This is a genomic window from Nocardioides turkmenicus (assembly GCF_011045035.1).
GTDB lineage: Bacteria > Actinomycetota > Actinomycetes > Propionibacteriales > Nocardioidaceae > Nocardioides > Nocardioides turkmenicus.
Genome location: NZ_JAALAA010000011.1, coordinates 1 through 54,453, shown reverse-complemented (window position 1 = coordinate 54,453; position 54,453 = coordinate 1). Strand labels below are relative to the sequence as shown.

Sequence of the window (54,453 nt, the reverse complement as noted above, 5' to 3'; positions counted from 1 at the left end):
GATGGTGGGTGCCGCCGACCTATCCTGGACTCAGGGAATAGGAGATCCAGCCAGAATCGAGGCGATTCACATGTCAGCGATCTCAGGTGTCCCCGGCGAGGAACGAACCGACGAGCCTCCCGAGAGCCGCATGCACAGCGAAGCACCCGCCGAAGGCGATCTCGACTTCGACGAGACCGAGATCCGGGCACATTCCATGGACCCGGCGGAAGGGGCCAACGAAACCTGATGCGGGTGGAAATCTACCCCGGAACGGGGATCCACATCATGGGCGGCCGGGTGGATACTTCGAAGTAGCTGTCCGGTCGATCTCGGCCCCCAGAGTCTTCGGCCGAAGCTCGCCAGCAACCAACGGCGCCTGGCCCGACACCACGTACGGCTAACCCGGCGACATCACCGACTGAGTCGTTCTCGGAGTCAGTTGCTCGTGAAGAGCCTTCGCTCTGCGTATCGACTCGTCGACCTCGGCCCGGTCGCAGCCACATAGGCGAAGGCAGCCGGCGGCGATCTCGGTCGCGCGGTCGCTGTCGACGGCCTTGCCATCGGTGCGCAGAGTGATGACGCCCTCGACCTGCTGGATCAGCATCGAGCCGAGCGCTGGGGGAGAGGTCGACACTCCGTATCGCTCGGCAACCCGGGATCCGAGGTTTGCGTATGCCTCGGTGAGCTCGCTGTGGGCCTGGCGGAAGCTCGCGTAGTCGAGGTTGGTCGCGGAGACGACGTCAGGCAGCTGATACAGGACGCCGACGTTGTGCGGCACCCGTGCGAGCGTGTCGATATCGACCAGCGCGAGCAGGCACAAGGCGGTCTCGACCCGTTCCGGCGGGACCAACGCCACGATCTCCTCGACCACCACCTGGGTCGGCCTCACCGTCGTGGCCAGCAGCGCCGCGAGGATCTCGTCCTTGCCCGCGAAGTGGTAGTAGAGCGATGCCTGACGGATCCCGACCGCCTCGGCGATCTCGCGAGTCGAGGTCGCGGCGAACCCCTTGCTCGTGAACAAGCGTGCGGCCGCTTCCAAGACCTGCTCGCGCGGCGTACCCACGCCGATGTCCGGGACGAGTCGTGGTCTGCCTGGGCGGACCCTGCTGAACGATGACATCCGAGTCTCTCCGTCGCTTTCTGCTTGCTGGAGTCCGGGCGGACAGTGGCTTCAACGCCATCCGCCCGCCCGGATGAGTTGAGTCTTGACTCGGACCGGGCCCAAAGACCCTGCTCCCTGTGGAACCTTCCGCAGAAACTTCCAGACCGTGGAAGATCTGCTCGTGGCGTCTTCCGGCGCCGCCCGAAAGGGCCGATCCCGCGTAGTCTCCATCCAGGTGCAAGGGACGAGGTGGTGGCGGCCAGCGCTCGGGAGGTGGACATGGCTGCGCGAAGCGCGAAGGCGTCACGAGATGAGGTACGCGACGAGTTGCTCGCCGCCGGACTCTCGGTGTCAGCGGTGGCTGCTGGAATGGCGGACCGCTTCGGGCTGCGTCCGCGCCTGGCGTGGCGCTACGCGCTCGACTGGCCGCAATGGCGTCTGGCCCAGGAGTTCCGCGTCGCCAACCCGGGTCTCGCGGTCACCGAGAGCCGCATATCCGAATGGGAGAACTGGCCCTATGGCGGCACCAAACCCACGCCCGAGGCGCTCGCCGGTCTTGCAGTCGCCTTCGGCCACGGCTGTGCACCTGCGGACCTGGTCGATGCCCTGGACCTCGCCCACCTATCCAGGGCCGAGCAGGCTCTCTTCGTTCGACCTGTGGTGTCGGCGACATCGCCCGCCTTGGTCGGGAACGCTAAGAACGGTCTCGACTTCCACCCCGACTGGGCCTTGAGCTTGGGAGAGGCGATGACGATGTGGCAGCAAGACATGAACCGCCGTGACTTCCTCCTGGGAGCAGGCTTCAGCGCCTCGGCGTACACGGTCCCAGCGTTCAGATGGCTCACCGCCCCGCCGGCTGCAGACCCCGTCGGCACAGGCTCCCGACTCGTCGGCACACCGGACATCGAGCTCATACACCAGATGCTGCGAGCGTTCCGCGAGGTCGACAACAGGTTCGGTGGCGGCCAGGTCCGTGATGCCGTCGTACGTTTCCTCAGCACCGACGTCGCTGCCCTGCTCCAGGGACGCTACGACCGTGCGGTGGGCAGTTGCCTCCTCTCGGCCGCTGCCCAGGTGACGCAGTTGGCGGCATGGACCTCCTATGACGTCGGCCGGCATGCGACGGCGCAGCGATATCTCACCCAGGCACTGCGAATGGCGGCCGCCGCAGACGACCGTCCGCTCGGCGCGGAGATCCTTGCCGCCATGAGTCATCAGGCGGCCTACCTCCGACACGGAATGGAAGCGGTCGACCTTGCCCGAGCTGCCGAACGCGCTGCCACCGACTCGGGCATCGGTGCCCTCGCCGCGGAGGCGGCGGTCTTGGAGGCGCAGGGACATGCCGTGCTCGGGGACCAGGCAGCGAGCGCCGTCGCTCTCGACCGTGCCGAGCGTGCCTTCGACAAGGCCGCGAACACTGCCACACCCCAGTGGCTGGGTTACTTCGACCAGTCGTACCTGGCGGCGAAGTTCGGCCAGTGCTTCACAGCGCTCGGCCGCGGAGACCTCGCGCTGCCGTTCGCCCAACGTTCCTTGGACATGGACAGCGCCTATGCGAGGGGCCGCCAGTTCAACCTGGCGCTCTTGGCCCGGGCTCACCACCAGACGGGAGAGGTCGAGCAAGCTGCCGAGGTTGCCGTCGACGCCGCGAAGGCAGCGGTCGAGCTGAAGTCGGAGCGGTCGCGCGACTACCTACGCGACCTGGCCAGCAGGCTCGCGCCTCACGTCGGGCTGACGAAGGTGCAGGAGTTCATGTCTCTCCTGTCGCCTGCTCAGGCCCCCTGAGGTCGAAGCTTGCCCTCAGCGCGAGCCAGCAGCAGCTTGTACAACGGCGCGACCGAGCCGGCCCCGATGATCTTGCCCTCGGCGATCAAGCCCTCGATCTCGTCCAGCGGGATCCAGCGCACCGTGTCGGTCTCGTTGACATCAGGAACCGCGCCAGTGTCTGTGGCTCCTCGCGCGAGATAGATGATGTTCGGCTGGTCCACAGTCCCGACCAACGGCTGGAACTCGAGGAACTTCTCGATCGTGCGTGGCCGCCAGCCCGTCTCTTCCTCGGCCTCGCGCATAGCCGCGACCTGCAACTCCTCGCCGTCGTCGAGGTAACCACCAGGCAGTTCCCACACCCACCGGTCCTGGATGAACCGATGCCGCCACATCATCAGCACGCGCTCGGAGTCATCGACCATGAGCACCAGGACCGCCGCGGGAATCCGCATCACCCACTGATCGAACAGCGTCCCGTCAGGAAGTTCCACGCTCGCCCTGCTGAGCACCATCTTCAGCTTGTCGTCGACGATCTTCTCGTCATGGATGATCCACTGGGTCGCGCTGCGCTCGGCCATGGTGATCAACTTAGCGGCCGTCCGGCCCACTCTCGTTGAGGGCGGCGATCCACTTGGGAAGCTCGGTGAGTGAGGAGATCCGGAGCGTCGCGATCTCGTCTGCGGCCGGGTCATGTTCCTGGATCACGCCCCACGGTCCCCGGCGGATCAGTGCTGTCGCCATCCCCGACTCCGCTGCTGGCCGGATGTCGTTGTCGAGCCGGTCCCCGACGTAGAGGATCTCCTCGGCCGCGTACGGAGCCGCGTCGATGACATGCTCGAAGAACCCCAGATCCGGCTTGCTCACACCCCAGTCGTCGGACGTCGCGACCATGTCCACCGGAAAGTCCAGCTCCCGCAGGATCCGCCCCGCACTCACCGTCTGGTTCCCGGCCAGCCCCAACCACAATCCGTCCTCGCGCAGCGCTTTCAAGGCAGGGCGTACGTCGGGATAGACGTCATCCTCCCCGAACCGCTCCGCCTGCCCGGCCTCTTCCCGCTTCCGTCGTTCCTCGGTCAGATCGAACCCCGGCTGGAACACCTGGAAGGCCTCGCGATAGTCCATCCCGCGAGCGATCACCGCCCCGAAAACCGCTGAGAACGTATGCTGCGGCACTCCCAGCCAGTCTGCCCATGTCCCGTACTCGCGGGACTCGTCCACCAGGCACTCGCCGACATCGAACACCACCGCCCGAATCATGGACTCGGATCCTTCCACACCACCTGTGTCATAGGCGGCGGAATGATGCAAAGGGTCGTGGGACCAAGGGTCTGTCGCCAGTAGGTCCCGGCGCGCGCTGCCCGAGCGACTAGACCATCTGCTGGACGCCGACCGCTCGGCGCATACCTTTGACGATCATCTTTCCTGCGGAGATGGTCACCTCAGGTCGATAAGCGTATTGGTACTCGTAGTAGTACTCGACCTGACGCCAAACCGTCCGGTCAGTCAGTTTGACAATCGTGTCGCCATCCCAGCCTGCCCATTCGCCGTCCACGTATCGCTTCACCCCGTCCTCCTCGGTCAGGTCGCCGATCCTTCGACAGTAACTCAAGTGGCCGCCGCATCGTGACGCATCTTCAGAGAATGAGGCCGTCCCGTGGCGCCGGGCGGAGCAAACAACCATCCTGTTTCGCTGCGCGTCTGGGCGGCCCGGATATATCCTTGCGCGTGGAAGTGGTATCCGAATCTACGTCGACGTCGGTATGATTACTCTCGGGCAGCGTGGCGTGTGGGTCGATAGTGGAATCTGAGAGTCAATGAGCGCACCGTACGTCTCGATCAAACGTCTTGCCGATAATTCGATGGCGGCTATGTTGTCCGCAGTTGAGGTTTACAACAAGCCCCAGATGACCTACCGGGACGAGGTCACTGTGACGCTCGTTGTGAATGCCTGGGAACTTGCAGCCAAGGCGACCTTGCGACAGGACAACCGCTCGATCTTCTATCCAAAGCAGCGAGGCGAGCGCTATCGATCGATCAGTATCGATGATGCGCTTGGCAGGATGAATGCGCACGGATTGTGGCCGGAGACGGTGGACGGTCCCGCAGTGACCGCGAACATCGAGGCGCTCACGGAGTATCGCGACCGTGTGATCCACTTGTATAACGCGCAGGGGTTGGGGGCAGTCATCTATCCGTTCCTGCAGCAGAACGTCCTTAACTTTCGAGACTTCATGCTTGCGCGGTTCAAGAAGGATCTGGCGGAGTCAATGACGTGGCAGTTGTTGCCTCTGGGCGCCACGGCACCAGCTGATGCGGTTCAGTTCATGAGAGTCGACCGTAACGCCACGATGGTTACCGAGGTCGAGGAGTTCATCAATGCGTTGCGGGACTTGATGGATGCCGCGCAAAACGCAGGAGGAGACATGTCCAGGGTCGCAACGATCTACGACATCAACATGCAGTCGGTGAAGAAGATGTCGAGCGCAGACCTGGTCGTTGCAGTATCGCCTACTGCTGACGGGCAGGTGGTGGTGCGGAAAACTGACCCAAATCAGACGCATCCATTCAGTGCCAAGGAACTGCTCAAGAAGGTGAATGAGAAGCGCTCTGGGCGCGCCCTGACGTCGTACGACATGCAGGCCATCTGCTGGAGAGACTCGCTGCGGGAGAATCCGAGGTACGCCTGGAAACACAGTAACGGAGTTGTTCACGTCTGGTCGGGTGACGCAGTCTCATACTTGGCGTCCCATACGGACGAGCAGTTCGCAGGTGCACGTGCCGATTATCGCGAACACTTGAGGTCGAAAACCAGCAGGTAAGGCGACAGGATTGGCAGATATCGCGCCGATTTGTAGATCTCCTTTCCCCGGGCAGCCAGTTCGATGAGGGGTGGGCGGAAACACGTATGTGAATATTAGCGAGTTCCGTTCGACACCTACATTGGCAAAGGGACAGGCCGCTCTTGAGGACGTTGGGGTTCGAGCCCTGGTGTTGGCTGGGCCGAGTCGGCAGGCGCGTCAGTCTGGGCGGAATGACGTCCCGTTGAGCTGTGCCGGACGTCATGCCGTCACACCAGATGCTTCTGCGGAGTCTTCGACCGGGCGACGCCGCGAGCGGCTGGAACTGCTCCGACGCCATATAAGTCGTGTCAGCAGGGTGCTCATTTGGCTGAACCATGGGTTCGGCCGGGTTAGAAGGCGGTCCATCTCCAGGGACGAGGGACCTCGCCGCGCAGGCAAGCGAGGCGTTGGGCCGCCTCGGCCGCTGCGTCGGCGTTGTGCGCCGCCTTCACTGCAACGAACGCGGTCCAACGCAGTTCTTGTAGGTCAGCGAGCGCTCGGAACCACGCCGTTTCGCGTACGTCGTAGCCGCCGTAGGCGGTGACGAAGGCGCCGTAGTCGGTGCTGCCGATCCGTGCGAAGTCTTCGTGGTCGACGGCGAGTGGGATCAGGTCCCAGTCCGGGTGCCCGATCGAGACGTGGTCGAAGTCGAGAAGGATCGGCGCGCCATTGGCGGGCACGACTAGGTTGCCTTGCCAAGCGTCGCCGTGGACGACCCGTTGGGATTGGAAAACCTCGGTGGTCGCCAACTCCGCGCTCAGCCAGACGAGTCGGTCTTGAAGCCAGTTTCGGTCGACTCTGGAGATCCCGCTCGCAGATTCGAGGCGCTCGGTGAGGTAGCTGACCATGTCGAGGTTCGGCAGGGCGATGGTGGCCGGCGCTGGGAGATTGTGGAGCTTGTGGAGAACGGCGCCCAGTTCGGCAGGTGTCGCGTGGCGATGGCCCGCGATCGGCATCCACCAAGTAACGGGGCGGTTGTCGACGGTGACTGGGTCCAATCCGTCGATCGGCAGGTTGGCCTCGATGCCATTGGCAGACAGCCAGGAAGCGATCTGAACCTGGCGCTTGGCATTCGGTTGCTCCGGATCGGCCGACGCGGGCCACCACCCCTGCGTTCGGCAGTAGATAGATCGCGTTGGAGCCGTTCCTCAGCAAGCGAGCGCCTGCTGCGTTCAACCCGGAAAGCGATGCCGCCCGTTGCATCACGACCTGGTCGTGGCTGGTCGTATGGGCTGTCATCGATGCCTTCCGGCTCAGGTTCATCTCCGGCGGGCGGAGTTGGACAGCATTAGGTGGGCATGCGTCCCCAAATGATGGCACCACGTACGGCGGGGTCGAGCGAAGAAGCCAGCGCCATTTCTGGCCGGGCGCCAAGGGCGCCGTTGATACTGGAGAAAGCCGTGCGCAGTCCTGCGTAGACGGTCAGCGCGACGATCTGTGGCTCGCTGAACCCCGCGTCACGCAGACGCTGGATGTCCTGCGGCGTACTGCTGCCGGGGGAGCGGGCGACGGTGCGTGCCCAGGCGGCCAGGGCAGGCCTGCTCGCGCTCACTGAACGATCCGTCGTCGCCGGTGAGGGCGGCGACCGCGGTCTGCGGGTCGGACCAGTCGGTCAGGCGCTTGCCCCAGGCGACGGCACAGTATGAGTCACCGATTGTCGCTGCCTGCGCGATTACGATCACGGCTTTGTCGCGCGGTGTCAGGCCTGCCGCGTCTGCGGTGGCGTCGAACAGCCGCATGAGCTGTTCCTTCATCTCCGGCTGATGTGCCCACACCCGGGTGAGGTCCCAGACGTAGCCGTCGTCGGCGAGGTCCTCGGCGTACAACTTCTCCTGGCCGGCGCTCGGCGCAGGTTCCTCCAAGAAGGTCACGCAACCAGAACACCGGCGGTTTGGTTGCTCGTGTTGGTCTCATGGTTCACGTCCCCTGTGTTGGGGAGAGGGTCGGTCGCCAGCGGGAAGGATCAGCTGAGGTAGGCAGCGGAAGTGCGCGTCCGCGACCAGCGGCTGTCAGTCTTCGTCTCCGCTACCCAGAAGATCCCGGAGCCGATCTCGCTCATGACAACCACACCGCGGTCCATGACGTAGTCGGTCGCCGGCGTCCAGCCACGGTCGACGCCGTTCGTGGCGAAGCGGCCGCCGTACGGGCCAAAGGCATCGATGAATTCGTCCGCGAGCCAACCGGCGCGGTGACGGGGCATGAGTTCGGCCTGATAAGGGAGACTCCTATGGAGGAGTCCGGCGAGGAGTGCCCGCGCCTCTGACCGGCTGATCTCGATCCACGCCTTCCCGAGCGGCTCGATGCCGGCAATGCGGGCGACGTCGTCGTACGTCGCGGCCTCGCTGGGCTGGAGGACGGTCAGCCATACCTGTTCGACGTCGATATCCTGCATGAAGCGAGCGACGTCTGCGGGCAGTCTCAGGGCGGTCATTCGTACCCCGTGGCGGCGCGGAGGCCGAGTCGCACGACCTCCCAACCATTGCCGACAACGCGCATGTCGCCGTTCTCCGCATAGATGCCACCAGAATCGTCTAGCCAGGACGCGAAGGCTTCGAGGTACTCATGCAACTCAGCGTTACGCCAAGGGGCACCGGACGCCGATTCCATCGCAAGTTCGCGCGCAGTCGCGACCACGGCGTCCCGCCCTCCGCCGATCGAGGCTGACGGGCAGCCGCCCGCGTTGCATTCGTCATCGACGTCGACGTCGCCGTGCTCGAACTCGTAGTGGAAGCAGACGTAATGCATCTGCTCGAAGGTCTCGAAGTTCGTTGCGCTCGACTTCACCGCTCTACCGCAGCGTCGGCAGATCTGGGGCATAGACGAAGGATGTCATCAGACCCGAGAAACGGCGCCATGCCCGGGTCCCGGAGATTCGAGCGCTGCCTGAATGGCTGATCGCCGGCGCCTGAGGATCCAGGCGCCGACGATCACCTCAGACGTACGGCCGGATGGCGTCGATGATCCGCGACCAGTTCTCCGCGCCGTACCCGCGCGAGCGGGCCCAGGAGTAGTGGGCCTGGACGGCGCGGGGGAGGTCGGTGTCGATGCCGGCGGCCTCGCTGGCCTCGACGAGGTGGTCGGCGGTGGCGCCCATCATCGTGATGGTGCTCAGGTGGCCGGGGTGCTTGCCGGCGTCGAGCTGGGCGCCGAGGTCCTCGCCGGCGGCGAGGATCGGCGGGATGTCGGCGATCGTCTGCATGAGCTCGGGCAGAGCAGCCGACGGCTTGATGCCGCCCGTCTCCAGCAGTGCCACGGCGTGGAGCAGCGAGGAGAGGGAGGTGAGGAAGATGTCCAGGTGGGCCTGGTACATCAGCTGCGCGAGCCCCGGGTCCTCACCCAGGTAGCGGACGGACCCGATGCGGGCCAGCGCATCCTGGTGCAAAGAGAGCACGTCGGCCGGACCGCTGATGTAGACGTACGCATCGGGCGTCCCGACCATCGGGGCCGGGACCATCACGCCGCCGGTGAGGAAGTGCGCGCCGTGCGAGGCCGCCCACTCCGCGCCCCGGCGGGTCCCGTCCGGGGACTCCGAGCTGAGGTTGACGATCGTCCGCCCCGTCAGCTCGGAGGTGGCGGAGTCGAGCACGTCGTACATCGCCTGGTAGTCGGTCAGGCTGAGGATGACCAGGTCGCTGGCGGCGACGGCCTTCGCCGGCGAGTCGGCCAGCTGGGCGCCGGCGGCGACGACCTCGTCGGCTCGCGATGCCGTGCGGTTCCATACGGTCACCGGATGTCCGGCGGCGAGCAGGCTGTGGACCATCGCCTGACCCATGGGGCCGAGGCCGATGACGGTGACGGCGGTGAGAGGTTGATTCATGAAGACAATCCTCGGGCTTTACGTACGATGGCGGGAGTACCCACTATTTACTGGGGTGCTTACCAAAAGGTGAGTGAGGAGAACCCGATGGCGAAGGCGCCCCGAAACGGTCCCTACATCTGCGGCATCGACGCCGCGCTCGACGTGGTCAGCGGCAAGTGGAAGGGGCTGATCCTGTGGGAGCTCGACACCCATGGCGTACGCCGCTTCGCGGAGCTCCGCCGTGGCCTGCCCGGCGTCAGCGAGAAGATGCTGACCCAGCACCTGCGCGAGATGGAGCAGGACGGGCTGGTGCACCGGGAGGTGTATCCCGAGGTGCCGCCGCGGGTGGAGTACTCGCTGACCGAGCACGGCCGCTCCCTCAATGCCGCGCTCGGGCCGCTCGGTCGCTGGGGCATGGACCGCATCGCCCGCGAGCGCACCGAGCTGGTCGAGCACCGAGACGCGGGCTTGCTGCCCCGGCCATAGCCCTCAGGCCGATCGGGCCTCGGACTCAGCAGGCCGGGTGGGCAGTCCCGCGGAGGCCAGCAGAGCCAGCTTGTCCGCGTCGGGCGAGCCGGGGTCGGGGTGGTAGACGACGAGCACCAGGTCGTCGGTGCCGTTGATGGCCAGCCGCTCCCGGTTGAGGGTGATCTCGCCGACCTGAGGGTGGTTCATCCGGACCGGGGTGCCGATCTGGCCGCGTACGTCGTGGCGTGCCCACAGCTCTCGGAAGCGGGCGCTGCCCAGCGAGAGCTCGCCGATGAGCTCGATGAACCGCGGGTCGTCGATGTCGGTGCCCACCGCCTGGCGCAGGTTGCCGACGAAGCACTCCGTCATCGGCACCCAGTCCGGGTGGAACGACTGCTGGCCCGGGTCGAGGAACTGGTCCCTGAGCTGGTTGCCGCCCGCCGCGAGCCGCGGCGAGAGCGCTCGCGCAAGAGCGTTGGACGCCAGGATGTCGAAGTAGCGCCCCTCGATGAACGCGGGCTGCACCAGCGACTCGAGCAGCTTGAGCGCCCCGGGCGGGACCGTCTCCTTGCGCCGGCGCGGCCGTCGGCGGCGGGGACCTTCGGCGACCAGCGACATCATGTGGGCGATGTGGTCGTCGTCCAGCTGGAGCACGCGGGCGATCGAGTCGAGCACCTGCGCCGACGGGTTGCGGTCGCGGCCGCGCTCCAGCCGCAGGTAGTAGTCCGCGCTGATCCCGGCCAGCATGGCGACCTCTTCGCGACGCAGCCCCGGGACACGGCGTACGCCCACGGCCGGGATGCCCGCCGCCTCCGGCGTCACCAGCGCCCGCCTGGCCTGGAGGAATGCGCCCAACGGGTTCGTCGCCTCGCTCATGCCCTCCAGCCTAGGTCGGCGGCGAGCAGACAGCGGGGGTCCTGTCAGGCCCCGGTCTGACCAGGGCTCTGGGTGGACCCGGCCGCCGTGCCTAGCGTCGAAGACGGCCGATCGGGCCATCTGACGAAAGGGAAGAGACGCACATGACTGTCGCACTCATCACCGGCGCCAACAAGGGAATCGGCTTCGAGACCGCCCGCCAGCTCACCGAGGCCGGCTACGCCGTCTACCTCGGCGCACGCGACGCCGAGCGAGGAGAGAAGGCGGCCGCCGAGATCGGCGCGCGCTTCGTACATCTCGACGTCACCGACGACGCCTCGGTCAACGCCGCGCTGGCGACCGTCGAGGAGACCGAGGGGCGCCTCGACGTACTGGTGAACAACGCCGGCGTCCTCGTCGCCGACCCCCTCGACGGCCCGACCGCGCTGCGGGTCTTCGACGTCAACGCGGTCGGGATCGTCCGCGTCACCGAGGCCGCCCTGCCGCTGCTGCGCCGTGCGGAGAACCCGCGGGTGGTCAACGTGTCCAGCAGCCTCGGATCGTTCTGGGTCAACACCAACCCCGACCGGGTCGAGCACGGGATGTTCCTGCCGCTGTACGCCGCGTCCAAGGCCGCCGCCAGCATGCTGACGGTCCAGTACGCCAAGGCGTACGCCGACATCAGGTTCAACGCCGTCGAGCCCGGACCCACGGCCACCGACATGACCGCCGGCTTCGGCATCGACGACATCGCCGGGCCGCCCGCGGAGAGCGCGAAGATCGTCGTACGCCTCGCCACCCTGGACCTCGACGTCCCCACCGGGACGCTCCAGGACAAGGACGGCGAGCTCGCGTGGTAGTGGTCACATTCGGTGGTTATCGGCCGTTCACGATTTGGGCGGGGGAGCGGGGCCTTGTGAACCTGAAGTAATGACTCAACTGAAGAGTGAGACCACCGCCGGCGATCCCGGCGAGCGGTCTTTCCTGGGCCAACCACGCGTCCTGGCCAACCTGTTCGGTGTCGAGCTGTGGGAGCGGTTCAGCTTCTACGGCATGCAGGGCATCCTGGCGATCTACCTCTACTACTCCGCGGCCCAGGGCGGTCTCGGGATCAGCGAGACGGTCGCGCTCGGGATCGTCGGTGCGTACGGCGGCGCGGTCTACCTCTCGACCATCATCGCGGCCTGGATCGCCGACCGCCTGCTCGGCGCGGAGCGTACGCTCTTCTTCTCTGCCTGCCTGGTCGTCCTCGGCCACCTCGGCCTCGCCCTGATCCCCGGGATCGTCGGCGTCGGCGTCGGACTCGTCCTGATCGCGCTCGGCTCGGGCGGCGTGAAGGCCAACGCGTCCTCCCTGGTCGGCACCCTGTACGCCGCCGATGACGAGCGTCGCGACGCCGGCTTCTCCCTCTTCTACCTGGGCATCAATCTGGGCGCCCTGGTCGGCCCGCTGCTGACCGGCCTGCTGCAGAAGCAGTGGGGCTTCCACTTTGGCTTCGGGCTGGCCGCGGTCGGCATGATCCTCGGTCTGGTGCAGTACACGCTCGGCCGCCGGTCGCTCCCCGCCGCGAGCCGCGTCGTCCCCAACCCGCTCCCTGCCGCCGAACGCGGCCGCTGGATCGGGATCGCCGTCGCCGCGGTGGCGCTCATCGTCGTGCTCTGCCTGACCGGCGTCATCACCGCTCCGCGCCTGGCCAACATCGTGATCGGCATCAGCATCGTCGCCGCGATCGCGCTCTTCGCCGTCATCCTCTCCAGCCGCCTGATCTCCTCCGTCGAGCGCAGCCGGGTGTGGGCGATGGTCCCGCTCTTCATCGCCTCCGCGGTCTTCTGGTCGCTCTACCAGCAGCAGTTCACCGTCATGGTGGTCTACTCCGACCAGCGCCTGGACCGAGACATCCTCGGCTGGGAGATGCCGGTCTCCTGGGTCAACTCGATCAACCCGGTCTTCATCATCCTGCTCGCCGGCGTCTTCGCCGCCCTGTGGACCCGGCTCGGCTCGCGTCAGCCGTCGACCCCGGTGAAGTTCGCGATCGGCACCATCCTGATGGGCATCGCCTTCTGGGTGTTCCTGCTGATGCCGAACGGCTCGCACTCGGTGCCGCTGGTCGGCCTGGCGTTCATCCTGCTGCTCTTCACCCTCGCCGAGCTGCTGCTCTCCCCGGTCGGCCTCTCGCTGGCCACCAAGCTCGCCCCCGAGCGCTTCCAGACCCAGATGATGGCGCTGTTCTTCCTCTCGGTCGCGCTCGGCACCGCGATGTCCGGCCGCCTCGCCGAGTTCTACGACGTCTCGAACGACAGCGGCTTCTTCTGGTGGGTCGGCCTCGCCTCCGTCGTCGTCGGTGTCCTCCTGCTCGTCGGCAACAAGCCCATCCGGAAGCTGATGGCCGGCGTGCACTGACGGGCGATCACGGCCGCGTACGCGACGACGGGAGGTGGGCGCTCGGCGTAGCCTGGGTGTCATGAGCGACGACGACCTCTACGCCGAGATCCCGATCATTGATGAGCGGTCGCGGCACGCCCTCACCGTCGCCGAGAAGTGGATCGGGGAGGGCATCGAGGGCGTCGCGATCGGTGCCGCCGAGGACGGGGGACCGGCGGTGGTGGTCTACGCCGTCGACCCGACCTCGGATGCCGTGCGGTCCTTGCCGAAGGAGTGCGAAGGCCTCCCGGTGCGGGTGGAGACCGGAGACGCCTTCAGCGCCGAGGACTGAGACGCCTCCGGGACCGATCACGGCCAGACGCGCACCTGCAGCGAGAGCTGGACCATCGCGATCGGGTTGAGGATCGTCGCCACGCTCGATCCCGCGAAGAGCAGCCCGACCGGGTTGTTCTGCAGGTCCAGCACGATGGAACCGGAGTCGCCTCCGGCCGACATGTTGGTCGTGATGATCTGGTTGCAGAACTTCGCGACCTTGCCGCCGCCGTAGTTGACGTTGACAGTCGCCGCGACGGCGGTGACCCGGCCGGTGGTGAAGTTCGTCGTACGGCCGGACTTCTTGAGGAGCATCCCGACGGTCGCTGCCTTGGCCGCGGTGGCCGGGTAGCCGTTCCAGTAGATGTCGCGGTCGATCAGGTGGAACGGCACCTCCGCGACCGCGGCGTCCACGTAGTTGCAGGTCCCGTCGAACCGGATCGGCACGAACCGGGCCAGCCGGCCGATGACGTCCGCCGGTGCCGTACCTCCGTCGAACGGCCCCGGCTGCAGGATCGGGTCGCCGATGCTCGCGTCGTTGGAGTTCGCGAGGACGTGGTTGTTGCTGAGGATGTAGTAGCGCGGCGGGATCCCCGGCGCGGACCTCAGGTCGTACGCGCCGGCGCCGATCGTTCCCGCGGTAATCTTGTAGTGCCCGACGCTGAACCCTGGCCGGGCCGGACGGATCCGGGTCGCCAGCGTCTGGGCGTCGACCTCCTGGGTCTCCATGAGCTGCTGGCTGCCGCCGGCGAACAGGTGCCCGACCTCGAGGACATCGGTCGGCTTGCCGTCGACCGTCTCCGGGACCGTGTCCGCGCTGCCGACCAGCTCGGCCGGCATCTTCTGGCTGACCAGCACCATCAGGCTCGGCGTCTCCGTCTGCTCGCCATTGGTGATCTTGAGGCCGACCCCGACGCCGACCACGTTGTCCAGGCCGAGCAGCTCCTCCTCGGCCGATGCCCTCGACTCGGCGACCGGCGCGAGCTCCTCGGGCACGGCCTCCGACTGTGCCATGAACAGATCTTCGTTGTTCATGTTCTCCCCCTGCTGACTCCGGGTTCCGGACCCTCCGGAACGACGACCGGAGCCTCACTGGGAAGAGCGGGGACGGACCCGCGCTGATACGCCCGGGGCATGCCACGAGTTGGGTATGTTCTGCCTGGTCAGGTGTGGGACCCTGGGGTCGTGAGGATTCCTCTCCCGGACGCCGCGCTCCGCATGCTCAGCCGCCAGCTCGGTGGGCCGACAGGACCGGTCGGTGCTCTGGTCGCGCGCATGCTCAACAAGGGCAACCGCCCCGCCATCGCAGCGGCCGTCGAGGCGCTCGACCTGCAGGGTGACGAGACCGTCGCCGACATCGGCTTCGGTGGCGGCGTCGGGCTCGAGCTGCTTCTCGCCGCCGCCCCGAACGGCCAGGTGCACGGAGTCGAGCCGTCCAGCGACATGCTCGCACGTGCCAGGCGCGGGTTCAGCGAGGCGGTGGCCTCCGGACGGCTCGTCCTCCATCAGGCGTCGATGTCGTCGCTCCCCGTCGCCGATGCGGCTCTCGACGGCTGGATCAGCCTCAACACGATCTACTTCATCGCCGACGTGGAGCCCGCCTTCGCCGAGCTGGCACGCGTGCTCGCCCCCGATGGCCGCGGGGTGATCGGCATCGCCGACCCCGACTGGATGGCCTCACAGCCCTTCATCAAGGACAACTTCACGCTGCGCCCGGTCACCGACGTCGTCGGCGCGCTCCAGCAGGCGGGCCTCGCGGTCGAGCGGCGTGAGCTGAGCCGCCACGGGATCACGTACAACCTCCTGGTCTGCACACGCCGACCAGGCCAGGAGAGCGAACGGGCTGGCCTGTAAGCCGGGTTCTGTGATCGGCGACCATCCATCTCGGACCATCGTTGCCGATGGCCTCTAGCAACCTACCCGCGCACTCGGACGGACCGCCCTCAAACGTACGCTGTCTGGTCTTGCTCCGGGTGGGGTTTACCTAGCTCCTCGTGTCACCACGAGGACTGGTGGGCTCTTACCCCACCGTTTCACCCTTACCGCTACCTGGAGGGTAGAGGCGGTCTGTTCTCTGTGGCACTGTCCCGCGGGTCACCCCGGGTGGCCGTTAGCCACCACCCTGTCCTGTGGAGCCCGGACTTTCCTCGACGTATCTCTACGACGCGATCGCCCGGCCAGCCCGTCCGCACGTAAAAGTCTAGTGCGAGGCGGGCTCGATGTGGGCATCCGGACCGGGGAAGACCAGGGACTCGTGGTCGCTGTCGCTCCACCGTACGAGGTAGGGCGGGGTGCCGTCGGGGTGGCTGACCTCGATGATCTCGGCCTCCCGGACGTGGTCGCCGACGTGCTGTCCCATGACGACGAGGTGGTCACCGACTGATGCGTGCATGCGCGTTCACCTCCTAACCGTCACCATGGTGCTCCCATCGCGGGCGCGGATGGAATACCGTGGCGGGGTATCACGTTCGGAGGGTGTGATGACGGAGAACGAGTTCGAGTACGTGGCCCCGGCGATCGTCTTCCCGGGCCAGACCGCCCACGAGGCCGCCTACCGCACGGCCCACGACCTGCTCTCGCGGCGCTTCCCGGTGGAGGCGCTGGAGATCCTCGAGCCGGCGCTCGCCGACGACCCCGACAACATCGGGCTGCGGAGCATGCGCGCGTGGGCCTACATGCTCCGGGCTCAGCTCGCCAAGGCGGAGACGGAGCTGCGCTGGCTCGTCGAGCGCGACCCCAGCGACGCCTGGAGCCAGCACTCCCTCGGTCGCGTGCTCGAGCGCCAGGACCGTCTCGAGGAGGCCCTCGGCCCGCTGCGCCTGGCGGCCGTGATGAGCGACGACTACGACCACCACGCAGCCGTCTACCGCGTACGCAACCGGCTGGCCGAGCGCGAAGGGTGACCCGGGTGACGGGACGACCACGGCGATGGCAGGGTGGAGGCATGGAACCTGACACCACGACCCTCACCGCCGAGCAGGTCGCCCAGGAGGAGCTGCCGGGCTGGACCTTCGACGCCTCCGGCGACGCCGACAGCATCGTCGCCCGGGTGGAGACCGGTGACTTCGTCACCGGTCTCTCGCTGGTCAACGCGATCGGGGCGAAGGCCGAGGAGGCCAACCACCACCCCGACATCGATCTGCGCTACCCCTACGTCGAGATCCGGCTCACCAGCCACGACGCCGGCGGCGTCACCAGCCGTGACATCGCGCTGGCGAAGGTGATCAACGCGCTCTCGGCCGAGTCCTCGCTCTGAGTTCGACTAGGAGAGGCGCGTCATCTCGACGCTGACCTCGACAGCCGGCTCCGCGGGGCCGGAGTAGATCCCGCCCAGCGCCCTGACGTCGGTGTGGTCGCGACCCGTGGCCACACCGACGTACGTGTCGCCGGGCTCGGTGCCGGTGGCCGGGTCGATGCCGTGCCACCCGTTGTCCCACCACTCCACCCAGGAGTGTGCGCCGCCGGGGTAGACGTAGCCGGAGACGTAGCGAGCCGGGATCCCGACCGTACGCAGCGCCCCCAGCAGCCGGTGAGCGGCGTCGGAGGACGCGGCGTCGGCGACCGCGCGGCCGATCTCGAACGCCGCCTCGCCCGGAAGCCCGGCTTCGGCCGCGATGGCCTTGGCCCGGGCCTCGAGCTCCTCGCCCGGCGTCACGTGCTCGGGCAGCCCGAGGAACTCGACGTACCGGTCCGCGACCCCGGGCAGCGCGGCCTCCTCCCAGGTGAGCACGGGCGCCGGCCCGGGCTCACGGGAGACCTGGACGGTGCTGGTCGCGGAGACCTTCAGCGCCCGGTGCGCATCGAGCACCTCGATCGCGGTGACCTCGTTGCCGAAGTAGTCCTTGTACTCGTACGTCCACGGCTTCGGCGAGACGTCGAGCCGGTGGTGGACCAGGATCTGATTGGGCGTGGTCAGGGGAGTCAGCCGCGCCTGGTTGTAGGAGGCGACCGCCGGGCCGTCGTAGCTGAACGTCGTGGTGTGCACGATGCGGAACTGCATGCTCATCTCGATCAGACTCCTCAGACCGGCTGCCACGCCAGCGCCTCGGCACCGGAGAAGTAGCGTTTCGTGACCGCCTCGGTGGCCTCGGCGCAAGTGACCTGGAGCCGCTCCATCTCGGCGGGCAGGTCCGCCAGCAGATCGTGGAGCGAGCGGTATTCCAGCGACGCCCGCATCCGGCCGATCAGCCGGTGGGCCTCGTCGGAGAAGCCGGCCCGCCTGGTCGTGCCCTCCAGCGTGTCCAGCGCCCCCTCGGCCCGCTGCAGCGCGTGCACCACCGAGCGCGGGAAGATCCGGTCCAGCAGCAGGAACTCCGCGGCCGCCTGCTCGGTCTCGACCCCTCGGTTGACCCGCAGGAACGCGTCGTACGCACCGCAGGCACGCAGCGTCGAGTTCCACTGCGACGCGCCGCTGGCGCTCGTCAACGAGGTGGTCGCGACCAGGCGCGAGGTCATGTCGGCGCGCTCGACGTAGCGCCCCAGCATCAGGAACTGCCAGGACTCGTCACGCATCATCGTGGCGTCGGCGGTGCCGTTGATCTGGGCCACCCGGTCGCGCACCCAGCCGAAGATGAACGGTGCCCGCATGTGCTTGAACTGGCCGGCCGGGATCGCCCGGTAGGTGGTGTTGAGCGCCTCCCAGAGCGGCACCGAGAGCGTCTCCCGTGCGCCCCTGGCCGCCTCCCGGGCCGCCCCCAGCGCATAGGCCATCGAGGTCGGTGCGGTGGTGTCGTACGCCAGCATGTCCAGGGTCTGCGGCAGGCCGACCTCCTCGGTCGGAGGGATCTCGACGCCCATCACCGCGAGCAGCGAACGGCAGGCCGTCTCCTCGTCGGTGGCGGCGTCCTCGAGGATGTGCTGGGTCTGTACGTCGAGGATCCGCGCGGTGTCCTCGGCACGCTCCACGTAGCGACCGATCCAGAACATCGACTCGGCGATGCGACTCAGCATCACGCAACCCCCTGCGCTTGTGACTGACCCTGACCCCGGCCACCCGGACGGGTCGACGTCGGTCCGGCGAGCACCCAGGTGTCCTTCGAGCCGCCGCCACGGGAGCTGTTCACGATCAGCTCGCCTTCGGCGAGCGCCACCCGAGTCAGGCCACCGGGAAGAACCCAGACCTTGTCGCCATCATTGACCGCGAACGGCCTCAGGTCCACATGCCGCGCTCCGAGATGTCCATCGATGAAGGTCGGGACCGTCGAGAGCTGCACCACCGGCTGCGCGATCCAGGAGCGGGGGTCGTCCAGGATCTTGCCGCGCAGCGCGTCGAGCTCGCGCGCCGAGGCCGACGGCCCGATCACGATGCCCTTGCCGCCGGAGCCGTCGACGGGCTTGAGGACCAGCTCGTCGAGCCGGTCGAGGACCTCCTCGCGCGAGGACGCGTCGGCCATCCGCCAGGTGTCGACGTTCTTGATGATCGGATCCTCCGCCAGGTAGTAGCGGATGATGTCGGGCATGTAGGTGTAGACGAGCTTGTCGTCGGCGACCCCGTTGCCGACCGCGTTGGCCAGCGTCACGTTACCCATCCGGGCGGCGTCGATCAGGCCCACGCAGCCGAGCATCGAGTCGGGCCGGAAGTGCACCGGATCGAGGAACTCGTCGTCGATGCGCCGGTAGATCACGTGGACCGGGGCCAGCCCCTTGGTCGTACGCATCAGCACCTGCCCGTTGCGGCAGACCAGGTCGCGCCCCTCGACGAGCTCGACCCCCATCGTCCGGGCGAGCAGCGCGTGCTCGAAGTAGGCGCCGTTGTAGACGCCGGGGGTCAGGACGACCACGGTCGGGTCGGCGACGCCGGCGGGCGCGGCCGCCCGCAGCGCCGCGAGGAGCTTCTGCGGGTAGTTGGCCACCGGCCGGATCCGGTGCTCGGCGATGGTCTCCGGGAGTGCGGCCGAGATCGCGCGACGGTTGGTCATCACGTACGAGACGCCCGAGGGGACCCGCACGTTGTCCTCCAGCACGCGGAACTCGCCGGCGTTGTCACGGACCAGGTCGATGCCGGAGACCTGGACGCGTACGCCGTTGGGCGGGTGCACGCCCGCGGCGGCTCGGTGGTAGTGGCTGGAGGTGGTGATCACCTCGCGCGGGATCACCCCGTCGTCGAAGACCTTGCCCTCGTCGTAGACGTCGGCGAGGAAGAGCTCCAGCGCCTTGACCCGCTGCTGGACGCCCTTGTCGATCGTCGTCCAGGTGTCGCGCTCGATGACCCGCGGCACGATGTCGAGCGGGAAGGCGCGCTCCTCGCCGCCGATGTCGAAGGTGACGCCCTGGTCGAGATAGCTGGCCTGCATCGCCTCGACGCGACTGATCAGCTCCGACGCGCTGAGCCGGCGCAGGGAGTCGCCGAGCCGTTGGTACGGAGGCCGGAGCTCGCTGCCGACGAACATCTCGTCAAAGGCCGGATCCCGAGTCTCGTAGGCGTCGAACATCTGGCTCATGCTGGCAACCTACTGAAATCCGTGTAACAGCGCTGTTGCCCACGCGAACATCTTGCACAACGGTAGGTTGGCGGCATGAGCGACGAGCACGCGGGCGAGTACTACTACTGCCTCAAGCACAAGACCGTCGAGCCGTACGAGGGCTGCAAGGCCAAGGACCGTCTCGGCCCCTACGCCTCCCACGCCGAAGCCTCCTTGGCCCTGCAGAAGGTCCAGGAGAACAACGAGCGCTGGGACAAGGAGGACAAGGCCTGGGAGGGCGACGCCGGCACCGAGGACCGATGATCCTCAGCGCGGGGTGACCCGGAGCAGGACGTCCTCGCCGCCGCCGTTGTCGGTGGTGACGAGGAGGTCCCCGTCGGCGGCCGGCGAGACCGTACGCAGCCGCCCGTGCTCGTGCAGGGCCTCGGGAGAGCTGTCGTCGGTGAGCTTCCCGGCCTCGTCGAAGGAGAGGATCCGCAGCTCCTGATCCTTGAGCACGGCGACGGCGAGCGCCCCGCCGTAGGCACCCCACCTCTCCTGGACCGGGATGAAGGTGCCGCCGCCGGTGGCCACGGTCGGGTTGCCGGAGTCCCAGGCCGCCTCGACCTGCTTGCCAGGCAGGTTCTGGTCGGTCATCGGCACCGACTCGTCGTAGCCGGAGCCCGGGTTCCAGCCGTAGTCACCGCCCAGCGTGATCTCGTTGACCTCGTCGTCGCGGTCGGAGCCGTGCTCGATCGACCAGATGGTGCCGTCGGCCCGCTGCGCCAGCCCCTGCACGTTGCGGTGGCCGAAGCTGGTGATGAACCGGCGCGGTCCTTCGTCACCCGCCCATGGGTTGCCCGGCCAGGGCTCGCCGGTCTCCGGGTCGAGCCGGAGCGTCTTCCCGCCCAGCGAGTCGAGGCTGCGCGGGTTCTCCGCGGTCGCGGCGTCGCCGGTGCCGACCCACAGCGCTCCGTCCGCGCTGATCAGCAGCCGGCAGCCACCGTGCCGCCCGGAGCTGGTGGGGAAGCCGTCGATCAGGGTCCGCTCCTGGGTGGCCCTGGTCAGACCGGCGTCGAGGGTCCAGGAGATGACGCGTACGTCCTGGCCGTCGTTCCACCCCTGACAGGTGTAGATGCGGCGGTTCTCCGCGAAGCCCGGGTCGATCTCGAGGCCCATCAGGCCGGTCTCGCCGGAGACCCAGATGTCGTGGTCCTCGAGCGGGATCTCCCGCCGCTCGCCGCCTTCGACCAGCGACAGCACCGCCCGGTCGCGCTCGGTGACCAGGAACCGGTCCTCGCCGATGTCGGCGATGTCCCACGGGTGGTCGAGCCCGTCGCCCACCACCTGGACGTCGAGCGTGGGCACCCGGTCGGAGGTCGGCAGCACCGCAGCGGGGGTGGACGAGGAGGGGCTCGCGGGAGCACTGGCCGAACCCGACGGGTTCAGCGGCGGCGGGGTGGTGGCCGGAGAGGACTCTCCGGTGCAGGCGGCGGTCGAGAGCCCGAGAGCGACCACGGAGGCGAGGGCGATGGCTGCGCGCATGGTGTCGACGCTACTGGCCCATGGGGCCCTAGGGTGGGCGGTTGTGACGAACGTGATCAGGGCGATGCGTGACCACCCCTCCGCCGTACTGCTGCTCGGCCAGCTCGTGGCGGTCCTGGCCTACCCGTTCCTGGACGGCTCCACGGCCGGCCGCGCGGGGCTCGGCGTGCTCCAGCTGCTGCTCCTGCTCGCGGCCGTCGCGGCCGTACGTCTCACCCCGGCCTTCTCCTGGTTCGCCTGCATCTTCGGCGGTCCGGCGACGATCTTCGCGGTGTGGGAGTCGGTCGCGCCCACCGAGGGCTGGGTCGTGCTGACCTCGGCCTTCTTCCACGTCCCGTTCTATCTCTTCGTCTCCTACGCGATGATCCGCTATCTCTTCCACGACGACGTGGTGACCCGCGACGAGCTCTTCGCGACCGGCGCCGCGTTCACCGTCGTCGCCTGGGCCTTCGCCTACCTCTACGCCGCGGTGCAGGTGATCTGGCCCGGCTCGTTCGGCGACCACCGGCAGTGGTTCGACCTGCTCTACCTCTCCTTCACGACGCTGACCTCCGTCGGCCTCTCCGACATCGTCCCCGTGCTACCCCACGCCCGCTCGATCGTGATGATCGAGCAGGTCGCGGGGGTCTTCTACGTCGCCCTGGTCGTCGCCCGCCTGGTCGGCCTCGCGGCCGCCAGGGCTCGACGCAGCGACGTGTAGGCAGCGCCCAGGTCGCGAAGGGGAGTTATCCACAGCCATGCGTGATTGCGGTGGCGGCGGCGCCTGCGCCGAGGCACCGTGGGCGCATGCGGACGACCACGACGGGCCGAGCGCCGCGGCGGCGGAGCAGCCGCTGGGTGGCTCTGGCCCCTGGGGTGCGCCTACGGGCGGATCTCGGTGACGAGGATCCGGACTGGGCTCGGATGCGGGCCTGGGCCGAGCGCCTGCCGGACGGCACGATCTTCACCGGGTTGACCGCTGCGGCGGCGTACGGGCTCTGGTTGTCGCCGCTTCCTCCGGACCGTCCCGTGGAGATCTCGGTCCCGCGCGCGGTACGGGTGCGCCGGCCGCAGGTCGACGTCACCCGCCACCGGCTCCCTCCGCACAGTCACGGGATCGGCGGCGTACGGATCGCGACGGTGCCGGAGACTGTCCTCGCCGCGGCCGGTCGTCTCGGCCTGCTGGACCTGACCGTGCTCGTCGACGGTGTGCTCCATGAGCAGGGGTGCACGCGCGACGATCTCGACAATGTGGCGCGCGGTCGCCGCGGCGGCCCGCGGTTGCGCGAGGCGCTCGCGCTGGCCGACGCCAGGTCGGAGTCGCCGTGGGAGTCGTTGCTACGGCTCCTGCACGTGGCGTGCGGTGTGCCGGTCGAGCCTCAGGCGGAGGTGCGCGACGACACCGGTCGCTTCGTGGCGAGAGCGGATCTGCTGATCACTGGGACCAGGACGCTGCAGGAGTACGACGGAGCAGTGCACCGCGACCGTGGCCAGTACGCCCGGGACCGCCGCCGCGACTCCCGTCTCGCCGACGCGGGCTACGTCCGCCACGGGTACGTCGCACCGGACGTCAGGTTTCGTGCGGCGATGATCCTGCGCGAGGCCGACGAGGCGCTCGGCCGGACCTACGACCCGACCCGCCTGGACGCCTGGTACGCCCTGTGGCGCGGCTCGCTGTGGGAACAGGACCCGAGAAGTGGTCAAAATGGGCCCGGCGACGAGCCGGCGGACGGCCCAGATTGACCACTTCGTCGGAGAAGATCCTCAGAAGGTGTGCTCGGGGCCCGGGAAGGTCGAACCCTTGACGTCGGCGATGTAGGCCTCGGCGCCGTCGGAGAGGACCGACTTCACGTCGGCGTACTGCTTCACGAAGCGGGCCATCTTGCCGCTGCGCATGCCGAAGGCGTCCTGCCAGACCAGCACCTGGCCGTCGCAGTCGGGGCCGGCGCCGATCCCGATCGTGGGGATGTCGAGCTCCTTGGTGATCTGCGCGGCGACGTCACCGGGGACCATCTCCATGACCACCGCGAACGCACCGGCCTCCTGGACGGCCTTGGCGTCGTCGATGATCCGGTCGGAAGTGTCGCCGCGGCCCTGGACGCGGTAGCCACCGAGCACGTGCTCGGACTGCGGGGTGAAGCCGATGTGGGCGATGACCGGGATGCCGCCCTCGGTCAGCTTCTTGATCACCGGGGCCATCTCGGCGCCACCCTCGAGCTTCACGCAGTGGGCGCCGCCCTCCTTCATGAAGCGCACCGCGGTCAGGTAGCCCTGCTCGGGGGAGGCCTGGTAGGAGCCGAAGGGCAGGTCGCCGACGACCATCGCCCGCTTCGCGCTGCGCGAGACCGCGCGGGTCAGCGGCAGCAGCTCGTCCACGGTCACCGGAAGCGACGTCTCGTTGCCGAGGACGTTGTTGGAGGCGGAGTCACCGACGAGCAGCAGGTCGACCCCGGCCTCGTCGAAGATCTGGGCGGTGTACATGTCGTAGGAGGTGAGCATCGTGATCTTGTCGCCACGCTGCTTCATCTCGCGAAGATGATGCGTGCGCACCTTGCGTACGGACTTCGCAGGTGCGTTTCCTGCGGCACCGGAACCGTAAGGAGCGGTCTCCTCGGCAGAGGGGTTCGTGCTCATCATCGAGCCTTTCTGGTGTCATCTCGCAGCTCCCTGATGGAGTCCACGGACTGTGTCCAGCGTAGGCCGAGAAGGTGTCCTGCGCGCTGTGGTGGTGATCACAGCCGGTCGAACGGAGCGGCATAGCGGTAGGTGCCCCGAAGACCCGGTTCGTACGCCGCCAGCGGCCGTGCCTGGAAGTAGTCGCCCCACGCCGGATCGGGCGCCTCGATCCCGAGCGAGGAGGCCGGCACGAAGCCGAATCGCCCGTAGTAGTCCGGAGAGCCGAGCAGCACCACCACCGGCTCACCCATCGCGTCCGCGCCGCCCAGCACCGCATGCATCAGCGCCGACCCGATCCCGTCGCGCTGACGATCGGGGGAGACGCTCACCGGCCCGATGCCGAGCGCGGGCCGTCCCGCGAGCTCCCCGCGGGTCGCCACCACGTGGCCGACGACCTCGCCGTCCACCTCGGCGACCAGCGAGAGCTCCGGCACCCAGCCCGGGTCCTCGCGTAGCCACCCCACCAGCGTCGCCTCCCCGGGCGTGCCGTCGGGCTCGACCGGCGGGGCGGAGTGCTCCACCCCGGAGAAGGCGGCGGCCGTGACCGCGCGGATGGCGGCCACGTCCTCAGGACGTTCACGTCGGATCAGCACGGTCCGACGCTAGACCGAACGACAGCCCCGGCGCTCCTGGTTATCGAACGAGGCGAACTTTCGAAGATTACCCTCGAAAGTCGTTCGGGAATGGTTGAAAGTCGGCGTCGAGCGACACTAACATCCGACGTGACGCGCATCACATGCCCACTCGGCGTCCCGACGTTCGGAGTCTCGATGTCTCGCTTCCTGCCCTCACGCCACCCCCGGACCCGGCTCGCCATCGGGTCTGCCCTTCTCGGGATCACCGCCCTCTGCCTGGGCGGCCAGACCGGAGCAGCGGCGGCTCCCGACGAAGCTGCCGCGACGCTCGCGGCCTGTCCGGCACCCGACGCCCGCCCCACCGTGGTCTTCCTCGATCTCGACAGCGGCGTCGCCAACAGCACCCTGCGCTCCGGCTGCACCCTCAACGATGTCATCGACGACGAGCGGACCTGGCCGACCCACGGGGCCTTCGTGGCACACGTACGCTCCGTCACCACCGAGCTGGTCGCCACCGGCGAGGTGACGCAGGCCGACGCCAGCCGGCTGCAGTCCGCCGCGGCCCGCTCGCAGGTGGGAAAGGTCGAGGGTTACGACTGGCTCTTCGACGGCTCGGCCGGCTCCTTCGCCGACTGGGCGTACGCCGGCGACGGCGGGTTCGACCTGATGCCGGACGGCACCATCCGCAGCCGCGCCGGAGCCGGTGGTGGGTTCGGAACCTTGTGGTACCCGGCCCGGGAGTTCGGAGACTTCTCCCTCCGCCTGCAGTTCCGCGACGACGCGCCCGGCACGGCCCGCGGGAACAGTGGCGTCCAGGTGCGTTTCCCCGAGCTGTGGGGTCCGGTCGAGGGATGCCCGACCACGTTCAACGGCAGCGAGACCGGCAACCTCTCCTGGATCGCGGTCAACTGCGGCCACGAGATCCAGGTCAACGACTCGCCCGAGGGTGGCGGCAACGACCCCCGCAAGACCGGGTCGATCTACGGCTTCGCCGACCTCAACCTCGCTCAGGCGCGACCGACCCCGAAGGGCACCTGGAACGACCTCGAGATCCGCGTCGTCGGCCAGCATTACACCGTGATCCGCAACGGCGTCGTGATCAACGAGTTCGAGAACCTACCCGGACTGCCGTTCCCAGGACGCCCGAACGACCCCGACTCCAGCAGCCGGGGCCTGACGGGTCACGTCGGCGTCCAGGCGCACGGCAGCGCCCCGGACGTGGTGTCCTACCGCAACATCCGGATCCGCGAGCTCTCCTGAGGTCGTACGCGGTCGGCGGCGGGCATCGGGTGGCTGGGTAGCCGGTCGCGCCTAGACTCCGGGGTGTGGACTTCTACTCCGCCTACTCCCATGGCTTCGCGCGGGTCGCGGCGTGCACCATCCCGATCTCCGTCGCCGACCCGGCGGCCAACGCGCGTGAGGTGATCGCGCAGGCGCGCGAGTGCTCGGACGAGGGAGTCGCCGTCGCGGTCTTCCCCGAGCTGTGTCTCTCGGGCTACTCGATCGACGACCTCGTCCTGCAGCGTACGCTCCTCGACGCCGTCCACGCCGCGATCAGCGCGATCGTGGTGGCCTCCGAGGAACTGCTGCCGGTGATCGTCGTCGGCGCCCCGCTGCGCCACGGCGACCGGGTGCTCAACACCGCGGTCGTGATCCACGGCGGCGAGGTGCTCGGTGTGGTGCCCAAGACCTACCTGCCGACCTACCGCGAGTTCTACGAGAAGCGCTGGTACGGCACCGGCGACGGTGCCGACGGCACCATCATGCTCGGCGGCGAGGAGGTGCCGCTCAGCAATGAGTTGCTCTTCCGCTGCACCGACGTCAAGGATCTCGTCTTCCACGTCGAGATCTGCGAGGACATGTGGGTCCCGGTGCCGCCGAGTGCCAAGGGCGCGCTGGCCGGCGCGACCGTGCTGCTCAACCTCTCCGCCAGCCCGATCACGGTGGGCCGTTCCGACGCCCGGCGCCTCCTGGTGCAGTCGGCGAGCTCGCGGTGCATGGCGGCGTACGTCTACACGGCCGCCGGCCCCGGCGAGTCGACGACCGACCTGTCCTGGGACGGGCAGACGATGGTCTACGAGCTCGGCGACCTGTTGGGGGAGACCGAGCGGTTCCCGGACGGTCCGCGGCGCACCGTGGTCGACGTCGACCTGGAGCGGATCCGCGCGGAGCGGATCCGGCAGGGCACCTTCGACGACAACCGTCGCGCCGAGGGGACGTTCCACTCCGAGATCGAGTTCGAGCTCTCTCCGCCGCTCACCGGCGACGGGCTGCGGCGCAAGGTCGACCGGTTCCCCTTCGTCCCCGACGACCCCGAGAAGCTCGCGCTGGAGTGCTACGAGGCCTACAACATCCAGGTCTCCGGGCTCGAGAAGCGGCTGCAGTCGATCGGCCCGGACACGAAGATCGTCATCGGCGTCTCCGGTGGCCTCGACTCGACCCACGCGCTGATCGTCGCGGCCAAGGCGATGGAGCGGCTCGGCCGTCCGGCGAGCGACATCCTGGCGTTCACGATGCCCGGGTTCGCCACCTCCGAGGACACCAAGTCCAACGCGATCCACCTGATGGAGGCGCTCGGGACGACCTACGAGACCCTCGACATCCGCGCCACGGCGACCCAGATGCTCAAGGAGATCGGCCACCCGGCCGGCGACGGCGAGTCGGTCTACGACGTGACGTTCGAGAACGTCCAGGCTGGGCTGCGTACGGACTTCCTCTTCCGCATCGCCAACCAGCGTGGCGGCATCGTGCTCGGCACCGGCGACCTCTCCGAGCTCGCGCTCGGCTGGGCGACGTACGGCGTCGGCGACCAGATGTCGCACTACAACGTCAACGCCGGTGTGCCGAAGACCCTGATCCAGCACCTGATCCGCTGGGTGATCACCACCGAGCAGTTCGACGGCACCGCCGACGAGGTGCTCCAGGAGATCCTCGACCAGGAGATCTCGCCCGAGCTCGTGCCGGGGGAGGAGCTGCAGTCGACCGAGCAGAAGATCGGCCCGTACGCCCTGCAGGACTTCACCCTCTTCCACACCGTCCGCAACGGCTTCACGCCCTCGAAGATCGCCTTCCTGGCGTGGAACGCCTGGCACGACGTCGAGGCCGGCGAGTGGCCGCCGGGGTTCCCGGAGAAGAAGCGGACCGCCTACGAGATGAAGGAGATCCGGGCCTGGCTCGAGGTCTTCGTGAAGAGGTTCTTCGCCAACCAGTTCAAGCGGAGCGCCCTGCCCAACGGCCCCAAGGTCTCCAACGGCGGCACCATGTCGCCCCGCGGCGACTGGCGGATGCCCTCGGACGCCTCGCCCGCGGCCTGGCTCGCCGAGATCGAGGCGAGGGTCCCGGTCGAGTAGGGCTTGACCCTGACACGGTGTCAGACGGTGGGCTGATGGCGTCATGTTGAGTATCGGAGACTTCGCCCGCTTCGCCGGGGTGTCGGTGCGAATGCTGAGGCACTACGACGCCCTCGGCCTGCTCTCGCCGTCCCGGGTCGACCCGCACACTGGCTACCGGTTCTACGAGCCGGCGCTGCTGGCCCGGGCCGACGCCCTGGTCGCGTTCCGGTCGCTGGGCTTCTCGCTCGAGGAGGTCGGCGACCTGCTCGACGAGGGCCGTACGCCGGCCGAGCTCGCCGCGCTGCTGCACCGCCGCCGCGACGAGCTGCGCGCCCAGATCGAGGCCGACGGCCGTCGCCTCGGCGAGGTGGAGCGACGTCTCCGACTTCTGGAAGGAGATGCCATGTCCACCCTCACCTACACCGAGAAGCCGCTCGCGGCTCTCACCCTGACCCAGCTCACCGACCACGTCGACGAGACCGGCGAGGTCGGCGAGCGCGTCGGCCCGCTCTTCGACCGCGTCTACGGCGCGTTCGCGGCGGCCGGGATCGAGCCGTCCGGACCCGGGATCGGCTGGTACGACGCCGTCGGCGACGGGATGACGTTCGGTGCCGGCGCCGACCTCGGTGGCAAGGCCGTCGACGGCCTCGAGGTCGGGACCCTGCGGGCGTACGACCGGGCGGTCACCACGATCTACCGCGGCCCCATGACGGGCATCGGCGACGCCTGGCAGGAGCTGGCCCGCCACGTCACCGACGCGGGACTCGAGTTCGCGGGACCGTGCCGCGAGATCTACCTGGAGACGCCCGAGGACCAGGACGGCTGGGTCACCGAGCTCCAGCAGCCGGTGCGGTAGCGGGCGGTTATGCCGGGGCGAGGGACGCGGAGCCGCGGTAGCGTCCGGACCATGTCGTCCAAGAGCGCGATCTGGTCCGTGGTGCACGCCGAGCGTGAGGCGCTGATCCGCGACCTCGAGACCCTCGCCCCGGCACGCTGGACGACCCCGTCGCTGTGTGCCGGGTGGACCGTCCACGACGTGCTCGCCCACATGATCGACGTCGCCACGACCACCCGGCTGGGATTCGTACGCCGCATGATCGCCGCCCGCGGCGACTTCGACCGGGACAACCAGACCGGCGTCGACCGCGAGCGGGCCGACGACCCGGCCGAGACGCTGGCTGCGTACCGGCGGGTCGCGGGGCGGACGGCCACGCCGCCCGCCCCGCTCGCCACGCGTCTGGTCGAGGAGTTCGCGCACGGCGAGGACATCCGCCGGCCGCTGGGGATCGAGCGCGACTACCCGGTCGAGCACGTGGTGACCGCGCTGCGCTACCTTGCCGACACCTCACAGAAGTGGGGCGGCGGCAAGGAGCGTGCCCAGCGCGTACGTCTCGTTGCCACCGACGCCGACGCGGTGATCGGGACCGGTCCCGAGGTCCGTGGCACCGCGATCGCGCTCGTGCTCGCGCTGTCGGGCCGTCCGGTCGAGCCGGGCGAGCTCACCGGACCCGGGCGCTGGTGACTCACTCGAGATCGAAGACGTACCTCTTCAGCAGCGGGCCGAAGAAGCCCTCCGTCTCGACCTCGACGACCGCGCGCCCCGGGACCGACCCGGCCTGCTCGACGATGTCGTAGGTCGCCCGGGGATCCGCCGGGACGACCGCGGTGATCCTCGGCGAGGTCCCGTCCGGCACGTCGAGCGCGTACGCGTCCAGCGACAGGTCGAAGCCGTCATAGGTCTTCCCGCCGATCTCCACCGCGATGGAGGTCGGTCCGTCGTCGGTGGGCATCTCGCGGCCGGAGAAGGTCTGCCAGTAGGAGACGCACTCGTTGCGCCACATCTCGGCGTCGGCCTCGTGCTGGGCGAGCTTGGCCTTCACCTCACCGAACCGGCGGGCATCGATCGAGGGCTCGAGCGAGTCCCAGGTGCGGCGCATCCAGGTGACGTACTGGACGCCCATCTGGTAGCGGTAGACCAGCTCGTCCCAGAACGGCCGGCCGCTGTCCATCTCGTGGCCCCAGGGGACGTGGTGGAACCACATCAGCAGGTTCTCCGGGGTCGTCTCGATGTCGTCGAACCGCTCGGTCAGCGTCGGGAAATACTGGGCCGAGTAGCCGCTGCCGCTGGCCGAGCGGTCGTAGCCGAGCCCGACGGAGTCGGCCTGGTTGTAGTAGGTCGGGCTCCAGTCCGGGCGGGCGAGCGTCTCCTCCGGGCCCGGCTCGTAGTGGATGTCGGCGCCGAACTGGTGGCCGATGCCGAGCGGTGTCTGGTAGCTGACCACCGACTCCCACGAGCCCATCATCATCGCGACGATCTTGTTGACGGTCCGGCTGTCACCGCTCCAGGTCATCCGGGTCCAGTCCTCCGCGATCCCGCGCGAGTCCAGGGTCCAGTCCCACGCCATCCGTCCGAACGCGAACAGGTTGGACTGGGAGAAGTGGTGGCCGGTGAGGTTGTCGGCGTTGCCGAGGTTGCCGACGCCGACGATCGCGGTCCGCTCCTGGCCCTGGGCGGTGCCGTCGACGATGTGGCCGACCTTCCGCTTCGGCAGCAGCCGGCCCGACTCGTCGGTCGCGCCGGTGTCGGCGTGGAAGATCTCCTGCCACATCGGGCCGAGGTAGGCGAGCATCGTCGACTGGCCGGTGTACTCCTGCGTGATCTGCAGCTCGATGGCCTGGTTGGTGTTCTCCATCCGCCCGAACATCGGGTTGAACGGCTCACGCGCCTGGAAGTCCAGCGGTCCGTTCTTCGTCTGCAGGAAGACGTTGTCGGCGATCCGGCCGCGCGATCCGTCCGGCTGCACCTCGTCGTCGATCGGACCGAACTCGAGGTAGGCACGCTTCAGCCGGTCCTCGTCGACGTCGGCGTTGTAGACGAACGTACGCCACTTGATCTGCATCCCCAGCGGCTCGACGGCCGCGGCCATGCCGTTGGCGCCGTCGCCGTGGTCGAAGCCGAAGTCCTGCGGGCCGGGCTGGCCCTCGGAGTTGGCCTTCACGGTGAAGCCGGCGAAGTCCGGGATCGCCTTCTGGATCATGGTGGCCCTGCGGTTCCACCAGTCGCGGAACGGCGCCTTGGTCGGGTCGAGCTGATCGCGGGTGAGCGTGTCGGGTGCGAACCGCTGGTCGGTCGGGGCGTCGTAACGGATGGAGAGGGCGAGCTTGATCCCGTAGGGCCGCAGCGCGTCGGCCAGCGCCGCCTCCTGCTCGATGTACTCCGGGGTGATGTAGGTGTTCCGGGCGTTGACGTTGTTGATGTTGAAGCCGTTGATCCCGACCGACGCCAGCGCCCTGGCCACGGTGATGTAGCGGTCCAGGATCACCGGCAGGTTCCGGTCGGCGCTCTCGCCGGTCGCCGCGAAGTTGAAGATCGAGCCGTCCTCGCCGGCCAGCCCGCCGGTGTTCGGGCCCTTCGCGGTGTCCGCGTTGCCGGCGTAGAGCCGCTCGACGTCCCAGTTGTCGATCCAGCGGTCCTGCACCTTCGGCACCTCGACGTCGTCCAGCCGACTGATCGGTTCGCCGGTCTGCATCAGCCGGAGGAAGCCGAAGGTGCCGTAGAGCGCGGCCACCTCGGTGTTGGCGGCGACCACGGTGTGGCCACCGACCGACCGGATCAGATAGCCCTCGGACCCGAGACGATCGAGGTCGCGGGACGGGATCTCGCTGCGTACGACCTCCGACGACGTCGGGGTGCCGACCACGACCGCGCCGGGGGAGACCTCGTCAGCGACGGGGATGTCGGTGCCGAGCATGCTGCCGAGCCCGCGGGTCAGCTCTTCGCGGGCCGCCTCCAGGCTCGAGGTGACCAACTTCTCGGTGCCGCCGGGCTCCATGGCCAGATCGTCGGTGTGCCGGTGGACGGGGTTGGCGGTGGCGTTCTCGACGACGATCGAGCTCGCCAGCGGCCGGTACGCCGCCAGCAGCCGCTCGTCCTCGATGGGCCGGTAGCCCAGCCACATCTGTGAGCCGTCGTAGTCGTCGGGATAGGGACTGGAGCCGCCGGCCGCCTTCGCCGGGGCCGTCGAGGCGACCGCGAGCATGGTGAGAGCCAGGGCGAGAGCGGTGAGAAGTGCCAGCAGACGTGCCGGCCGGACGGGGAGTACGTGCATCGTCGCTCCGTAGGGGTTGGGGGACCTGTCGGACGAGTGTGACGAAGATCATACGAGTGAGCGGCCTGCTGTGAAGCCGTCAAAGGTTAAGTTCTCGCCTTTCGAAACCGATATCTAAAGCAGATACCTTAATCTGCGTGAAGTGAAGACATATGCTTCATATATGGAACCTGTAGCGACCGTCATCGGCGACCTCGTGGGCTCGCGCACCAAGTCCGACCGCGCGAAGGTCCACGAGGCGTTCGTCGCTGCCGTCGAGGAGATCAACCGGGAGTGGCAGCCGGTCACGCCGCTGCGGATCACGGTCGGCGACGAATACCAGGGTGCCTTCGAGGCCGTCGGCGCTGCGATCCAGGCGACGTTCCGGCTGCGGATCGCGCTCGACCCCGTCGTCGGCGTACGCCACGGCATCAGCTGGGGCGAGACGCGGGTGCTTCGCGACGACCCGAGGGTCGAGGACGGGCCGGGCTGGTGGTCCGCCCGCGCGGCGATCGAGGCGGCGGAGGATGCCGAGAACAAGGCGGCCTCGCGCAGCGTACGGACCTGGTATCAGCCCGTGGAGGGCGCGGGCGGTCCCGACGCGGCCGCGATCAACGCCGCGCTGATCGCGCGCGACGAGCTGTTCTCCCGACTGGATCGGTCCTCGGTGTCGGTGCTTTCTGGCATGCTCTCCGGCATGTCTCAGAAGGCGATGGCCGACGAGCTCGACATCACTCCCTCCGCGGTCTCCCAGCGGGTCCGCCGTGACGGCATCGCGGTGATCGTGCGTGCCGACGAGCTGTTGGGAGAGATCGGATGAGCTGGATAGCGCTGCTCCTGATCGGGGTCGGCACGGTCGACTTCGCCCACGCGATCCTCGACCCGCTCCGCCGGATCCGCTGGGTGCCCGAGGCGATCGGGGCCGTCGTCGTGATCGCCTTCGGTCTGCTCTCGGCGCTCTTCGGGGGCGACCTGGCGGCGGTGATCGTCATCGCCGGGATCACGGTGCTGTGGGGCTTCCTGGCCCACCAGCCCCAGGGATCGGCGGACAACCCGCGTCCTGGGCTCCCGCTGGCCCTGCTGGGCGGGACGATCTTCCTCGGCATCCTGCTGGCGCCGGTGGCCGGCGAGGTCGCCGGGCCGGTCGCGGCCTGGGCGGACGGCGCGCCGTGGGCCTGGGTCGAGGCGGCGCGTCCCGAGGTCGTGCTGCTCGCCTTCGGCGGCCTGCTGGTCCAGATCTCGACCGGCAACGTCGTGGTGCAGCTCGTCCTCGACGTCGCCAAGGTGGCCAACCCGCTCGACGGGGTCGACGGCAACAATCTCAAGGGCGGCAGGCTGCTCGGCCCGCTCGAGCGGCTGACCATCTTCGGCCTCGGCCTCACCGGCAGCATCGCCGCGGCGGGCCTGGTGGTCGCGGCCAAGGGGCTGATCCGCTGGCCGGAGCTGCAGTCCTTCCGCGGTGAGAACCGCGGCGACGGCGAGGGGCCGAGCATCAACGACGTGACCGAATACTTCCTGGTCGGCAGCTTCGTCTCCTGGATGACCTCGCTGGTGACCCTCGCCCTGGTCATCACCTGACCCGGGTCTAGATTGCATGCCATGACAGTGGGTAAGGCTCTCGCGCTCGTGGTGGCCGCGGTGCTTCTCGTGGCCGGTGGAGCGCTGGCGCTGACCGGTATGGGCTATCTCGGCGGAGGCGGCACCAGCACCGCCTGGTCGGTCATCGGAGCAGCCCTCGCGGGGTTCGGAGTGGCGCTGGTGATCTCGATCCTCCGAGGACCAGGTCGCTGACGCTGGCGCGGTGGTCCCAGCCGTAACGTCGGACCGTTAGTGTTCATGCATGGGCAAGCAACAGGACTTCGTGCTCCGGGCACTCGAAGAGCGGGACGTACGTTTCGTGCGGCTGTGGTTCACCGACGTGCTCGGCTATCTGAAGTCGGTCGCGGTGGCGCCGGCCGAGCTCGAGAGCGCCTTCGCGGAGGGCATCGGCTTCGACGGCAGCGCGATCGAGGGGTTCGCGCGGGTGACGGAGGCCGACATGCTGGCCCTGCCGGATCCGAGCACGTTCCAGATCCTGCCGTGGCGTACGGACGGCCCCTCCACGGGCCGGATGTTCTGCGACATCGTGATGCCCGACGGCTCGCCGTCCTACGCCGACCCGCGCTACGTGCTCAAGCGCACCCTGTCCAACGCCGCGGAGAAGGGCTTCACCTTCTACACCCACCCCGAGATCGAGTTCTACCTCTTCAAGGACAACCCGGTCGACGGCACCGAGCCGACCCCGGTCGACTCCAGCGGCTACTTCGACCACACCGCCCAGTCGATGGGCGCCGACTTCCGGCGTGAGGCGATCACGATGCTCGAGGCCATGGGCATCAGCGTCGAATACAGCCACCACGAGGGTGGGCCCGGCCAGAACGAGATCGACCTGCGCTACGCCGACGCGCTGAGCACCGCCGACAACATCATGACCTTCCGCACCGTCATCCGTGAGGTGGCGCTGAGCCAGGGCATCTGGGCCAGCTTCATGCCCAAGCCGTTCACCGAGCACCCGGGCTCCGGCATGCACACCCACCTGAGCCTGTTCGAGGGCGACGTCAACGCCTTCTACGAGCCGGGTGCCGAATACCAGCTCTCCAAGACCGGCCGCAGCTTCATCAGCGGCGTGCTCCGCCACGCCCCGGAGATCACCGCGGTCACCAACCAGTGGGTCAACTCCTACAAGCGCCTGATCGGCGGGGGAGAGGCACCGGCCCACATCGCCTGGGGCCACAACAACCGCTCGGCGCTGGTCCGGGTGCCGATGTACAAGCCGCTCAAGGGCCAGTCGACCCGCATCGAGGTGCGCAGTCTCGACGCCGCCTGCAACCCCTATCTCGCCTTCGCCGTGATCCTGGCGGCAGGCATGAAGGGCGTCGAGGAGGGCTACGAGCTGCCCCGCGAGGCCGAGGACGACGTGTGGGCGCTGACCGAGCGCGAGCGCAAGAGCCTGGGCATCGACCCGCTGCCGGAGAACCTCGACGAGGCGATCGGGATGGCCGAGGACTCCGAGCTGCTCGCCGAGACCCTGGGCGAGCACGTCTTCGACTTCTTCCTGCGCAACAAGCGCGCCGAGTGGGCCGCCTACCGCGAACAGGTGACCGCCTACGAGCGCTCCCGGATGCTGCCCGTCATCTGAGCCCGCAAACTGGTTGTCAGGGAAACTCAAGCCCGATTCCACACTTCCGATCCGGTGCTGCCACACTGGTTCGAACGGGAGAGTGGGAGTGATGTCGTTGAGTCTTCCCCGAGTGCTAGTGATCCAGCACGAGGAGAGTTGTCCGCCGGCTTTGTTCGGTCACTGGCTGGCCGAGGCGGGCATGTGCATCGACGTCTGTCGGGCGTACGCCGACCCCATCCCGCCGCTCTCGTCGCTGGACGCCTCCTACTCGGGGCTGCTCGTCCTGGGTGGCTCGATGGACGCCGACTCCGACGACGCACACCCCTGGCTGGCGGTCACCCGGGAGCGGATCGCTCAGGCCGCTGAGGCCGGTATCCCGACGCTCGGGATCTGCCTCGGTCACCAGCTTGCCGCGATGGCGCTCGGCGGCACGGTCGAGCGCAGCCCGTTCGGGCTGACCGTGGGCGTCCACCAGGTGACCTGGGAGCCCGAGGTGCTCTTCGACCCGCTCATGCGTCTGCTCGCGGGCGACGACCGCGCTCTGCACTGGCACCGCGACGTCGTCGGTGAGCTCCCCGAGGGCGCGGTCAAGCTGGCCGGCTCGATCGACGGTCAGGTCCAGGCGGCCCGGTTCGCGCCGACCGTGTGGGGCGTGCAGTTCCACCCCGAGGTCGACGCCGCTGCGGTCGCCGTCTGGGCCAACGAGTCCGTCGACGAGCTCGAGCAGATCGGGCGCAGCGTCGACGACGTGGTCGCGACCGCCACCTTCGCCGAGAACGAGCTGATCAAGACCTGGCAGCCGCTCGCCTTCGGGTTCGCCCGTCTGGTCCGCGAGCGCGCCGCCGCCGTTGCCCCCGGTGGCACCCGTGGCGGTGTCATCCCGACCCCTAGGCCTTGGAGCGCGTGACCCGGACCGGGTGACAGAATCGGGGCCATGACGTTGCCAGGCAAGGGCGAGCTGCTCCGGCTCGGCTTCAACGACCCGGACACGGCCCTGGAGGGTCTGGCAGGTCTCGGTGACGGCACCCAGGAGCTGCTGGCGATCCTCGGTCAGGCCGCGGACCCCGACGCCGCGCTTGCCGGCCTGGTCACGCTGGCCGAGTCCCAGGGGGACGGCTTCGTCGACGAGCTCGCCGACGACGAGGGCACCGCGATGCGGCTGGTCTCGGTGCTCGGCGCCTCGCCCGCGTTGGCCGACCACCTCGCCCGTCATCCCGCTCACTGGCGCGAGCTGGCCGACCCGACCCTCGGCACGACCAGGCCCGCGGCGTACGTCTTCCGGGAGTCGCTGCTCGAGGCGGTCGGTGCGGCGCCGCGTGACGCCAGCCCGGTGGCCACGGTCCCGGACGCGGAGGCGGTCGACGCGCTGCGCGTCGAGTACCGCCGCTGGCTGCTCCGGCTCGCCGCCCGCGACCTGGCCCACCAGCTCCCGGTCGACGACGTCGCCGCCGAGCTCTCCGACCTGGCCTGCGCGACCCTCGAGGCCGCGCTGGCAGTGGCCCGCGCGCGGGTGGGAGCCGACGCCGCCAAGGTGCGGCTGGCCGTCGTCGCGATGGGGAAGTGCGGCGGGCACGAGCTCAACTACGTCTCCGACGTCGACGTGATCTTCGTCCACGAGGCCGCCGAGGGCGTCGGTGACGACGTCTCGCTGCGGGTCGCCACCCAGCTCGCGAGCAACCTGATCCAGGTCTGCTCGGCCCACACCGCCGAGGGCACCATCTGGCCGGTCGACGCGGCGCTGCGCCCGGAGGGCAAGGCGGGCGCGCTCTCGCGCACGATCTCCGGCCACGTCGGCTACTACGAGCGCTGGGCGAGCACCTGGGAGTTCCAGGCGCTGCTCAAGGCGCGTCCGGCTGCGGGCGACCTCGACCTCGGCCGGGCCTACGTCGACGCCGTCAACCCGTTCGTGTGGAAGGCGGCCGAGCGCGACGGGTTCGTCTCCGACACCCAGGCGATGCGGCGCCGGGTCATCGCCCACATCCCGTCCAAGGATGTCGACCGCGAGCTCAAGCTCGGCGCCGGCGGCCTGCGCGACGTGGAGTTCGCCGTGCAGCTCCTGCAGCTGGTCCACGGCCGCACCGACACCGGCATTCGCCAGCCCACCACGCTCTCCGCACTGGCCGCGCTGACCCGGGCCGGCTACGTCGGCCGCGAGGACGGCGAGGCCATGCACGAGGCGTACGCCTTCCTGCGCCGGATGGAGCACCGCCTCCAGCTCTACCGGCTCCGGCGCACCCACGTCGTGCCCGACGACGAGGAGTCGCTGCGTTGGCTGGCGCGCTCGCTGGGCTATCTCCGCGACCCCGTCGTGCGGCTGGAGAAGGAGTGGGGACACCAGCGGATCGAGGTGCGCCGCCTCCACGAGAAGCTCTTCTACCGTCCGCTCCTCGATGCGGTCGCCCGGATCCCGTCCGGACAGGCGCACCTGTCCGCGAAGGCTGCCGAGGAGCGGCTGACTGCCCTGGGCTACGCCGACCCCAAGGCGGCGCTGCGACACCTGGAGGCGCTCACCACCGGCGTCTCGCGCCGCGCCGCCCTGCAGCGCGCGCTGCTGCCGGTGATGCTGCAGTGGCTCTCCGAGGGCTCCGACCCCGACGCCGGGCTCTTCGGGTTCCGGCGGATCTCGGACGCGCTCGGTGCCACGCCCTGGTATCTCCGCTCGCTGCGTGACGAGGGCAGCGTCGCCCAGTACTTCGCCACGATCCTGTCCACCTCGCGCTACACCACCGCGCTGCTCGAGCGGGAGCCCGAGGCGCTGCGCCTGCTCGGCCACGACCTGGCCCCGTTGTCGGCCGAGGCGCTGACCGATGAGATGGTCGCCCGAGCCGCGCGCCGCCGCACCACCACCTCCGCCGAGGAGGCCGTACGCCACATCCGCGCGATCCGCCGGCGCGAGCTGTTCCGGATCTCGGCCGCCGAGCTCCTCGGCGAGGCCGAGATCGACACCGTCGGCGCCGCCCTGTCCCGGCTGACCGACGCCACCTTGGAGGCGTCGCTGCGCACGGTGGTCGCCGAGGAGGTCGCCCGCCGCGAGCTCGACGAGGCGCCGACCCGGATCGCGATCATCGCGATGGGCCGCTACGGCGGGTTCGAGCTCTCCTACGCCTCCGACGCCGACGTGCTCTTCGTGCACCAGCCCGTCGAGGGCGCCGACCAGGGCGAGGCGACCCAGTTCGCCCTCAAGGTCATCGCCGACCTGCGCCGGCTGCTCGCCCTCCCGGGTGCCGACCCGCCCCTGGAGCTCGACGCCGACCTGCGCCCCGAGGGGCGGCAGGGCGCGCTGGTGCGGACCCTGCCTGCGTACGCCTCCTACTACGCGAAGTGGTCGGGCATCTGGGAGTCGCAGGCGCTGCTGCGCGCCGACGCGGTGGTCGGCGACCCGCAGGTGCGCCAGGCGTTCACCGAGATGATCGACCCGCTGCGCTACCCCGAGGGCGGGCTGAGCGAGGACGACGTCATCGAGGTGCGTCGCATCAAGGGACGGGTCGACCACGAGCGGCTGCCGCGCGGCGCCGACCCCAACACCCATCTCAAGCTCGGCCGCGGTGGGCTCGCCGACATCGAGTGGACCGCCCAGCTGCTCCAGATGCGGCATGCGTACGCCGTCCCCGGACTGCGTACGCCCCGCACCGTCGAGGCGCTGCAGGCTGCCCGCGACGCCTCGCTGATCGATGCCGACGACGCCCAGACCCTCATCGACGCCTGGCGGATGGTGAGCCGGGTGCGCAACGCGGTCACGCTCGCCCGTGGTCGCCCGGCGGACTCGCTGCCCGCGGGACCGGTCGAGCAGCACGCGGTCGCGGCGATCCTCGGCTATCCGGCGGGCGCGACCGACGAGCTGGTCAACGACTACCTGCGGATGACGCGGCTCGCCCACGGTGTGGTCGAGCGGGTCTTCTGGGAGTGACCGGACCGCGACTCGCTACAGGCTGTTGTTGCGCGGCGGCAGCCAGCCCGGGGGACGCTGGCCACGAGGCTGCGGCTGCGCCTGCGACCCGTCACCCTCGCCGGTCGGGCGCCCGCTCTTCGGCTTGAAGAAGTCGGGCTGGGGCTCCGCGGCGCTGTTGGAGGCCTGCTGGGCGTAGGGACGCGGTGTCCAGCGCCCGGTCTGCGGTCGCAGCTGGGTCGGGCGCTGTGGACGCTGGGTGAACATGCCGCCGATGCCCTCGCCCACGGCCTGGCCCGCCTGCGGGCTTCCGGACGCTGCCGGCTGGCGCGTCGGGAGCGGCTGCAGCGGCTGCTGGGGCAGGTCGGGCTGCCCGAACTGCTGGCCGGGCTCCTGGCCGGGCTGGTACCTGGGCTGCGGGCCGGACTGGTAGCCGGGCTGCGGGCCGGCGTTCGTCGGCTGGCCGAGCATCGGGCGCTGGGGCATCATCGGGTGGGCGCCGGAGTCGGAGCCCGGACGCTGGCTCGGCGTCCAGGGGTCGTCGAGGTCGTCGTTGATGCCGGCGAACATGGTGCCGAAGCCGATCACGATGAGCATGCCCGCCGAGATCGCGAAGATCGGCATCGCCAGGTAGACCGGGTCGGCGCCGCTGACGTGGCCGAGCTTGTCGTCGGGGGAGCTGTGGATCTCGAGGGCCAGCATGCCGGTGTAGTGCATGACGCACACGCCGATGCCCATGATGACGGCAGCGCCGATCCGCATGAGGCTGGTCGTGACGTTGAAGGCGAAGAAGAGCGCGAGGGCCGAGGCGACCAGCGCGATGACGACCGAGGCGACGACGACCGCCGGCTTCCAGGCCATCTTGGCGCTCATGTCCATGGCGTACATGCCGGTGTAGTGCATCGCGCACACGCCGGCGCCGGTGACCAGCCCACCGACGATGTAGCCGGCGTTGCCGCGCATCGCCGTCGCGATCAGCATGCCGACCATCGCGGCGATGATCGCCGCAGCGAGCGAGATCAGCGTGATGCCGATGTCCAGGGCGTACGCGACGTGGCTGTCGAAGGCCAGCATCCCGATGAAGTGCATCGACCAGATCGCGCCGCCGCCGATCGAGGCGGCCGCGCCGAAGAGCCACAGCCATGAGCCCGTGCCGGTGGTTCTACGGGCGCGGAGCGCGCAGGTCAGACCGACCCATGAGCCGAGGACGGAGATGATGAACGACATCGCGACCAGCGGTTGGCTGAACGCTCCGATGGTCACTTCCTCGATGGTGGTCACGCTGGTGTACTTCCTCTCGTTCCTCGCCGAGTGGGGGATCGGGGGCGAGGTAGCGTCAGCACAGAACGGATGCCCTAGGGGGTATCCGAAATGTACCCATGAATGGCTGATGGTTCCGTTGTCGTCTGGGTCACAATAGAGGCACAGGTCCCCAAAACACGCCCGGGGGTACCCTTTTTCTCGGTATGCACGAAGATCTTTACGTACTCGAGATGGACGACATGCAGCAGTCGGCCGTCGATCTGGTGGACCCGAGCCGCCTCGTCTTCGACTACATGAGGCGGGTCGGTGATGTTATCGATCGACTGCCGCCAGGGCCAGTCCGGATCGTGCACGTCGGCGGCGCGGCCATGACGCTCCCGCGCTACGTGCACGCCACCCGGCCGCGCTCCTCCCAGATCGTGCTCGAACCGTCGATCGAGGTCATCGACCGCGTACGCAGCGAGGCGCCGCTCCCGCCGCGCAGCGGCATCAAGGTGCGCCCCGTCGACGGGAAGGCGGGCATCGGCGGCGTACGCGACGGCTTCGCCGACATGGTGATCCTGGACGCCTTCGCCGGCGGCCGCACCCCGGACGAGCTCGTCACCGCTGCCTTCGTCGAGGACGTACGCCGCGTGCTGGCGCCGTCCGGCGTCTTCGTCGCCAACCTCGTCGACCGAGCGCCGTTCGCCCAGGTCCGTGACTTCGTCGCGGCCGCCCGTGATCTCGGCGACGTGGTCCTCGGCGTCGAGCCGGCGACCTTGAAGGGTCGCCGCCCCGGCAATCTGGTGGTCGTCTGCGGCGCGGTGCCGGAGAGTCCGTTGGGTGCGCCGTCCCCGATGGAGTACCGCATCTTCACTGGCCGCGCGGTCGCCGACTCCTTCGGCGGTGGGACGGCCCGCTAGTCTGCGAGCATGTCGATCGAGCTCGCCCGCACCCACCTGGATCGCTTCGGACGGGGTGGGGACATCATCGAGTCGGAGGAGTCGAAGGCGACCGTCGAGCTGGCCGCGGTGGCTCTCGGGGTCTCTCCGGCGGAGATCGCCAAGACCATCAGCCTCTACACCGAGGACCGCACCGCCGCGATCCTCATCGTCGCGGCCGGTGACGCCAAGATCGCCAACGCGAAGTTCAAGGCCCACTTCGGCACCAAGGCCCGGATGCTCGCGGCCGAGGACGTGGAGCCGATGACCGGCCATGCGATCGGCGGCGTCTGCCCGTTCGGGAACCCGTCGTCGGCCGAGGTCTGGCTCGACGCCTCGCTCAAGCGCTTCGACATGGTCTACCCGGCTGCCGGCGGCGCCAACACGACCATCGCGCTCACTCTCGGTGACCTGGAGACGATCAGCGAGGCGCGCGGCTGGGTCGACGTCACCAAGCTTCCCGAGACCGACTGACCGGACCGCTCCCGAAATGGGGACAGCCCCGCCCTGCCGAAGCAGGAGCGGGGCTGCCGTGGAAGCCAGAGTCAGACCGGACGGACGTTCTCGGCCTGCGGGCCCTTCGGGCCCTGGGTGACGTCGAACTCGACGCGCTGGTTCTCGTCCAGGGTCTTGTAGCCCTGGGTCTGGATCGCGGAGAAGTGCACGAAGACGTCGTCGCCCCCGTTGTCCTGGGCGATGAAGCCGAAGCCCTTGTCGCCGTTGAACCACTTCACGGTTCCCTGAGTCATGAATCTAATCCTTGTGTACACAGGGCGACTCCGTGCCGCCCTTTGGGCGTTGAATCCACGAGTACTGATTTCTGCTTCTGCGGAAGACCAAGTGCTGCACGAACGGTCACCGAGAGCAACCGCGAAGCGCGTGGGGACGCCTCCTTCAACGCCGGTAAGCCTACATGCCACGGGCCGACTTCGGGCATCCCCGATTTTTCGGCGTTTCAGGCACCGGATCCGGCGTGAGGCCGGGAACGTACGAGAGGTTCGGTTTGACAACCCCGAGCATCGCCTCGACAAGATCGGGGTACCGCCGAATCCACCGACGAGATAGGGGTCTACGTGGACCAGCCATGGTGGCGCGAAGCAGTCGCGTATCAGATCTACCCGCGATCGTTCGCGGACTCGAACGGCGACGGGCTGGGCGACCTGCAGGGCATCACCGACCATCTGGACTACCTCGCCGCGCTGGGCGTCGACGCGATCTGGATCTGCCCCTTCTACACCTCGCCGCAGAACGACCACGGCTACGACGTCGCCGACTACTGCGACGTCGACCCGATCTTCGGCACCCTGGAGGACGCCGACCACCTGATCGCGCGGGCGCACGAGCTCGCCCTGAAGGTGATCGTCGACCTGGTGCCCAACCACACCTCCTCGGCCCACCCCTGGTTCGTCGAGGCGCTCGCCGCCGTGCCCGGGTCGAGCGCCCGTGACCGCTACATCTTCCGCGACGGCCGTGGCGAGGCGGGGGAGGAGCCGCCGACCAACTGGCGTTCGGTCTTCGGCGGTCCGGCGTGGACCCGGGTCGAGGACGGCCAGTGGTATCTCCACCTCTTCGACGACGACCAGCCCGACCTCAACTGGCACAACCCCGAGGTGGTCGCCGAGTTCACCAAGATCCTCACCTTCTGGCTCGACCGCGGCGTCGACGGCTTCCGGGTCGACATCGCCCACGGGCTCTTCAAGGACCTGCGCGACCAGGTCGTCCCCGAGGGGCTGGCGCTCACCTCCGACGCCGCCGTCATGTATCAGCGCGGCGTCACCGACGCGCCGATGTGGGACAACCCGGAGGTCCACGAGATCTACCGTGCCTGGCGCAAGCTGATCGACTCCTTCGACGGCGACCGGATGATGGTCGCCGAGGCCTGGACCCCTGGGCCGGCGGAGCTGCGGCGCTACGTACGGGCCGACGAGTTCAACCAGGCGTTCAACTTCTCCTGGCTGCAGGCGCCCTGGTCCGCCGAGGCGTTCACCGAGGTCATCGAGTCGACGCTGAAGGCGCTCGGTCCGTCGCGCGCAGCGCCGACCTGGGTCCTCTCCAACCACGACGTCGTACGCCACCGCTCGCGCTACGGCGACGGCCTTCAGGCGCTCCACCGGGCGCGGGCGGCGACGCTGACGATGCTGGCGCTTCCGGGGTCTGCGTACCTCTACCAGGGGGAGGAGCTGGGCCTGCCACAGGTCTATCTGCCGCCTGAGTACCAGGAGGATCCGTGGTCGGAGACCGGTGAGGGCGGTCGTGACGGGTGCCGGGTGCCGCTGCCGTGGAGCGGGTTCGAGCCGCCCTTCGGTTTCAGTCAGGTGCCTGACGAGGACCTGCCGATGCAGCCGTGGCTCCCGCAGCCCGCCGAGTGGGTCGACCTCACCGTGGCGGCGCAGAACGGTGTCAAGGACTCGACGCTGGAGTTCTACCGGGCGGCGCTGGCGGCGCGTCGGGCGTTTGCGCTCGGCGCCGACGAGGACGTGGAGATCCTGGACTCGCCCGAGGGTGTCGTGTCGTTCCGGCGTGGCGGGGCCGGCGGTTCGGACGACACTAAGAGCGAGCTGATCGTCGTGCTCAACTGCGGCATGGAGCCGACGCCGCTGCCCGAGGGCGAGATCGTGATGTACAGCGGCGACCCGGTGGTCGGCGACCTGCCCACCGACTCGGCGGTCTGGATCCTGGCTCCCGCGGTGGACTGACTCGGTTACGGCTGTGCCCCGGCCCGGCCGTGGGCCGGCGGACATCCGTGATGTGTCGCCCGGTGGTGCCGGTGCTTCGTGCGGAAGACGAGTGCACCACCGGCGATCGCCGCGAAGGCCCACCAGGGCACTCCCATCACCATCAGCCCGATCGCCACGAGCAGGAAGCAGGCGATCAGCGGGAACGCTCGTGGGCGGTCCCGTCGCGGCCGGCGGACGACCTGTGCCGGCTGCGGCGTCGTCCTCGGTAGGTCGGTGAAGAGCATCTCCAGGTCGGCGCGCACCTTCGCGGACCACACTGCGTCCAGGCGCTCGTAGTAGTCGTCGTCGGAGAGCCGGCCGGTCGAGTAGTGCTCGGCGAGCCTCGCCGACGCCTCCTCCCGATCGGCCTCGCTCACCCGCAGGTTGTCGAGGTTGCTCATGTCGTCTCCCCTTGTGTCCTCGTGAAGCTCTTCGACTGTCGGCGTAGTGTCCCGATATATCGCGAGGGTACGCCGGAAGGAATGCGGTCGCAAGGGACTTTCATCCGGGCTCGGTCGTCCGGCGTCAGGTGAGGAGCACGACGACCAGCAGGATCGCCGGCACGGTGGCCAGCGTGCTGACGAAGATGACGTCGCGGGCCAGCAGGACGGCACGGTTGTAGCGCTGCGCGACGACGAACACGTTCTGCGCGGTGGGCAGGGCGGAGAGCACCGTCACCGCCAGCAGCGCCTCGGCGTCGAGCCCGAGCAGGAACCGCCCGATGACGTACGCCGCCAGCGGCTGGACCACCTGCTTGGTCGCGACCACCGCGGCGAGGTCGAGCGGCGGCACGCCGCGCCCGGGGAGCGGGCCGAGCCGGAGTGCCACCCCGTAGGCGATCAGCATCGACGGGACCGCCATCCCGGCCACCAGCTCCAGCGGGTCGGAGACCGCGGTCGGCAGGTCGAGATCGGTGACCGAGAGCGCCACGCCGATCAACGAGGCGACGGTGATCGGGTTGGTCAGTGGACGGCGCAGGATCGCCCAGAACGAGAGCCGGGTGGTGCTCGCGTCGGCGTCGAGGACGACCAGGGCGAGCGGCTGGAGCACGAGCATCTGCAGCAGGAGCGTCGGTGCGACCAGGACCGGGTCGCCCAGGACGTACGACGCGATCGGGAGGCCGAGGTTGCCGGCGTTGGCGTAGCAGCCGCACAGCGTCGCGACCACCGTGGTGCCGAGGTCGCGGCGGCGCAGGCGTGCGACGGTGACGATCAGCGTGGCCGAGACCAGCACGGCCCCGGCGACGGCGACCAGGTTGCCGGAGAAGACGAAGCCGAGGTCGCTGTCGTCCATCACCGTGATCAGCAGCGCTGGGCTGGCGACGTAGAAGGCGAGCGTCGAGAGGGTGCGCTGGCCGTGCTGGTCGAGGATCCCGAGCTGGGCGAGCAGGGCGCCGAGGGCGATGAGGACGCTGATCGTGGCGAAGCCGGTGAAGACGCCCGCCACTAGATCTCGCGCCGCAGGTCGAGGAGGCCGCGGGCGGCGTGCTCGGTGACGATGCGCTCGGTCTCGACGGCATCACGGGCGCGCAGCGCGACCACGAGGGCGCGGTGCTCGGCGTAGCGGTCGGCGCCGAAGTCGTCTCCGGCGAGCAGGTGTGACCGGGAGATCTCGCGCTGGCGTGACGGGGTCAGGGAGCGGGACTGCTCCAGGAGGCGTACGAGGACCGGGTTGTGGGCGGCCGCGTTGACCTGCTCGTTGAAGCGGCCGAGCACGTCGAGGAAGCGGTCGGCGTGCTTCTCGACCGGCTTGCCCTCGCGGTGGCGCGCGCGGATCAGGATCACCAGGTCGTCGGCCTCGTCGAGCAGCCGGTCGAGCTCGTCGAGCTCGTCGTCGGTCGCGTGCCTCGCCGCGAACCGCGCGGCCAGGCCACGCAGTGCGACTTCCACCTCGGCCAGGTCGTGGCTGGCGTCCTCCTCGATGCGCGCGACCAGGGTGGTACGCGGCCCCACCCGCTCCACGAGACCGTCGAGCTCGAGCCGCCGGATCGCCTCGCGAACCGGGGTCGGGCTGACGCCGAGTCGCTCGGCCATGCCGCGCTCGGTCATCTTGGCGCCGGGCTCGAGCTCGCCGGAGCCGATCTGGCTGCGTAACGCCTGGTAGACGCGCTCGGCGATGGTCGTGGTCGCCGCGGTGGTCTCAGGGGAGGAGAGCGACATGGGTCTGATCCTAGGCCACTTTTCCAGCAATGCCACCTCTTGACTGTTTTGCTGTAGCAAAACTACTGTGAGCGCCGCCACAGCCCAGAGATCACGGAGGTCCCTCGCGTGAGCACCACCCTTCCCACCGCACCACCACGGCAGCTCGGGCCTCGCCGGATCACCCTCCTCGTCGCGCTGGCGGTCTTCGCCCAGGAGTCGATGTGGAACTTCTACGACAGCCAGGTGCCGCCGCTGCTGCGCGAGCACCTCGCCAGCGCGGCTCTGGTCGGCTTCATCATGGGCATGGACAACCTGCTCGGCATCTTCATCCAGCCGTGGATGGCCAACCGGTCCGACCGGACGCGCACGCGCTGGGGACGGCGGATGCCCTACCTCGCCGTCGGGATGCCGCTCGCGGCGCTGCTGTTCGTGATCCTGCCGCACACCGCGGGCACGTTGCCGCTGCTGATCGTCGTGATCGTCGTGTTCGCGCTGGTGTCGAACTCGTTCAAGCCGATCGGCGAGGCACTCGTGCCTGACTTCATCGCCCCCGAGCGGCGCAGCCGCGCGAACGCCGCGGTCAAGATCGCCTCCAGCCTCACCGTGATCGTCGCGGCCCTGGTCAGCATCCTGCTGGTCGACGACCACCCGGCCCTCGCCTTCGCGGTGATCGCCCTCATCACCCTCGTCTCGGTCACCGTGCTGTGTCTCTCGATCCGGGACAGCGCCTCACCCGGCTACCGGGCGGCGGTGGCCGAGGACGCCGCCGAGGACGCGGCAGAGTCGACGGCCGTCGGGCAGGCGCGCATCCGCGACACCGTCCGGGAGATCGTGCGCGACCCCGACCGCAGCCGACTGCTGCTGATCGTGGCGATCCTGGTCTTCGGGAGCGCCTGGGCGGGGTCGCGTGCGCTCGTCACGCCCTACGGGATGGAGACCCTCGGGCTGTCGCGCGGCGACGCCGGCGGGCTCACCCTGCCGAGCGGTGTCGCGTTCCTCCTCGCCGCCTACCCGACCGCGTTGTTCGCCGAGCGCTTCGGCCGGCTGCGCACCATGATCGCCGGGATGACGGTCTTCGCGGCCGCCATGCTCCTCGGCACCCTGGTCCAGACCCCGACCGGCACGGTCGTGGCGCTCTGCATCGGCGCCGCCGGTGCCTCGGCCTTCCTGGTCAACGCCGTCGTGGTGCTGTGGAACCTGGCGCCCTCGGCGCGGGTCTTCGGGACGTACGCGGCGCTCTACGCGGTGGGCTGGCAGAGCGGCGCCTTCCTCGGGCCGGCAGTGATCGGTGGGGCCGTGGACGTCCTGGGCTGGCCGACGATGCTGCTCGACATCGCGGTCGTCGCGGCGGTCGCGGTCGTCATCGTGGTGCGGATCGACCGGCTCCAGCGGCGTTCCGACGCCGAGCGGGCGGTGTGAGCGCGGTGGCCCGGATCCTGATCACCACCGACTACCTGCGGCCCGGCGACGAGGTCGACGACCTCCTCCGCTCCCACGGCCACGACACCCGGTTCGCCTCCGGGGACCTGGTCGCGGACCTCGCCGGCGTCGACGGCGCCCTGGTCGGCCACGACCCTCTCACCGCCGAGATCCTGACGTCTGCGGACCGGCTGAGGGCGGTCGTACGCACCGGGGTCGGCTACGACGCGATCGATGTCGAGGCGGCCGCCCGCGCCGGGATCACGGTCAGCAACCTGCCCGGGATCAACGCCAACGCGGTCGCGGAGTACACGATGGGGCTGCTCCTCGCCTCCGCCCGTCGCCTGGTCGAGAGCGCGGCCGGCGTCGCCTCCGGCGGCTGGCCACGCGAGGACGGCCGCGAGCTGCGCGGCTCCACCCTGGGCCTGATCGGCTACGGCGCGGCCGCCCGTGCGGTGGTCCCGCTGGCCAGAGCGTTCGGGATGCGGGTGCTGTGCACGACGGGTGTCCCGGCCGCGGAGCGAGCCGACGCCGACGTCGGTTTCGTGGAGCTGTCCGAGCTGTTGGCCGAGTCCGACTTCGTGTCGGTCCATACGGCGCTCACCCCACGTACCCGCGGGCTGCTCGACGCGACGGCGTTCGGGCTGATGAAGCCGGGAGCGGTGCTCGTGAACACCGCTCGCGGCGCGATCGTCGACGAGGACGCGCTCGCGGCTGCCGTACGGGAGGGGCGGATCGCCGGTGCCGCGCTCGACGTGGTCGCCGAGGAGCCGCTGCCGGCCGAGAGCCCGCTGCGCGGCGTGCCCGGGATCGTCGTCCACTCCCACCTGGCCGGGCAGACCGCCCAGGCCCGCAGGGCCGCCGGCATCGCGGGAGCGCGCGAGCTCCTCGACGCCCTCGCCGGCGGCCCGCACCACGCTGTCAACGCCCACCTGATCGAGAGAGACAACAGATGACCAACGCCGATGCTGTCAGCATCCTGGTGCCGAGCGGCATGCTCGGCGCCGGGTTCCCGGAGGAGACGATCACCCGCGGGATCGCCCTGGGCGCCGACGTGATCGCCGTCGACGGCGGCTCCACCGACTCCGGCCCCTACTACCTGGGTGCCTCGAAACCGAAGACCACGGCCGCGGCGGTCTCCCGCGACCTGCGGATCCTGCTCCGGGCGGCGGCCGAGGCCGGGATCCCGCTCGTCGTCGGGTCGTGCGGCACCAGCGGCACCGACGATGGCGTCGACTGGGTCGCCGGCATCGTCGCCGGCTTGCTTGCCGAGGAGGGGCTGTCGATGAAGGTCGCGCGGATCTACAGCGAGCAGCGTGCCGCCGACCTGAAGGAGCCGCTCGAGGCCGGCCGGATCCACCCGCTGCCGCCGCTCGGCGACCTCGACGGCGCGACCCTCGAGGACTGCACCCACATCGTCGCGATGATGGGCCACGAGCCGATCGCCGAGGCGCTCGCAGCCGGGGCTCAGGTCGTCCTGGCCGGGCGGGCGACCGACACGGCCAACGCGGCGGCGTACGCGCTGTTGAAAGGGATGCCCGCGGGGCCGTCGTGGCACGCGGCCAAGATCGTCGAGTGCGGCGGCCAGTGCACGACCAACCCGCGGGCGGGCGGGGTCTTCGCGACCGTCGACCGGACCGGGTTCACCATCGAGCCGCTCGACGAGAGCGCCGCCTGCACGCCGATCTCGGTGGCCGCCCACATGCTGTACGAGACCGCGAACCCTCATCTGATGAGGGAGCCGGACGGCACCCTGGACGTCCGTGACGCCGTCTACACCGCCCTCGACGAGCGCCGGGTGCGCGTCGAGGGATCGCTCTTCCACCACGCCGAGCAGCACACGGTCAAGCTCGAGGGTGCCCGGATCACCGGCTACGAGACGATGTCCTTCTCCGCGATCCGCGACCCGCTGATCCTCAAGGACATCGAGGGCTGGGCCTCGCTGATGCATGTGGTGCTCACCCAGCGGGTCGAGCAGACCCTCGGCCTGACCAGGGACGACTACGACTACGACCTGCGTCTGTACGGCTACAACGCCGTCCTCGGCGACCTCGACCCGGCCACGGAGCCGCCGCGCGAGGTCGGGGTGATGCTCCTGGTACGCGCCGCCGACCAGGCCCTCGCCACCGCCGTCGCCAAGGTCGCCAACCCGCTGATGCTGCACCTGCCCGCGCAGGACATGGACTACCTGCCCAGCCTCGCGTTCCCCGGGTCGCCGGCCGAGGTCGAGCGGGGTGCGGCGTACGAGTTCGTGCTCAACCACGCCGTCGACAGCCTCACCCCGACGGCGATGTTCCGCACCGAGATCGACGAGATGGGAGAGAAGCACGATGCCTGAGACCACCCTGCCCGAGACCACCTTGGGAGACCTCGCGATCGAGGTCCGCTCCAAGAACGCCGGGCCGTTCTGGATCACGATGGAGCTGTTCATGCGGGACGCCGACGGCTACCGGATCGCCGCCGACGAGACGTTCCTCCACGAGGGTGTCGTCGCCGAGCTCTACCGGGTCGACCCCGCGTCGGTCCAGATCTTCCGGATCCCGTCGCTCAACGTCGTCAAGATCTCCTACCCGCGCCCGGTCTCGCAGGGGTCGCTGCGCGACCGTGACACCCACGCTGGGCAGCACCACGTTCCGCTGGCCCAGCTCGTCGTGCCGCAGCCGGGAGTGCGGTGAGCTAGAGGTCCAGGTGGTCGCAGATCGCCTGGGCCCAGCGCTCGTACCCCGCCGGCGAGGCGTGGAAGCCGTCGGCCGCGAAGAAGGACGGCTCAGCGGGACCCAGGTCGGCCGAGCTGACCCACTGCACCGACGTACGCCCGGCGCAGACCAGCCGCGCCGCCACGTCGAGCGCCTTCCCGCGCTCGGCGAGGTAGCGCCGCAGGGTGCGGGGGAGCGACGGGAACGCGCCGAACTCCGGGATCCCCGGGAGGACGGTGTGGGCGGCGTGCTCCTGGAGGGTCTCGACGATCGCGGTCAGGTCGCGCGTCCAGGCCTCGACCGAGCGCCGCGCGAGGATGTCGTTGACGCCCACCAGGAGCACGGCGAGGTCCCACTCGCCGGTGACCTTCGTGAGGATGCCGTACCGGATCCGCTCGCTGGTCGCGCCGTACTTCCCCAGCGCCCGCCACTCGACCGGACGTTCGGTCCGTTTCCCGATCGCCCGGGCCATCGACCCGGCGAAGGCGAGGTCGTGCGTGGGCGCGCCGCGGCCCGACGCGGAGGAGTCGCCGATCACCAGGAGGCGCAGCGGATCGGAGTCGTCCGCCGGTGCCGGACCCGGCACGAAGCCCTTCGTCGGACCCTCCGGACGAGGCTCCTTGCCGATGGTCCGATGGACGTACGCCGCCTGCGCGGCGACCAGTGGGAGCAGCAGTGGATTCATCGTCCCTCCCGCGCGGTTCCGTCGTGACGTACGTGCTCTTCTGTCGTTCTACAGCGCGTGCTCCGGCGGGTCTCCGACGTTGGCTGAACGGTGGGCGAATGTCCCCGGAAGGTTTGACACAGATGCTCCTCACCGCGGTCACCGTTGGGGTACAAGACATGGGAATCAAAGACACGTGACCCGACTCACAGCGTGCCGGCCCTAGCATCACGCCCGTCGTGGGCGCTCGACCCGAACCCTCCCCTCACTCGAAGGAATGCGAAGCCATGTCCGACTTCATCAGCGGCATCTTCAACCGTCACAAGAACGAGCAGCCGAAGCCGGGGGAGGTGGAGCCGACCGACGCCTCTGCCCCGGTCGTCGGCGAGAACCTGGCCACCCCGGAGGCCAGCACGTACGTCGCCGAGCCTGCCGCGGAGCCCGCCGCGGCTCTGGTCGGCGAGAACGTCACCGAGCCGGTCGTTGAGCCGGTCGCCGGGCCGGTCGCCGGGCCGGTCGCCGAGGCCGTCACCGAGCCGGTCGCCGAGGCTCCCGTGGTGGACCCGCTCTCCGACCCCGAGCACGTCGTCACCGACACCGAGGAGACCCCGGCCGCCGAGGTGGCCGAGCTCGCCGCCGAGGACGTCGCAGTGGTTGGCGACGTCGCGGGCGAGGTCGTCGAGACCGAGGCTGTCGCGGCCGAGACCGAGGGTACGTACGAGGCGCCGCTCGAGGGCGTCGACGCCGAAGCCCCTACCACCACCGAGACCACCGAGGAGACTGCTGTCGAGGACGCCGCTGTCGAGGTCACGGACGCCGAGGTCACGGACGCCGAGGTCACGGACGCCGAGGTCACGGACGCCGAGGTCACGGACGCCGAAGTCACGGACGCTGCGGAGACCGACGCGGCCGCTGAGGAGGTCGTGGCCGAGAGCGCGACCGACGAGGCCGTCGAGGCGGGTGAGGTGACCGAGGTCGGGGCAGACGCGGAGGTCGCTGACGTGGTCGAGGCCGGGGCCGAGGACGTCGCGGTGGAGGAGACCGCTGTCGAGCCGGAGGGTGAGGTGCTCGACGAGGTCGCCGCGGAAGAGGCACCGGTCGAGGGCGAGGAGAGCGTCGAGGCTCCGGAGAGTGCGGTCGAGGAGGCGCCGGCCGAGGAGGCGCCGGTCGAGACGGAGAACGTCTTCGTTGCCTCCGAGTCCGGTGAGGTCACCGAGGTCGCGGGTGACACCGAGGCAGTCGAGGAGAGCGCTGACGTGACGACCGACGCGATCGAGCCGGTCGAGGCCGAGGTCGAGTCGGAGATCGAGGCGGAGGAGGCCACTGACTCGACCGAGGCTGCTGTCGAGGAGACCCCGGTGGAGGCGGAGGAGGTCCCCATGACCTCCGAGACCGACGCGGTTGCCGACGTCGAAGCTGAGCCGAGCGACGCCGACCTTGCCGTCGAGGTCGCGGAGGAGGCCGGTGACGAGGTCACTGACGAGGTCGCTGACGAGCCCACCGAGGTGACCGAGGAGATCGAGGCTGCCGCCGAGCCGACCGAGCCTGTCGAGGAGATCCCGGCCGAGGCAGAGGTCGAGACCGAAGCGGCCCCCGCCGAGGCGGAGGAGACCACCGAGGAGACCACCGAGGAGACCACCGAGGAGGCGGCTGCCGACGAGGTCGCCGCCGACGAGGTCGCCGATGTCGAGCCCGCCCCGGCCGAGGAGGCGGTCTCCGAGGCGCCCGCCCCGGGCTTCGCGCCGGAGCCGGTCGTCGAGCCGGAGCCGACCGGCGACTCGACCCTGACCGGTGTGCTGCGCGCCGCTCGCGAGGAGCGCGGCACGTCGACGGTGAGCGAGGGCCTGGTCGAGCGTCTGGTCCACCACATCGCGGCTAAGATCGAGGGCGTACACGCCATCGACGACGAGGGCACCGTCGTCGACATCGTCGACGGCGTCGCCAACATCACCGTGTCCTACGTGATCGCCTACGGCACGCCGGTCAAGACCAACGCCGTCGCGATCCGCACCCAGGTGATCGAGGCGGTCGAGGACTACTTCGACATCGACGTCGAGGCCGTGAACGTCAACGTGAGCGACTTCCACATCGCCTGACCCCTACCAACGGACCCTCGGTCCGGATGAGCGATCATCCGGACCGAGGTTCCGTACGTTGTAGCCCTCGAACCCGCCGGCGAGCGTCCGCGCTGGCCAGGGCCGCGCCGATCGCGCATCTCGTCGTCCTGTCGCCCTCCGGTGTTCGCGATCGGGATCTCGGTGATGAACCGCCGCTCGCCCTCCGGGATGAGTGCGGCGACCAGATCGGGGTCCGTCGCCGCGGTGCCGTACAACCGCGGTCCGTCGAGGGCGAAGATGTCCATGATCACGAGCCTGCCGTCGGGCCTGCGCATCACGTTCGTCGGGTTGAGGTCGAGAGGACCTGGCCACAGCGGCGTTGCACGGTCCCGCCGGATCGAACGGGCTGATCCGGGCCGCTCTGCGTCCGTTCGGCGACCTGAGGGCGATGGCCCAGTCGCCTGCTCCGCATCGCGTCCACCCGGCCTCGCGGAGCGCGTTCTCCGCATCCTCGTGGTCGGTGTCCGGATGGATCGCCCCGAGGCTGTTGTCGTCCGAACCGACAGCTGTGGTCACCGTGAGGACTTTAGTGACGTTCCCTCGGCCGATGGCGTGAGAGAATGACCGAAAGCCTCGGAGCGCATCGCGTTCCGAGGCTTTCGTGTATGACCACACTCCACACTCACCTCGACGTTCCGCAGCCGGTCATCGCCCGCCTCGCCCGGCCCGAGGATCACGCCGCCCTCCGCCACCTGTGGCTGCTCTTCCGGCACGACATGTCGGGCTTCAGTTCCATCCTTCCGTACGCCGATGGCACCTTCCGCTCCGAGTGGCTCGATGCCGCGCTCCGCTCCGACCCCGGCTGGCGGGCCTGGATCCTCACCGCCGGCATCCATCCCATCGGGTTCGCGCTCGTGCGCGATGCCGACCAGCCTGTACGCATCCTGAACAGCTTCTTCGTCGTCGCCGGTGCGCGGCGTGCTGGGCTCGGGCTCGGGTTTGCTCGGGCTGTCGTCTCTGGTGCGCCGGGGGAGTGGGCTGTTGCCTATCAGGAGCGGAATCTTGTGGCTGCGGGGTTCTGGGAGCGGGTCACCGCGGGGTGTGAGCGGTCGTGGTCTGAGACTGTGGGGGCTGGTGGGGTGGCCGACATGTGGATCTCGTTCACTGTGGATCGCTTCCCCCGCTGGTCGAGCCGCCGGAGCCGCTAGGCGGAGGCGTGTCGAGACCAACACATTTCTCTTCTCGGGAAACCTCGGTTGGCGACTGTGTTTTCGTTGTCGGGGTTCGCCGCCGACCCTTGCTTTGAGTGTTTCTCGATCAGCCGCCGCGTCAAGGACGCCCTTCGGGCGCCGCTTCGCGGTGGCCTTCGGCCATCCTTGACCCGGCACCCGATCGAGAAAAGATTTCGCCTGTATCGGGGCGGCGGC

57 protein-coding genes, 1 other RNA gene and 1 pseudogene (1 of these 59 only partly in view) are annotated in these 54,453 nt (G+C 69.2%); 32 read left to right on the top strand and 27 right to left on the bottom strand.

Annotated features, from left to right (window positions below; genetic code table 11):
• Positions 1-229: the 3' portion of a hypothetical protein gene (locus G5C66_RS14345; protein ID WP_165111598.1), read on the top strand. Its footprint begins 14 nt before the window's first position; the window shows 229 of its 243 coding nt (coding positions 15-243); its start codon lies off the left edge, out of view; the stop codon is at positions 227-229.
• A 150-nt stretch (positions 230-379) separates the two neighbouring features.
• On the opposite strand, the gene G5C66_RS14340 is transcribed toward G5C66_RS14345, so the two are convergent.
• Positions 380-1,102, bottom strand: coding sequence for a TetR/AcrR family transcriptional regulator (locus G5C66_RS14340; RefSeq protein ID WP_165111647.1), 723 nt, complete (start codon positions 1,100-1,102; stop codon positions 380-382).
• Positions 1,103-1,336: 234 nt separating this feature from the next.
• Here G5C66_RS14340 and G5C66_RS14335 point away from each other — a divergent pair, with 234 nt between their 5' ends.
• Positions 1,337-2,869, top strand: a complete 1,533-nt coding sequence (locus tag G5C66_RS14335) for an NsdA family TPR-like regulatory protein (RefSeq protein WP_165111646.1) — start codon at positions 1,337-1,339, stop codon at positions 2,867-2,869.
• Here G5C66_RS14335 and G5C66_RS14330 read toward each other — a convergent pair.
• From G5C66_RS14330 to G5C66_RS14320, 3 genes are all read right to left on the bottom strand, one after another.
• Positions 2,857-3,429, bottom strand: coding sequence for an NUDIX hydrolase (locus tag G5C66_RS14330; RefSeq protein ID WP_165111645.1), 573 nt, complete (start codon positions 3,427-3,429; stop codon positions 2,857-2,859). The two genes, G5C66_RS14335 and G5C66_RS14330, sit on opposite strands and share 13 nt — an antisense overlap.
• Before the next feature lie 10 nt (positions 3,430-3,439).
• A complete protein-coding gene (locus tag G5C66_RS14325) occupies positions 3,440-4,126 on the bottom strand; it encodes an HAD family hydrolase (RefSeq protein WP_338144175.1) in 687 nt (228 codons plus the stop codon).
• Between the two features lie 91 nt (positions 4,127-4,217).
• Complete coding sequence (locus G5C66_RS14320) at positions 4,218-4,415, bottom strand: hypothetical protein (RefSeq protein ID WP_165111644.1); 198 nt, start codon at positions 4,413-4,415, stop codon at positions 4,218-4,220.
• 250 nt (positions 4,416-4,665) lie between these two features.
• On the opposite strand from G5C66_RS14320, the gene G5C66_RS14315 reads away from it, so the two are divergent.
• Positions 4,666-5,670: a DUF3644 domain-containing protein gene (locus tag G5C66_RS14315; protein WP_165111643.1), complete on the top strand. Its 1,005-nt coding sequence runs from the start codon at positions 4,666-4,668 to the stop codon at positions 5,668-5,670.
• 371 nt (positions 5,671-6,041) lie between these two features.
• Here G5C66_RS14315 and G5C66_RS14310 read toward each other — a convergent pair whose 3' ends face one another.
• The 5 genes from G5C66_RS14310 to G5C66_RS14290 form a co-directional block, all read right to left on the bottom strand.
• Positions 6,042-6,818 carry a phosphotransferase family protein gene (locus G5C66_RS14310; RefSeq protein ID WP_338144183.1) on the bottom strand — a complete coding sequence of 259 codons (777 nt, stop codon included), beginning with the start codon at positions 6,816-6,818 and terminating at the stop codon, positions 6,042-6,044.
• 330 nt (positions 6,819-7,148) lie between these two features.
• The gene (locus G5C66_RS14305; protein ID WP_165111642.1) at positions 7,149-7,553 is read right to left on the bottom strand and encodes a carboxymuconolactone decarboxylase family protein; all 405 of its coding nucleotides are present in this window, start codon (positions 7,551-7,553) and stop codon (positions 7,149-7,151) included.
• A gap of 101 nt (positions 7,554-7,654) precedes the next feature.
• The gene (locus tag G5C66_RS14300) at positions 7,655-8,122 is read right to left on the bottom strand and encodes a hypothetical protein (protein WP_165111641.1); all 468 of its coding nucleotides are present in this window, start codon (positions 8,120-8,122) and stop codon (positions 7,655-7,657) included.
• A complete protein-coding gene (locus G5C66_RS14295; RefSeq protein ID WP_165111640.1) occupies positions 8,119-8,475 on the bottom strand; it encodes a DUF7660 family protein in 357 nt (118 codons plus the stop codon). The genes G5C66_RS14300 and G5C66_RS14295 overlap by 4 nt, the downstream gene beginning before the upstream one ends.
• 148 nt (positions 8,476-8,623) lie before the next feature.
• Positions 8,624-9,508 carry an NAD(P)-dependent oxidoreductase gene (locus G5C66_RS14290; protein ID WP_165111639.1) on the bottom strand — a complete coding sequence of 295 codons (885 nt, stop codon included), beginning with the start codon at positions 9,506-9,508 and terminating at the stop codon, positions 8,624-8,626.
• Positions 9,509-9,595: 87 nt separating this feature from the next.
• Here G5C66_RS14290 and G5C66_RS14285 point away from each other — a divergent pair, with 87 nt between their 5' ends.
• Positions 9,596-9,976 carry a winged helix-turn-helix transcriptional regulator gene (locus G5C66_RS14285; RefSeq protein ID WP_165111638.1) on the top strand — a complete coding sequence of 127 codons (381 nt, stop codon included), beginning with the start codon at positions 9,596-9,598 and terminating at the stop codon, positions 9,974-9,976.
• Between the two features lie 3 nt (positions 9,977-9,979).
• Here the strand turns inward: G5C66_RS14285 and G5C66_RS14280 are convergent, their stop codons facing one another.
• A complete protein-coding gene (locus G5C66_RS14280) occupies positions 9,980-10,834 on the bottom strand; it encodes a helix-turn-helix domain-containing protein (protein WP_165111637.1) in 855 nt (284 codons plus the stop codon).
• 143 nt (positions 10,835-10,977) lie between these two features.
• Here G5C66_RS14280 and G5C66_RS14275 point away from each other — a divergent pair, with 143 nt between their 5' ends.
• From G5C66_RS14275 to G5C66_RS14265, 3 genes are all read left to right on the top strand, one after another.
• The gene (locus tag G5C66_RS14275; RefSeq protein WP_165111636.1) at positions 10,978-11,673 is read left to right on the top strand and encodes an SDR family NAD(P)-dependent oxidoreductase; all 696 of its coding nucleotides are present in this window, start codon (positions 10,978-10,980) and stop codon (positions 11,671-11,673) included.
• A gap of 70 nt (positions 11,674-11,743) precedes the next feature.
• Positions 11,744-13,213, top strand: coding sequence for a peptide MFS transporter (locus tag G5C66_RS14270; RefSeq protein WP_165111635.1), 1,470 nt, complete (start codon positions 11,744-11,746; stop codon positions 13,211-13,213).
• Positions 13,214-13,274: 61 nt separating this feature from the next.
• Entirely contained in the window at positions 13,275-13,526 is a 252-nt protein-coding gene (locus tag G5C66_RS14265; RefSeq protein ID WP_165111634.1) for a hypothetical protein, read from the top strand.
• Positions 13,527-13,543: 17 nt separating this feature from the next.
• On the opposite strand, the gene G5C66_RS14260 is transcribed toward G5C66_RS14265, so the two are convergent.
• Entirely contained in the window at positions 13,544-14,542 is a 999-nt protein-coding gene (locus G5C66_RS14260) for a trypsin-like peptidase domain-containing protein (RefSeq protein ID WP_165111633.1), read from the bottom strand.
• A gap of 99 nt (positions 14,543-14,641) precedes the next feature.
• On the opposite strand from G5C66_RS14260, the pseudogene G5C66_RS26035 reads away from it, so the two are divergent.
• Positions 14,642-15,157: pseudogene (locus G5C66_RS26035) on the top strand (class I SAM-dependent methyltransferase); the annotation flags it as partial.
• A gap of 185 nt (positions 15,158-15,342) precedes the next feature.
• On the opposite strand, the gene rnpB reads toward G5C66_RS26035, so the two are convergent.
• Together rnpB and G5C66_RS14245 are read right to left on the bottom strand one after the other, a co-directional pair.
• Positions 15,343-15,692, bottom strand: an RNA gene (rnpB, locus tag G5C66_RS14250) — RNase P RNA component class A.
• Between the two features lie 15 nt (positions 15,693-15,707).
• Positions 15,708-15,899: a DUF1918 domain-containing protein gene (locus G5C66_RS14245; protein WP_165111632.1), complete on the bottom strand. Its 192-nt coding sequence runs from the start codon at positions 15,897-15,899 to the stop codon at positions 15,708-15,710.
• 88 nt (positions 15,900-15,987) lie between these two features.
• On the opposite strand from G5C66_RS14245, the gene G5C66_RS14240 reads away from it, so the two are divergent.
• Together G5C66_RS14240 and G5C66_RS14235 are read left to right on the top strand one after the other, a co-directional pair.
• Positions 15,988-16,410 carry a tetratricopeptide repeat protein gene (locus G5C66_RS14240; protein WP_206444118.1) on the top strand — a complete coding sequence of 141 codons (423 nt, stop codon included), beginning with the start codon at positions 15,988-15,990 and terminating at the stop codon, positions 16,408-16,410.
• Between the two features lie 41 nt (positions 16,411-16,451).
• Positions 16,452-16,763, top strand: coding sequence for a 4a-hydroxytetrahydrobiopterin dehydratase (locus G5C66_RS14235; protein ID WP_165111630.1), 312 nt, complete (start codon positions 16,452-16,454; stop codon positions 16,761-16,763).
• 6 nt (positions 16,764-16,769) lie between these two features.
• On the opposite strand, the gene G5C66_RS14230 is transcribed toward G5C66_RS14235, so the two are convergent.
• From G5C66_RS14230 to G5C66_RS14220, 3 genes are read right to left on the bottom strand one after another with little or no spacing between them, the layout of a single operon-like run.
• Positions 16,770-17,513 (bottom strand): transglutaminase family protein, encoded by a 744-nt coding sequence (locus tag G5C66_RS14230; protein WP_165111629.1) that lies wholly within the window; start codon positions 17,511-17,513, stop codon positions 16,770-16,772.
• A gap of 14 nt (positions 17,514-17,527) precedes the next feature.
• Positions 17,528-18,457 carry an alpha-E domain-containing protein gene (locus tag G5C66_RS14225; RefSeq protein WP_165111628.1) on the bottom strand — a complete coding sequence of 310 codons (930 nt, stop codon included), beginning with the start codon at positions 18,455-18,457 and terminating at the stop codon, positions 17,528-17,530.
• Complete coding sequence (locus G5C66_RS14220; protein ID WP_165111627.1) at positions 18,457-19,947, bottom strand: circularly permuted type 2 ATP-grasp protein; 1,491 nt, start codon at positions 19,945-19,947, stop codon at positions 18,457-18,459. The genes G5C66_RS14225 and G5C66_RS14220 overlap by 1 nt, the downstream gene beginning before the upstream one ends.
• Before the next feature lie 75 nt (positions 19,948-20,022).
• Between G5C66_RS14220 and G5C66_RS14215 the strand changes: the two genes are divergently transcribed.
• Entirely contained in the window at positions 20,023-20,232 is a 210-nt protein-coding gene (locus G5C66_RS14215; RefSeq protein WP_165111626.1) for a hypothetical protein, read from the top strand.
• Positions 20,233-20,235: 3 nt separating this feature from the next.
• Here G5C66_RS14215 and G5C66_RS14210 read toward each other — a convergent pair whose 3' ends face one another.
• Positions 20,236-21,453 (bottom strand): PQQ-dependent sugar dehydrogenase, encoded by a 1,218-nt coding sequence (locus G5C66_RS14210; RefSeq protein ID WP_206444117.1) that lies wholly within the window; start codon positions 21,451-21,453, stop codon positions 20,236-20,238.
• Positions 21,454-21,496: 43 nt separating this feature from the next.
• On the opposite strand from G5C66_RS14210, the gene G5C66_RS14205 reads away from it, so the two are divergent.
• Both G5C66_RS14205 and G5C66_RS14200 read left to right on the top strand, forming a co-directional pair.
• Positions 21,497-22,153 (top strand): ion channel, encoded by a 657-nt coding sequence (locus tag G5C66_RS14205; RefSeq protein ID WP_165111625.1) that lies wholly within the window; start codon positions 21,497-21,499, stop codon positions 22,151-22,153.
• 86 nt (positions 22,154-22,239) lie between these two features.
• Positions 22,240-23,175, top strand: coding sequence for a hypothetical protein (locus G5C66_RS14200; protein ID WP_165111624.1), 936 nt, complete (start codon positions 22,240-22,242; stop codon positions 23,173-23,175).
• Between the two features lie 21 nt (positions 23,176-23,196).
• Here the strand turns inward: G5C66_RS14200 and panB are convergent, their stop codons facing one another.
• Both panB and G5C66_RS14190 read right to left on the bottom strand, forming a co-directional pair.
• Complete coding sequence (gene panB / locus G5C66_RS14195; protein WP_206444116.1) at positions 23,197-24,069, bottom strand: 3-methyl-2-oxobutanoate hydroxymethyltransferase; 873 nt, start codon at positions 24,067-24,069, stop codon at positions 23,197-23,199.
• Between the two features lie 95 nt (positions 24,070-24,164).
• Positions 24,165-24,701, bottom strand: coding sequence for a GNAT family N-acetyltransferase (locus G5C66_RS14190; protein ID WP_165111622.1), 537 nt, complete (start codon positions 24,699-24,701; stop codon positions 24,165-24,167).
• A 177-nt stretch (positions 24,702-24,878) separates the two neighbouring features.
• Here G5C66_RS14190 and G5C66_RS14185 point away from each other — a divergent pair, with 177 nt between their 5' ends.
• The 4 genes from G5C66_RS14185 to G5C66_RS14170 all read left to right on the top strand — a co-directional run bounded on the left by G5C66_RS14185 (position 24,879) and on the right by G5C66_RS14170 (position 29,537).
• A complete protein-coding gene (locus G5C66_RS14185; RefSeq protein ID WP_165111621.1) occupies positions 24,879-25,943 on the top strand; it encodes a 3-keto-disaccharide hydrolase in 1,065 nt (354 codons plus the stop codon).
• A 65-nt stretch (positions 25,944-26,008) separates the two neighbouring features.
• Positions 26,009-28,033 carry an NAD(+) synthase gene (locus G5C66_RS14180; RefSeq protein ID WP_165111620.1) on the top strand — a complete coding sequence of 675 codons (2,025 nt, stop codon included), beginning with the start codon at positions 26,009-26,011 and terminating at the stop codon, positions 28,031-28,033.
• Between the two features lie 43 nt (positions 28,034-28,076).
• Positions 28,077-28,871 carry a MerR family transcriptional regulator gene (locus tag G5C66_RS14175; protein WP_165111619.1) on the top strand — a complete coding sequence of 265 codons (795 nt, stop codon included), beginning with the start codon at positions 28,077-28,079 and terminating at the stop codon, positions 28,869-28,871.
• A 51-nt stretch (positions 28,872-28,922) separates the two neighbouring features.
• A complete protein-coding gene (locus tag G5C66_RS14170) occupies positions 28,923-29,537 on the top strand; it encodes a maleylpyruvate isomerase family mycothiol-dependent enzyme (protein WP_165111618.1) in 615 nt (204 codons plus the stop codon).
• Position 29,538: 1 nt separating this feature from the next.
• Here G5C66_RS14170 and G5C66_RS14165 read toward each other — a convergent pair whose 3' ends face one another.
• Positions 29,539-32,124 (bottom strand): alpha-glucuronidase family glycosyl hydrolase, encoded by a 2,586-nt coding sequence (locus G5C66_RS14165; protein WP_165111617.1) that lies wholly within the window; start codon positions 32,122-32,124, stop codon positions 29,539-29,541.
• A 163-nt stretch (positions 32,125-32,287) separates the two neighbouring features.
• Between G5C66_RS14165 and G5C66_RS14160 the strand changes: the two genes are divergently transcribed.
• The 6 genes from G5C66_RS14160 (at position 32,288) to G5C66_RS14135 (ending at position 39,170) form a co-directional block, all read left to right on the top strand.
• Positions 32,288-32,923, top strand: coding sequence for a SatD family protein (locus G5C66_RS14160; RefSeq protein ID WP_165111616.1), 636 nt, complete (start codon positions 32,288-32,290; stop codon positions 32,921-32,923).
• The gene (locus tag G5C66_RS14155; protein WP_165111615.1) at positions 32,920-33,681 is read left to right on the top strand and encodes a hypothetical protein; all 762 of its coding nucleotides are present in this window, start codon (positions 32,920-32,922) and stop codon (positions 33,679-33,681) included. The genes G5C66_RS14160 and G5C66_RS14155 overlap by 4 nt, the downstream gene beginning before the upstream one ends.
• Positions 33,682-33,702: 21 nt before the next feature.
• Positions 33,703-33,894 (top strand): hypothetical protein, encoded by a 192-nt coding sequence (locus G5C66_RS14150; RefSeq protein ID WP_165111614.1) that lies wholly within the window; start codon positions 33,703-33,705, stop codon positions 33,892-33,894.
• Positions 33,895-33,943: 49 nt separating this feature from the next.
• The gene (gene glnA, locus G5C66_RS14145; RefSeq protein ID WP_165111613.1) at positions 33,944-35,281 is read left to right on the top strand and encodes a type I glutamate--ammonia ligase; all 1,338 of its coding nucleotides are present in this window, start codon (positions 33,944-33,946) and stop codon (positions 35,279-35,281) included.
• 181 nt (positions 35,282-35,462) lie between these two features.
• Complete coding sequence (locus G5C66_RS14140; protein WP_165111612.1) at positions 35,463-36,170, top strand: type 1 glutamine amidotransferase; 708 nt, start codon at positions 35,463-35,465, stop codon at positions 36,168-36,170.
• Between the two features lie 27 nt (positions 36,171-36,197).
• A complete protein-coding gene (locus tag G5C66_RS14135; protein ID WP_165111611.1) occupies positions 36,198-39,170 on the top strand; it encodes a bifunctional [glutamine synthetase] adenylyltransferase/[glutamine synthetase]-adenylyl-L-tyrosine phosphorylase in 2,973 nt (990 codons plus the stop codon).
• 15 nt (positions 39,171-39,185) lie between these two features.
• Here G5C66_RS14135 and G5C66_RS14130 read toward each other — a convergent pair whose 3' ends face one another.
• Positions 39,186-40,430 carry an MHYT domain-containing protein gene (locus G5C66_RS14130; RefSeq protein ID WP_165111610.1) on the bottom strand — a complete coding sequence of 415 codons (1,245 nt, stop codon included), beginning with the start codon at positions 40,428-40,430 and terminating at the stop codon, positions 39,186-39,188.
• A gap of 185 nt (positions 40,431-40,615) precedes the next feature.
• Here G5C66_RS14130 and G5C66_RS14125 point away from each other — a divergent pair, with 185 nt between their 5' ends.
• Entirely contained in the window at positions 40,616-41,314 is a 699-nt protein-coding gene (locus G5C66_RS14125; protein WP_165111609.1) for a spermidine synthase, read from the top strand.
• 9 nt (positions 41,315-41,323) lie between these two features.
• Positions 41,324-41,806: a YbaK/EbsC family protein gene (locus G5C66_RS14120; RefSeq protein ID WP_165111608.1), complete on the top strand. Its 483-nt coding sequence runs from the start codon at positions 41,324-41,326 to the stop codon at positions 41,804-41,806.
• A gap of 71 nt (positions 41,807-41,877) precedes the next feature.
• On the opposite strand, the gene G5C66_RS14115 is transcribed toward G5C66_RS14120, so the two are convergent.
• A complete protein-coding gene (locus tag G5C66_RS14115; RefSeq protein WP_008357755.1) occupies positions 41,878-42,081 on the bottom strand; it encodes a cold-shock protein in 204 nt (67 codons plus the stop codon).
• 324 nt (positions 42,082-42,405) lie between these two features.
• Here G5C66_RS14115 and G5C66_RS14110 point away from each other — a divergent pair, with 324 nt between their 5' ends.
• Entirely contained in the window at positions 42,406-44,028 is a 1,623-nt protein-coding gene (locus G5C66_RS14110) for a glycoside hydrolase family 13 protein (protein ID WP_338144174.1), read from the top strand.
• Between the two features lie 5 nt (positions 44,029-44,033).
• On the opposite strand, the gene G5C66_RS14105 is transcribed toward G5C66_RS14110, so the two are convergent.
• The 3 genes from G5C66_RS14105 to G5C66_RS14095 all read right to left on the bottom strand — a co-directional run bounded on the left by G5C66_RS14105 (position 44,034) and on the right by G5C66_RS14095 (position 46,208).
• Entirely contained in the window at positions 44,034-44,450 is a 417-nt protein-coding gene (locus G5C66_RS14105) for a DUF1707 SHOCT-like domain-containing protein (RefSeq protein ID WP_165111607.1), read from the bottom strand.
• A 124-nt stretch (positions 44,451-44,574) separates the two neighbouring features.
• Positions 44,575-45,495: an AEC family transporter gene (locus G5C66_RS26850; protein ID WP_165111606.1), complete on the bottom strand. Its 921-nt coding sequence runs from the start codon at positions 45,493-45,495 to the stop codon at positions 44,575-44,577.
• Positions 45,495-46,208, bottom strand: coding sequence for a GntR family transcriptional regulator (locus G5C66_RS14095; protein ID WP_165111605.1), 714 nt, complete (start codon positions 46,206-46,208; stop codon positions 45,495-45,497). The genes G5C66_RS26850 and G5C66_RS14095 overlap by 1 nt, the downstream gene beginning before the upstream one ends.
• 108 nt (positions 46,209-46,316) lie before the next feature.
• Here G5C66_RS14095 and G5C66_RS14090 point away from each other — a divergent pair, with 108 nt between their 5' ends.
• Genes G5C66_RS14090 through G5C66_RS14075 form a run of 4 tightly spaced genes read left to right on the top strand, consistent with a single transcriptional unit; the run spans position 46,317 to position 50,284 of the window.
• Positions 46,317-47,609 (top strand): MFS transporter, encoded by a 1,293-nt coding sequence (locus G5C66_RS14090; RefSeq protein ID WP_165111604.1) that lies wholly within the window; start codon positions 46,317-46,319, stop codon positions 47,607-47,609.
• The gene (locus G5C66_RS14085; protein WP_338144173.1) at positions 47,606-48,565 is read left to right on the top strand and encodes a phosphoglycerate dehydrogenase; all 960 of its coding nucleotides are present in this window, start codon (positions 47,606-47,608) and stop codon (positions 48,563-48,565) included. The genes G5C66_RS14090 and G5C66_RS14085 overlap by 4 nt, the downstream gene beginning before the upstream one ends.
• Positions 48,562-49,947 carry an acyclic terpene utilization AtuA family protein gene (locus G5C66_RS14080; protein ID WP_165111603.1) on the top strand — a complete coding sequence of 462 codons (1,386 nt, stop codon included), beginning with the start codon at positions 48,562-48,564 and terminating at the stop codon, positions 49,945-49,947. The genes G5C66_RS14085 and G5C66_RS14080 overlap by 4 nt, the downstream gene beginning before the upstream one ends.
• Positions 49,940-50,284 (top strand): DUF4387 domain-containing protein, encoded by a 345-nt coding sequence (locus G5C66_RS14075; RefSeq protein WP_241248518.1) that lies wholly within the window; start codon positions 49,940-49,942, stop codon positions 50,282-50,284. Before G5C66_RS14080 ends, G5C66_RS14075 begins: the two co-directional genes overlap by 8 nt.
• Position 50,285: 1 nt before the next feature.
• Here the strand turns inward: G5C66_RS14075 and G5C66_RS14070 are convergent, their stop codons facing one another.
• Positions 50,286-50,990 (bottom strand): SGNH/GDSL hydrolase family protein, encoded by a 705-nt coding sequence (locus tag G5C66_RS14070; protein WP_165111602.1) that lies wholly within the window; start codon positions 50,988-50,990, stop codon positions 50,286-50,288.
• Between the two features lie 266 nt (positions 50,991-51,256).
• Between G5C66_RS14070 and G5C66_RS14065 the strand changes: the two genes are divergently transcribed.
• Complete coding sequence (locus G5C66_RS14065) at positions 51,257-53,065, top strand: Asp23/Gls24 family envelope stress response protein (RefSeq protein ID WP_165111601.1); 1,809 nt, start codon at positions 51,257-51,259, stop codon at positions 53,063-53,065.
• On the opposite strand, the gene G5C66_RS14060 is transcribed toward G5C66_RS14065, so the two are convergent.
• Positions 53,005-53,331, bottom strand: a complete 327-nt coding sequence (locus G5C66_RS14060; RefSeq protein ID WP_165111600.1) for a hypothetical protein — start codon at positions 53,329-53,331, stop codon at positions 53,005-53,007. The genes G5C66_RS14065 and G5C66_RS14060 overlap by 61 nt on opposite strands.
• A 360-nt stretch (positions 53,332-53,691) precedes the next feature.
• Here G5C66_RS14060 and G5C66_RS14055 point away from each other — a divergent pair, with 360 nt between their 5' ends.
• Positions 53,692-54,234, top strand: coding sequence for a GNAT family N-acetyltransferase (locus G5C66_RS14055; RefSeq protein WP_165111599.1), 543 nt, complete (start codon positions 53,692-53,694; stop codon positions 54,232-54,234).
• Positions 54,235-54,453: the final 219 nt, after the last annotated feature.

Bases quoted from the DNA above. Each gene is read 5' to 3' on its own strand.
- G5C66_RS14055 (WP_165111599.1), top strand. From the start codon at position 53,692: ATGACCACACTCCACACTCACCTCGACGTTCCGCAGCCGGTCATCGCC.
- G5C66_RS14170 (WP_165111618.1), top strand. From the start codon at position 28,923: ATGTCGTCCAAGAGCGCGATCTGGTCCGTGGTGCACGCCGAGCGTGAG.
- G5C66_RS14080 (WP_165111603.1), top strand. From the start codon at position 48,562: ATGACCAACGCCGATGCTGTCAGCATCCTGGTGCCGAGCGGCATGCTC.
- G5C66_RS14340 (WP_165111647.1), bottom strand. From the start codon at position 1,102: ATGTCATCGTTCAGCAGGGTCCGCCCAGGCAGACCACGACTCGTCCCG.
- glnA (WP_165111613.1), top strand. From the start codon at position 33,944: ATGGGCAAGCAACAGGACTTCGTGCTCCGGGCACTCGAAGAGCGGGAC.
- G5C66_RS14105 (WP_165111607.1), bottom strand. From the start codon at position 44,450: ATGAGCAACCTCGACAACCTGCGGGTGAGCGAGGCCGATCGGGAGGAG.
- G5C66_RS14245 (WP_165111632.1), bottom strand. From the start codon at position 15,899: ATGCACGCATCAGTCGGTGACCACCTCGTCGTCATGGGACAGCACGTC.
- G5C66_RS14065 (WP_165111601.1), top strand. From the start codon at position 51,257: ATGTCCGACTTCATCAGCGGCATCTTCAACCGTCACAAGAACGAGCAG.
- G5C66_RS14060 (WP_165111600.1), bottom strand. From the start codon at position 53,331: ATGGACATCTTCGCCCTCGACGGACCGCGGTTGTACGGCACCGCGGCG.
- G5C66_RS14260 (WP_165111633.1), bottom strand. From the start codon at position 14,542: ATGAACAACGAAGATCTGTTCATGGCACAGTCGGAGGCCGTGCCCGAG.
- G5C66_RS14285 (WP_165111638.1), top strand. From the start codon at position 9,596: ATGGCGAAGGCGCCCCGAAACGGTCCCTACATCTGCGGCATCGACGCC.
- G5C66_RS14175 (WP_165111619.1), top strand. From the start codon at position 28,077: ATGTTGAGTATCGGAGACTTCGCCCGCTTCGCCGGGGTGTCGGTGCGA.
- G5C66_RS14220 (WP_165111627.1), bottom strand. From the start codon at position 19,947: ATGAGCCAGATGTTCGACGCCTACGAGACTCGGGATCCGGCCTTTGAC.
- G5C66_RS14215 (WP_165111626.1), top strand. From the start codon at position 20,023: ATGAGCGACGAGCACGCGGGCGAGTACTACTACTGCCTCAAGCACAAG.
- G5C66_RS14200 (WP_165111624.1), top strand. From the start codon at position 22,240: ATGCGGACGACCACGACGGGCCGAGCGCCGCGGCGGCGGAGCAGCCGC.
- panB (WP_206444116.1), bottom strand. From the start codon at position 24,069: ATGATGAGCACGAACCCCTCTGCCGAGGAGACCGCTCCTTACGGTTCC.
- G5C66_RS14155 (WP_165111615.1), top strand. From the start codon at position 32,920: ATGAGCTGGATAGCGCTGCTCCTGATCGGGGTCGGCACGGTCGACTTC.
- G5C66_RS14140 (WP_165111612.1), top strand. From the start codon at position 35,463: ATGTGCATCGACGTCTGTCGGGCGTACGCCGACCCCATCCCGCCGCTC.
- G5C66_RS14300 (WP_165111641.1), bottom strand. From the start codon at position 8,122: ATGACCGCCCTGAGACTGCCCGCAGACGTCGCTCGCTTCATGCAGGAT.
- G5C66_RS14165 (WP_165111617.1), bottom strand. From the start codon at position 32,124: ATGCACGTACTCCCCGTCCGGCCGGCACGTCTGCTGGCACTTCTCACC.
- G5C66_RS14270 (WP_165111635.1), top strand. From the start codon at position 11,744: ATGACTCAACTGAAGAGTGAGACCACCGCCGGCGATCCCGGCGAGCGG.
- G5C66_RS14225 (WP_165111628.1), bottom strand. From the start codon at position 18,457: ATGCTGAGTCGCATCGCCGAGTCGATGTTCTGGATCGGTCGCTACGTG.
- G5C66_RS14275 (WP_165111636.1), top strand. From the start codon at position 10,978: ATGACTGTCGCACTCATCACCGGCGCCAACAAGGGAATCGGCTTCGAG.
- G5C66_RS14160 (WP_165111616.1), top strand. From the start codon at position 32,288: ATGGAACCTGTAGCGACCGTCATCGGCGACCTCGTGGGCTCGCGCACC.
- G5C66_RS14265 (WP_165111634.1), top strand. From the start codon at position 13,275: ATGAGCGACGACGACCTCTACGCCGAGATCCCGATCATTGATGAGCGG.
- G5C66_RS14150 (WP_165111614.1), top strand. From the start codon at position 33,703: ATGACAGTGGGTAAGGCTCTCGCGCTCGTGGTGGCCGCGGTGCTTCTC.
- G5C66_RS14120 (WP_165111608.1), top strand. From the start codon at position 41,324: ATGTCGATCGAGCTCGCCCGCACCCACCTGGATCGCTTCGGACGGGGT.
- G5C66_RS14185 (WP_165111621.1), top strand. From the start codon at position 24,879: ATGTCTCGCTTCCTGCCCTCACGCCACCCCCGGACCCGGCTCGCCATC.
- G5C66_RS14125 (WP_165111609.1), top strand. From the start codon at position 40,616: ATGCACGAAGATCTTTACGTACTCGAGATGGACGACATGCAGCAGTCG.
- G5C66_RS14075 (WP_241248518.1), top strand. From the start codon at position 49,940: ATGCCTGAGACCACCCTGCCCGAGACCACCTTGGGAGACCTCGCGATC.
- G5C66_RS14210 (WP_206444117.1), bottom strand. From the start codon at position 21,453: ATGCGCGCAGCCATCGCCCTCGCCTCCGTGGTCGCTCTCGGGCTCTCG.
- G5C66_RS14230 (WP_165111629.1), bottom strand. From the start codon at position 17,513: ATGAGCATGCAGTTCCGCATCGTGCACACCACGACGTTCAGCTACGAC.
- G5C66_RS14240 (WP_206444118.1), top strand. From the start codon at position 15,988: ATGACGGAGAACGAGTTCGAGTACGTGGCCCCGGCGATCGTCTTCCCG.
- G5C66_RS14280 (WP_165111637.1), bottom strand. From the start codon at position 10,834: ATGAGCGAGGCGACGAACCCGTTGGGCGCATTCCTCCAGGCCAGGCGG.
- G5C66_RS14095 (WP_165111605.1), bottom strand. From the start codon at position 46,208: ATGTCGCTCTCCTCCCCTGAGACCACCGCGGCGACCACGACCATCGCC.
- G5C66_RS14115 (WP_008357755.1), bottom strand. From the start codon at position 42,081: ATGACTCAGGGAACCGTGAAGTGGTTCAACGGCGACAAGGGCTTCGGC.
- G5C66_RS14330 (WP_165111645.1), bottom strand. From the start codon at position 3,429: ATGGCCGAGCGCAGCGCGACCCAGTGGATCATCCATGACGAGAAGATC.
- G5C66_RS14070 (WP_165111602.1), bottom strand. From the start codon at position 50,990: ATGAATCCACTGCTGCTCCCACTGGTCGCCGCGCAGGCGGCGTACGTC.
- G5C66_RS14290 (WP_165111639.1), bottom strand. From the start codon at position 9,508: ATGAATCAACCTCTCACCGCCGTCACCGTCATCGGCCTCGGCCCCATG.
- G5C66_RS14135 (WP_165111611.1), top strand. From the start codon at position 36,198: ATGACGTTGCCAGGCAAGGGCGAGCTGCTCCGGCTCGGCTTCAACGAC.
- G5C66_RS14315 (WP_165111643.1), top strand. From the start codon at position 4,666: ATGAGCGCACCGTACGTCTCGATCAAACGTCTTGCCGATAATTCGATG.
- G5C66_RS14235 (WP_165111630.1), top strand. From the start codon at position 16,452: ATGGAACCTGACACCACGACCCTCACCGCCGAGCAGGTCGCCCAGGAG.